Below are 51,228 nucleotides of genomic sequence, written 5' to 3'. Positions count from 1 at the left end.
CTTGGGCCGTTATTGACTGTCGAAATTGTGTAAGTAACTCTTTCACCCGGTGCTGCTGCCGCAGTCCCGGTTTTGGTGGTAACTAGGTCGGCACTAGGTGTCAGAGGTGTGGTGAATGTACCTTCGTTGTTGTCCGGAGTGGGGTCAGCGGTAGTTGAGGTACTTCTGGCGGTGTTGGTGACGCTGCCTGATGCAGGTGCGATGAAGCTGACTGTGTTGGTGACGGTGGCGGTGTTGATGACGCTGCCTGCCGCGAAGGTGACTATACCTGTAGCGGGATCGTAGACACCGCCGTTGGAGGGGATGACTCCTGTTAAATTCGGAAGGATGGTGTCGGTAACGGTGACGTTTTCGGCTGTGCTTGGGCCGTTATTGACTGTCGAAATTGTGTAAGTAACTCTTTCACCCGGTGCTGCTGCCGCAGTCCCGGTTTTGGTAGTAACGAGGTCGGCACTAGCAGCAACAATTGTAGTTGGGGCTTGAGAGATGGGTTGGGAACCGTTGTTGTTACCTGGTTGGGGGTCGTAAGTGCTGGAGGTGCTAAAGGCGGTGTTGGTTATGGTTGTACCGATCGCTGTCGCTGCGGGGACAATTGCGGTTATGGTGCGGGTAGTGCTAGCGCCGCTAGCCAGAGTCGGAATCGTCGGCCAGGTGACAATCTGCCTTTGAGGGTCGTATACGCCATTGCCAGCGGTATCGACAGCGCTGACGAAGGTTAAGTTTGCCGGCAGTTGATCTTGAATCTTAACGTCTGCGGCGCTACTGGTTCCGGTATTAGTGGAAATAATTGTATAGGTAATGGTGCTGCCGGGGATGGCGAACGAGGGGCCTGTTTTAGCAACGGAAATGTCGGCTGAAAGTGCGGGAGGGTTGATAGTTTCGACAGCGAGATTAGCAATCTCATGAATGTTTGTAAACAAGCCTGTCGAACTAGCAAAACCAAATTTCAAAGTAGCCGGTAGTGCTCCGTTTGCAGTGACCAAATCCGGTATGGTGATAAAAGTTTCGTTCGTCTCAAATACGCCGTTGCCGTTATCGTCGAGAGCAACTGAAAGACTGTTTGAACCCGGCAGTAATGTAATTTGGACTGTTTTTTTTACATTAGCAGCGGTGCGAGTGGTTGCCGAAAGATTATCTATGCCGCCGGGAACGGTAGCGGTACTTAAAAATCTATATCCTGTGGCTGCGCTGCCTCTAATTGCTATTGAATCAGCTCGCTGCCCGGGGCCACCTATGCCCGCTTCCAACGAATTGGAAAAACTGCCATACTCGTCTAATCCGATACCTAAATAACCTCCTACAATACCAGGCGTGAAGGGCGACCTATTTATCGTTGCATAGCCGAGACCGCCGCCGTAGCCTCCCGCTGCTGTTGGCGTAGTTGTTCCGTCAATTAGGAAAAAACTAACGCCATCCGCACCAGTATTGCCGCCATAGGCAAATAAATTAAAGGTAACTTTTAGCCCCTCAGCGGAAGAGATGGGGCTGTTGTAGATGACAAAAGCTGCTTGGTTCCCATTTGCTGATGTTAATCTCAAAGCGCCGCTGCCTACTGGATCGACGGGCCCTCCCACTACACCGGGAATAATGCCGGGGCCGGTGCCTGCGGTTAAGCCAGGAGGGTTTGATGAAGCGTCGCTAGTTCCATAAATCCAAGGCCCTAGTGCTGTTGAACCTTCAAAGGTTTCGGCAACTAAGGTAACCAGGACTGATGTGTAGGCTTCTAGGACTTCTTTTTCAAAGGCTAGTTCGGTATTTATTTGTCCTGTGGCAATTTCTAATTTCCAGTCGCCACCTAATGCCGAACTCCCTGTTAGGTTGTTGGAAGCAGCAATATTTGCTCCTGTTATTTCACTGAGTTTTTGTATGAATTTAATGCCGGATTCGCCGGCGGCTATGTTACAGCCGTAAAGTAAAATGCTGCCGGATTCGTTAAGGGCTTTTCCCCACTGCTGCAATTGGTTGCTGTAGGTTTCTAGATTATCAATATTAAGTTCCGCCCGGCCGATTTCTACTGCTGCTTCTCGGCCGTGAGAAACTATGTGCAGGCTGGTGATGCTGTTGCGCTGACCGAGAATTTCGGTGATTTGCTCGATCGCCTCCCTAGTAGGATTGAGTACAAATACTTCCGTTCCTGCTTTAACACCACCGATCAATTGCTGGTAGTTTTCTACTCGGGGGTCAACAATCACTAGAGATTTTTGCGCGTCCGGTTCTGCTGTAGAGCTTGCTTGTTCAAAAAAAAAGTTGTTCTTAGTGGCAATCTTCGTAGATTTAGGTATTTTTACGGCAGACAAATTCGGCAGATTGGAGATCATTGTCATTATTTCCTGATTTAGCTATTAGTTATAACCTAATCAGCTTGACAAAATTCAATAAACACCCAGATATAAATCTTAATAAATTATTTATAGAAAAATAATTTATTACTTATGTATTTTTTTGGTTGAGATTTTAGGAAAGAATGGGATGGGGACTGCAGCGGGCGATCGCGCGTGGCTAGGAGGACAAATCACCGTCACTCCTACGCCAGCGTTTTCGGGCTTTGACTGCGCTAGCCAAGTCTTTTTATTTGAGAAGGCGCTATGCCAGAATTTGGAGATTGCGATCGCCAATTAATTATTGACGCCTTGCTGAAAAAAAGGCAATGGTTCCGGTACGGCGTGGATTCTCAGTACGGTTGTAGGGAGAATTTTTTGTTGAATCTTCACCGTAATACCAATTTAATGTGAAGTTGCACATATCTCGATCCCCCTAAATCCCCCTGATTGTTGGGGGACTTTGAGCGGAATCTTGTCCCCCCCTTATTAAGGGGGGCTAGGGGGGATCGGATTCTATGCAGGCTCATAAAAAATTGGTATAAGTCAACTTAAAGTCAACTTAGAAAATTGGTTTCCCAGAATAGGAAAATTTTTAATTTTTAATTCTATTTACTACTGTTACTCATGGACATCGCCGTCAAGTTTACTTATCGTAATATAATAGCAAAAAAATCTTAGAAAGACCTCTAAAGTATACAAAAATTCACATAGCATCAGGCAAGTTAACACCCCCTGGGAGTTGACAAGTTGCACTAATCTATGATTTAAATTTTTGGGTATCTGCCGCCAAAGGCAGTAGACCTCTTGCAAAAGTCCTTTTCATAAATTTATTGGACGGGCTCTTCGGCCCATCCCCACAAGAAAAAATAACTCTTGTGGGATGGGCCGAAGAGCCCGTCCTAGTTATTTTTGCAAGAGCTCTAAGCTGTTGCACATTTAAACTGTGAACTAAAATTTGATAAAGTTCTTGTGGGGAGTAGGGGTTGGGCCAGAAAGCCCGCACAAAAAACACGATTTAGATGCACAACAGCTTAGTGAAGCGATCGCAGGATTTGAGAATTCAACGCGAGATAGGCGCAAAAAATTCTTTCAAACACTAGGGTGAGATGCTTGGTGCTGCGTGCGTACCCTACGGGAGAGGCGGAAAAATTGAGGGTAGCGCGATCGCACTTTCTCGGACTGCGCCACCCCCAATTCCGCGCTTTTTAAACGTTAGTTAATATCGAGTTCCCGCACTAAAAAAGCCCATTCATCTGCCAATTCTTCAATAACTTTCGCAGTGGGTTTGCCGGCACCGTGTCCCGCTTTGGTTTCAATCCGAATTAACACGGGTTTTTCTCCCCCGTGCATTTCTTGCAAGGCAGAAGCAAACTTGAAACTGTGGGCCGGAACTACTCGATCGTCGTGATCGGCAGTTGTAATCATTGTCGCGGGATAAGCCGTTCCCGGTTTGAGATTGTGCAGGGGAGAATAGCCGTGAATTGTGGAAAATTCTTCGGGATTTTCCGGCGAACCGTATTCAGAAGTCCAAGCCCAACCAATGGTAAATTTGTGGAAGCGCAACATATCCAAAACGCCGACTGCCGGCAGTGCTGCACCGAACAATTCCGGCCGCTGAGTCATGCAAGCCCCCACTAATAAACCGCCATTGCTACCGCCTGCGATCGCCAATTTTGCAGGTTTGGTATACTTGTTTTCGATCAACCATTCAGCGCCAGCTATAAAGTCATCAAACACGTTTTGCTTGTTCAACTTTTTACCTGCTTCGTGCCATGATTCGCCGTACTCGCCGCCTCCCCGCAAACAGGCGATCGCATAAACTCCACCCATCTCTAACCACACTATCCTGCTAACAGAAAAACTCGGAGTTAGCGAGATGCCAAAACCACCGTATCCGTAAAGGTAGGTGGGGTTATTGCCATCCAACTGCAAGCCTTTCTTGTGCGTGATAAACATGGGTACTTGCGTACCGTCTTTGCTTGGGTAAAATACTTGTTTTGTCTCGTAATCGTCGGGATTAAAATCGACCTTTGGCTGCCGATAAATCGTACTTTCATCTGTCACCATATTGTACCGATAAATGGTGTTTGGCGCAGTAAAACTGGTGTAAGCATAAAAGGTTTCGGTGTCGTGCCGCTTGCCGCCGAATCCTCCCACCGAACCGATTCCGGGCAAGCCAACTTCTCGCACGAAAGAGCCGTCTAAGTTGAAAATTTTAATCTGGGTGTAGGCGTCTTTCAAGTAGGAAGCGACAAATTGATTGTTCAGGAGGCCTATGCCTTCGAGGGTTTCTGCTGCTTCGGGGATAATTTCTGTGAATTTTTCTTGACTTTCGTCACCAGCGAGGCATGAGGGAGGTGGGTTGTTGGTGTCGATCGCAATTACGCGGCCCAACGGTGCATTCAAGTTTGTTTGAAACCAGAAAATAGAGCCCTCATTGTCGATGAAACTGTACTCAGCCTCGAATTCGCTAATCAGTTCTACAACCGTTGATTCCGGTGCAGTTAAATCCTTGTAAAAAATCAAGTTTTTGGTTTCAGTTCCCTGCCAAACTGAGATAATCAAGTATTTGCCATCTTCGGTGACGCCGCCGCTAAATCCCCACTCTTTTTGGTCGGGTCGTTCGTAGATTAATACGTCTTCAGATTGCGGCGTGCCGATTTGGTGGTAAAACAGTTTTTGGTAATAGTTAACGTCTTCGTGCTTGCTTTTTTCGTTGGGTTCGTCGTAGCGACTGTAAAAAAAGCCTTTGCCGTCGTGAGTCCAGGATGCTCCTGAGAATTTAATCCACTTTAAATGGTCTGATAAATCTTCGCCGGTTGCCACCTCGCGGACTTTCCATTCCTGCCAGTCAGAACCGGAACTTGACAAACCGTAGGCCATGTATTTGCCGTCTTCGCTGATAGCTATCCCACCCAGAGCAACGGTTCCATCTTCTGAGAGAGTGTTGGGGTCAATTAATACTTTTGGTTCGCTGTCGAGGGATGTTAATGTGTAGAGTACGGATTGATTTTGCAGGCCGTCATTCTTGTAGTAGAAATAGCGAGCTCCTTCTTTGAAAGGTATGCCGTATTTCTCGTAATCCCAAAGTTGAGTCAGGCGCTGTTTGATTTTTTCCCGCGCCGGAATTTCGTTGAGGTAGCCAAAAGTGACTGCGTTTTGGGCTTCCACCCAAGCTTGGGTTTCCTCAGAGTCAGGGTTTTCCAGCCACCTGTAGGGGTCGGATACTTTGACGCCGTGGTAGTCGTCTGTTTGGTCGATTTTGCGGGTTGTGGGGTAGCTTAAAGGTCGATCGAATTGGGTCATGATTTTTTACTACTCTCGGTAACTTTGTCCAGTTTACCCTTTCGCGGCAGTGACAGGGGAGAGTAGCTCAATTTGGGATTTGAGATTTTATCCTAAATCTGGGTTAAATAAGTCAGCAACGGCTCAAAAAACCGAATACTTTGATACCTGAATCCTTTAAAATATTGGGTGTATAACATAGAAGATATCGCCAATAAATACTATTTTAAAATGAGATATAATTAATTTAGTTTTTTTCGGATAACGTGCTTCCCAAGAATGACTAAATTTCCCCATGACCAGTTTGCCAAAGAATACCTAAGAGAGTTATTGTCACCTCTAGGAGAAGTAGAAACAAGTAAAGATGTTTCTGCTCAAGTTCGAGAAATTGATATCTGGTTTAAACCCACTTCTGTATCGCCTCAATACGTAGAGAATTTAGGTTTGTTAGGTCAAATGACTGCGACTGTGGCTGCGATCGAACCATTTCGCAATGCCGTCAATACAGAGGATATTTTCAGTTGTGTTGTCAAACTTTTAAATACTAGGGCAGAATTACTGCGCCGTGCTAATCGAGAAGAGCAACGTTTAGAATCTCAGCAATTACCCCGGTTGTGGATTCTGACTCCCACTGCTTCGGAGGCTTTGTTAAGCAGCTTTAATTTTATGATTCCAGAAGAGTCAGAAGGTTGGGGGAGGGGGGTTTATTTTCTATCGGAAGTTTGGCGAGTAGGATTGATAGCTATTCACCAGCTACCGAATGTTCCAGAAACGATGTGGTTGCGGATTTTAGGTAAGGGTAAAGTACAGCAAGGGGCGATCGCGGAATTAACAAGATTGCCTGTTGATAGTCCCCTACGAGCTAGTACGCTAGAATTATTGTACAACCTGCAAGCGAATCTGCAAGTAAATTTAGCAGCTAGTGCCCCAGGAAATCAGGAAGATAAGGAGTTAGTTATGGCGCTCGTACCTCTGTTACAACAAAAAATAGATCAGGCCACACAACAAGGAAGAGAAGAAGGAAGAGAAGAAGGAAGAGAAGAAGGAAGAGAAGAAGGAAGAGAAGAAGCACAGCGGTTGATTTTGCAGAACTTTCTGCAAGTCAGATTTGGGGAGTTAGACGCTAAGACAATTGCCTTGTTTTCCTCGGTCTCGGCTTTACCTGTTGGTGAATTCACTATGTTGTTAGTGCAATTATCCACATTGCCAATTGCCCAAGCAGATAGACAACAAGTACAAACTTTAATCGCCGAAAATGTCTTGAGAAAGCGCTTTGGTCAATTAGAAGTAAACACCGTCAATCTCATCCCAAATTTGCTCGCATTGTCGGCCGAAAATTTATCGCTATTGCTGTCACAACTGCCGGATTTGTCAATAGAAGAACTAATGGCTCGAATAGAAAACTCTTCCGTTTGAGTAAAAAAAGAGCGATTAAGCTCGATGAAGTTCTTGTGGAAAGTAGGGGTTGGGCGTCCCGCCCGCCAGAAAACACAATTTAGATGCGGGACAACTTATAACTAATCCAACTCCCTCCTTCCTTCCAAAGCACGAGCCAATGTAACTTCATCGGCATATTCCAAATCTCCCCCCATCGGCAAACCAAAAGCTATGCGCGTCACTAGGGTAAAAGGTTTTAATAAGTGACCGATATAAAGAGTAGTAGTTTCGCCTTCCACGCTGGGACTAATAGCAATAATTACTTCCTTAACCTTTTGCTGGCTGACGCGCCGCACTAACGGTTGAATGTTCAATTGTTCGGGGCCAATTCCATCCATCGGCGAGATAACGCCGCCAACAACGTGATATTTACCCATGTATTCCCGCGTTTTTTCTAAAGCGATTACGTCGCGGGATTCTGATACTACACAAATGGTATGAGTGTCGCGGTTGGTATTGCGGCAAATTTCGCAAACAGGGTCAGCAGATAAGTGAAAGCATACTTGACAGAAACCTACTTGCTGTTTGGCATCAATCAAAGATTTAGCTAGGGCTTGCACTTCTTCTTCCGGTCGCTTCAAAATATGTAAAGCTAGCCGCTGGGCTGTTTTTGGGCCGACTCCCGGCAAGCGCTGCAATTGTTCGATTAAACGAGCTAAAGGTCGAGTGTACATTAAAAATTGGCGGTAATTGGTAATATCATTTCTGGTTGATTCGCGACAAGATAATTTGTGCGATGTAGGGGCGGGTTTTACCAACCATCTATGTTTAAAACTAAGTATATCATAAACCAGTCCCGCCCATACACTGAGGAATATTGACTAATTTACCCTCCACTAATTTTAGCTTTGTAGCCTAATTTTGTGATAATTTCTAGCAGCTTTTGCTTGTGTTCGCCTTGAATTTCGATTTCATTATCTTTGACTGTGCCGCCAGTACCGCATTGGGCTTTTAGCTGCTTGGCTAAAGTTGCTAATGTTTCGGGTTTTTCCTGAAAGCCGCTGATGATTGTAACTGTTTTGCCGCCGCGTCCTTTTCGGGATGCTTCGATTTTGAGGTTTTGTTGATTGGGGGGAACTTCGGCAACTCCCCGTTGGAGGGCGGCCGAGTTGTCAACGTTGCCAAACTCGGAGTAAACTATTCGTTTGCCCTCGGTTGTTTTGCTGTCAGAATCTTTGCGTTTGGATGCTGCCATAGGTTAAGATGCTTGAACTTTTTTTACTGGTATTTCTAGTTTTAGCGGATTGGGTGTAAGGCGGCGATCGCTCGTTTAGACTCTGATATTATACCTATTGTATTAGCCCATCAAGGGTTCAGGGAATTATAATGAAATTTGTTCGATCGCCTCAAGTCCCCAAGCAATTTGGTACGATCGACTAAGCGCGCGATCGACACGCCCGCCTCTAGCTTACCCGCCAATCTAAAAAATCTAAAATCTAAAATCTAAAATCAAATGACAGTCACCCCCCTGCATCTCACCACCGAAACCAGCGCCCAACGCCCCGACTCCCTCGGCAGATTCGGCAAATTCGGTGGCAAATACGTCCCCGAAACCCTGATGCCCGCTTTATTTGAACTAGAAGCCGCTTTCCACAAATACCGCAGCGAACCGGAATTTCAACAGCAACTCCAACAACTGCTCAAAGATTATGTCGGCCGCCCCAGCCCTTTGTATTTCGCCGAACGCCTCACCGAACACTACGCTAAAGCAGACGGAACTGGCCCGCAAATTTACCTCAAACGCGAAGATTTAAACCACACGGGAGCTCACAAAATCAACAATGCTTTAGCTCAAGCATTGCTGGCAAAACGTATGGGCAAAAAGCGGGTAATTGCTGAAACTGGTGCCGGTCAACACGGCGTTGCTACCGCCACAGTTTGCGCTCGTTTTGGTATAGAATGCGTTGTCTACATGGGCGTTCACGACATGGAAAGACAGGCTTTAAATGTGTTTAGAATGCGCTTGATGGGAGCCGAAGTGCGGCCGGTGGCTGCAGGTACGGGAACGCTGAAAGATGCGACTTCCGAAGCGATTCGCGACTGGGTGACAAATGTCGAAACAACTCATTACATTCTCGGTTCTGTAGCGGGCCCGCATCCTTACCCCATGATGGTACGCGATTTCCATGCGGTAATCGGTGAAGAAACGCGGGCTCAGTGTCAGGAAAAGTGGGGTGGTTTGCCGGATATTTTATTAGCTTGCGTCGGCGGCGGTTCTAATGCAATGGGTCTTTTCCACGAGTTTGTTGGGGAAGAAACTGTCAGATTGATTGGTATTGAAGCGGCGGGCGAAGGTGTGGAGACGGATAAGCACGCTGCTACTTTGACTAAGGGAAGTGTTGGAGTTCTGCACGGGGCAATGAGTTATTTGCTGCAAGATAATGAAGGTCAAGTGATTGAGCCGCATTCTATTAGTGCGGGTTTGGATTATCCGGGTGTGGGGCCGGAACACAGTTATTTGAAGGATGCGGGCAGGGCTGAATATTATAGCGTAACTGATGCAGAAGCGCTGGAAGCATTTCAGCGACTTTCGCAGTTGGAGGGGATTATTCCGGCTTTGGAAACTTCTCACGCGATCGCCTATTTGGAGACTCTGTGCCCGCAGCTAACAGGCAATCCGCGCATTGTGCTTAACTGTTCGGGACGCGGCGACAAAGACGTGAACACTGTGGCGAAGGTTCTGAATATCTAGGTTAGCGGAATTTGGGGCGATCGCTCTGTAGGAATTAGTAGCAATTAATTGGTGTCAACTTAAGACTAAAATCCTTTGTCTCTCTCGTTTGTATCGAAGTCTAGATCCCCCCTAGCCCCCCTTAATAAGGGGGGAACTGGAAGCGTTCTTTTGTCCCCCTTATTAAGGGAGATTTAGAGGGGGATCGAGAGGCTCATCGTCAGACGGTATACTCATAGTAATTTTGGCATTAAGTTGACACTAAGGGTAACAATTAACTTTATTTTTCGTTTGATTTCATGTCCAAAGGTTTGATTTTGATGGGCTTGGGATTGTTGACAATCCTGCCTAAGTGTGATACCTCCATTCCTACGCGATCGCTGCCACAAACTCCCATGAATACTAATGTTGCTTCGAGTGCTATTACTGACTTAGAAAAAGCGGTTAACCAACAGATAAATCAATACCGAGCATCTAAAAAGTTGCCGCCGCTGAGTGTCGATTCGCGAATCACTCAGATAGCAAGAATTCACAGCGAAAATATGGCTAACGGTAAAGTACGTTTCAGCCACGATGGATTTGAGGGGCGGGCGAAAGCAATTACGATTCCTTATCAAAGTGTAGCTGAAAATCTTGCTTACAATATGGGCTACAGCGACCCGGTACGCAATGCTGTTGAGGGTTGGATTAAAAGTGACGGCCACCGTAAGAATATGGAGGGTCAGTTTAATGTGACCGGTATTGGGGTTGCGAAAAATCCCAAAGGGGAGTATTATTTTACTCAGCTTTTTGTTCGCAGCCGGTAAAGTGAAGGAAGAAGGAAGTTCGGCAACGGATTCTGTAACGGATGTAACGGATGTAACGGATGTAACGGATGTAACGGATGTCAGTCCGATGGAAGCCGGAAGAGGGAAGAGGGAAGAAGGCAGTCAACAGTCAACAGTTAACAGTCAACAATTACTAATAATGGAATTTGCAGATTTTCAAGTGTGCGATCGTGATATTCCCGATTCTCTCTTATCTTATTATTTGACTGCGCCGGCGATCGCCGTTGATACGGAAACAATGGGTTTGATGCCGTGGCGCGATCGCTTGTGTTTGGTGCAGTTGTGCAATCCCGAAGGTAAAGTTGCAGTGGTGCGGATTGCCAAAGATCAGACAGCCGCACCGAATTTAAAGAAGTTAATGGAAGCAGAAAATATTGAGAAAGTATTTCATTTTGCGCGCTTTGATATGGCGACAATGCGTTACAATTTAAGTATTGATATTGCACCCGTTTTTTGCACCAAACTTGCTAGTAAACTTGCTAGAACTTATACCAACAAACACGGATTGAAAGAATTAATTCTAGAACTTGAAAAGGTAGAATTAAATAAAACATCTCAAAGTTCCGACTGGGGAAATGCGACTAATCTTTCTGACGATCAACTAAATTATGCTGCTAATGATGTCCGCTATTTGCTGAGCGCTAAACAAAAGTTGACTGCTATGTTGCAGCGAGAAGAACGCTGGGAAATTGCACAGCAATGTTTTCAGTGTTTGCCCGTTTTTGTGAGTTTGGATTTATTGCAGTACAAGGATGTTTTCGAGCACGGCTAATAGCATTTTAGATTTTAGATTTTAGATTTTAGATTTTAGATTTTAGATTGGGAATGACTGATGACTACCAGGGCTTAGAGTACAGGCATACAGTTGCATTCTTTTTTGGAACTGGTATAATCTTCTGTCATATTATGTCCGATCGATTGACCATAATATCCCGGCCGGGCGGGTTTTTGAGATTGTCAATTATTGGCAGATATTATTGGTTAACCCGCCCCTACCTGATTTCGGGCGAAGCGAAGCGAAGGGAATCGACCGGACTAGATAGCACCTGGCAGAACTGCCATCAAATTGTTTTGTAGTGAAAACTTGAGTTATGATAAAACTCGCTTGGACTTGAGTCCTCACTACAAACGTAATTATTATTAATTGACCGGACTTGATGTGATATCAAATCCGGTAGCATCGGAAATATTCCTCTCTGTATTCTCTCCCTCTGCGTTCTCTGCGCCCTCTGCGGTTAAATCATTCCGATACAACCGGAAACGATATGAGTAAAAAAAAAATTCAAAACAGTGATCTCTTGCTAAGTAGGGCTGCTAGGGATTGTGTTCGTGCATCAATGCTTCAATTTGGTCGTCAACATTTCTAATCACCTGTTCCAAAGCGGGCAACCCCTCTAAAGGCACAGGAGAAAGGCGAGTTCGATCGCGAATTTGATTCACTTTCCGCTGCAATTCTTCGGCCAGCCGCAGCGCGTCGCGACTCAAAGTAGACAACTGCTGCTGCTGGTAAAACCTCAAAGCTGCCCCCCGCAAAACTTGCAGGGTGGCTTCTTCCTTGCCACCCACCGTCATTACCCGCAAGCGCAACAGCAAATGAGTGTTTTGATATATGCGCTCAACTTCGACTTGTTGGGGCTGTTCCACCGGGCAAACAGGCATATCTGTCAGCCGCTTCAACTCGTCGATTACCTCTTGGAAAAGGACGATATCGATACCTTCGAGCATCGATTTCAAAACGCCGTCTTGACTCCAAAGAATCCGGCCTTGGGACTGATGCCGCTCAAAAAACAGGCGGCCGATACCCTCTCGCAGCACTCTACCGAGCAATTCTTCCAGCAGTTGGGGCGCGGGCAAAGTTGCCAAAACTTCGACTGGGCTTGACAAGTGCAAGGCCTCGACATTCAAAACCGATAGCTGTGTCGGTGTCGGGGGAACCTCGGCGCCAGCAGGTTTAAACTGCTCATGATCGGGCATCGAGGGTTCTGGCACAGACAGCAGCGTTTCTGCTTTGGGGCCTGAAATTGCTGGTGGGGGATTTTTGGGTGTTGGGGCTGCTGCGGTTTCTGTCTGGCTGGGTTCTCGAAGCTGGCTCCCGTGCAGCAAGTAAGCTGAGAGCATCGAGCGCTGAGTTTCCGAGGCAATTGGCTCTGTTGTGACTGAGCAATTCATGTAAGCTAAAATCCGCTGCACGTAGTCCAAGGCGGAGTCATCTTGGGCATCGACTACGCCCAATTTAAACCGATTACCTTCTAGAGATAAAGGCAAAACTTGATAGTAAAGGCAAGCTTCAAAGGGGACAACTGTGTCGATTAGTTGAAATATTCGATCGGAGTCCATTGTAGCTGCCGAGCCTGTTGAAGATGTATGTACCATTAGCTGCTTTGTAGTTGGAAGCGCGATCGAGCGCGACGCACCAACCTGATGCGATAAAATTAAACGCTGCAACTTCCCTGACGGAGGAATTGGCCTAACAACCGGAAGCTTTTATTAAAGAAACATCCTTAGTCCCAGAATTTTCTCCCTGCTGTATTGCAGCCTCAAATTCTACCAAAAGATTGAGAACTAGATGATGACTGGCGCAGTCTAGACCAACTATCATCGATCGCCCGAAATTGATTCCCGTGGCTAGCAACGACAGAATTATGTCTTTAATGCACAAGTATTATAGATGCACCACAACCGATGATTTACGGGCCACCGCTGAATTTAGGATTGGTTAAAAAATCCTGAAAAGTCGATCGTGCTGCTAGTATCTTACCTCAGAGAGTTGACTGCGATCGTCTCGGAGCGCGATCGTCTCGGCAGCGCTACAAGAGCCCGATTAATCTAACCTGAATTGATACAAAGGGCATCGCGCGGTTTTCCACGGGGAAACTCGCAGAACTCTGTGGCTGTGAGGGAATTGATTTGTAGCGCGGATTCTGAAAAATGCTACCGCCCATTAACAATTAGCAATAGCCCGCCACCCATTACCAATCTACTCGTTGCGGAGAGATTGAGCTGCTAAATAGAGTTTGCTCCACTCGCCGATGACTTGATTGGTTTTCAGCTTTAATTCAGATGCGATCGTCTCTACACTTTTCCCTGCTTTCAGCGATTCTACCAACTGCCGCTGCACCGGCGTGAGGTCTTGTAAATATTGCTGCCACTGAGCCGGAGTCAAGCCCAAACTGTGTTCTTTGAGCGAAGTTTCCAGCCAGCTAGCGACTAATTCCGGTGCTTGTTTGACCGCAAAAACCCGAATCGCGTGGTAACTGACTTTTTCTCGCAAACGGTAAATTTGCTTGATTGGAACCTTCAAATCCTCGGCAATTGCCTCTTGGGAACGACCTTGGAGGTAAAGCTGCAGCCACCGGGAAGCCAGCGGATCGACTTCAGCGGCCAAGTAATTCTCAAATTCTTTTTGGACAATCTGCCGCTGAGTTTGCTGCTCTTCCCAAGCTTGATTTTCTCGATACTCGGACATCGCCTGTTCGTCTAGCAGGCTGAGCGGTTCGTCTGTATCGTCGGGTAGAACCTGTTCCGACACCAGCCGCACCCAGTCTCCCGCAGGCACTTGGGTCAACCCCCCGCGCTGGGCACGCCGCAGGTAGTTGACAAAACGGTACACCAGCAGCGGCTGGTTGCGGATCGGCCGCAAGCAGTATTCTTCTGTGCTCGCTAGCAGCAAAGCATTTCGCAGGCGTCTGTCTGAGGTGCATTCGGCAATCCAGGCGACTTGCTGCTGCAGGTAGCGATCGGAATTGAGCATTTCCTGAATCACTTCTTGTAGTACCTCCACCGCACTCCGCTGTCTGTCGCGACTCAGGGAAACCCACGCTTGGATTTTTTGCCGGAGCACAACCAAACCGCCGAGCCGCCCGATCAAGTTGCGGTAAGCTTTTTCTGGGGGTACTCCCAGATACCGAGAAATCAAAATTCGATATAAAAAGTCGATCGCGCCGGAGGCGACAGACAATTGAGTTGGGCTAAGAGTGTCAAATCTTTCGGGCTTGTCTCCCAACAGCCAGCGGACAACACTCTCGCGAGTGCTAGAACTCTCCTGCGGGCAATCTTGTTCGAGTCGAGACTTCCAATCTTGTCCTAGTCTTTGGGCCAAGGTCATGGGCTGCCGAGAATATTGTCTTTCACCCCCGATTTTACGTGGTATCCTGGATTTTTGAGTATTTTTCAGATATACGATCCTCTTCGAGGGCTTCGCCAACGCGCGATCGGATAAATTACCTTAAATTACCCTAAACAAAATTCCATTACGGTGCGATATGCCTAACTTTTTATTAGAACTCGGTACAGAAGAATTGCCCGCATCTTTTGTCTCAGGCAGCGCCCAGCAGTGGCAGCGACTTGTACCTGCAACGCTGGCAGAAGAATCCTTGACAAATGACTCTATTAATGTATACGCTACTCCGAGGCGTTTGGCCGTTCTAGTGAAAGGGCTGCCAGTTCAGCAATTAGATAGAGAAGAAGAGGTAAAAGGGCCGCCCGCAAGTTCGGCTTTTAAAGATGGCAAACCGACGAAAGCAGCGGAAGGTTTTGCGAAAAAGCAGGGCGTAGAAATTGATGCTTTGGAAGTTCGCGCTACCGATAAAGGCGATTTTGTGTTTGTGCTCAAAAAGATTCCGGGGCGGATGACAGCGGATATTTTGACAGAACTTGTGCCGCAGTGGATTAACAAGTTAGAAGGCAAAAGATTTATGCGGTGGGCCGACGGAGATTTGAAGTTTCCGCGCCCGATTCGATCGATGGTGGCGCTGTTAGATGATACTGTACTGCCAATTACATTGGTGAGTGGTTCGGATACGGTCAAGAGCGATCGTATTTCCCAAGGACACCGGGTGTTATACACGCCCCCTACAGCCCTGGGAGGGGTCTCGATTCCGCAAGCTGAGGATTATGTCGAGTGTCTGCGGGCTGCTTGCGTTGAGGTCGATCGAACCCAGCGCAAAAATCAAATTAAAGCACAAGTAGAAGCCGCAGCGACAAAACAAGGCGGTTATGCCGACATTACCGAAGATTTGTTAGAAGAAGTCACCGACTTAGTAGAATGGCCGAACGCAGTTGTCGGCAAATTTGACGAGGATTTTTTGATATTGCCGCCGGAAGTAATCACCACAATTATTGTTACAAACCAGCGGTATTTCCCCATCCTCAAAAGCCCCGATTATCCCGAACTTCTGCCCTATTTCATTACAATTTCCAACGGCGACCCCGCTAAAGCCGCGATTATTGCCGCCGGTAACGAGCGAGTAGTGCGGGCGAGATTGGCAGACGGCCAGTTTTTCTACAAAGCAGACTTGGTAAAGCCTCTAGAGGATTATTTGCCCAAGTTGGAAACAGTTACTTTCCAGGAAGATTTGGGGACAGTACGCGCAAAGGTCGATCGGCTGTGCAAGATTGCCAGTTTAATTGTCAATCAACTGCAAATCACAGAGGAAGAGCAAGCTGATGTAGCCAGAGCAGCCTTACTTTGCAAAGCCGACCTCGTAACCCAAATGGTTTACGAACTTCCCGAAATGCAAGGAATCATGGGGCAGAAATACGCCTTAGCAAGTGGCGAATCGGAAGAAGTAGCCACAGCGATTTTTGAACATTATTTGCCCAAAGGTGCGGGCGACAATTTGCCCCAAACTCTCACAGGTCAAGTTGTCGCAATAGCCGACAAATTAGATACATTAGTCAGCATCTTCGGTTTGGGAATGTTGCCGACTGGTTCATCCGATCCCTTCGCTTTGCGCCGGGCCGCTAATGCAATAACTAACATTATTTGGGCTGCTCAGTTGCCAGTCAACTTGCACCAGTTGCTCGCACAAGTTGTTGCAGAATTTACCGCAGCGCGCCCCGAAACACCGGCGGAGTTGCTGGCTCAGTTATACGAGTTTTTCTTGCAAAGAATTCGGACTTTGTTGCAAGAAGAAAAGAATGTAGATTATGATTTGGTAAATGCAGTTTTGGGAGAAAACGACCCCGAATATACTGAACGAGCATTGAGAGATTTGTTAGACGCACGGGAAAGAGCACTTTTCCTACAACAAATCCGCAATAACCAGACTTTGGATCTAATTTACGAAACAGTAAATCGTTCAACTCGTTTGGCGGCTCAAGGTGATTTGGATAAAGTAGAATTGGAACCGAAAAATGCGGTGAAACCAGAGTTATTTCAAAAATCGTCTGAACAAGCTTTCTATGATGCAGTCGTGCAGTTAGTGCCGCAAACGCTGCTATGCAAACAAACTCGGGATTACCAGCAGTTGGTAGATAGTTTGACTGAGATTGCTCCGACTGTCAGCAACTTTTTCGACGGGCCAGAAAGCGTTTTGGTGATGGATTCTGACCCGGAAATTAAGCAAAATCGGTTAAATTTACTGGGTTTGCTGCGGAATCACGCGCGGGTGTTGGCTGACTTTGGGGCGATCGTGAAAAGTTAGAATTGACAAGATTTGAGTTCGCCGGGGGTTGAAAACCTCCGCTTCAGTCCGCCGGGGGTTGAAAACCTCCGCTTCAGTCCGCCGGGGGTTGAAACCCCCGTCTCAAAGCGAAAGTCCTCTTAAGAGGACTGAAACCCACACATACTAGACTTTTCCGTCAGTTTTAACTCCTATGTTGCACCATTCTCAAATAGCCTTTTGTGAACAGGCAAGATGCCTGTTCCACAAGAAAATTTATCTTTAGTGGAACAGGCATCTTGCCTGTTGCTGACAATGGTGCAATATCTCAGTTTTAACTGACTTTAGCTGTTAGACAGGGGTTTTCAACCCCTGGCGGGCCTTGGGAGGCAACGGGCGAGCCTGTAGGCAAACCAACTTGAGAAACCTACTTGTTAAAAATCTCGCTCCCAATAACATTAAAGCTTACCAATAAAACGAGTAAATCTATTAGGATTATTGCCGAACCGCGCGCGTCTGGGCAGAGTTCGATCGCTCTCTTAAAAAATAAGCTAAATGGCCAATAGTCAACAACCAATTCAAGGTTAAGATATAAACTTATAAAACCAGGGAAATTCGCTCCATCACACACACAGCTTATGCCGATAGCTCATATCATTGGACTAGGAAAATCAGGAATTGCCGCCGCCAGACTGCTAAAACGCGAAGGATGGGAAGTAACGCTGAGCGATCGCTCATCTTCCCCAAACTTGCTCGAACAACAACAGGAATTCGCTAACGAAGGAATTCATGTGGAGTTAGGTAAATCTTTTGAACCAGTCGAATCTATAGAATTAATAGTAGTGAGTCCGGGCGTTCCCTGGGACAGTCCAGCATTAGTGCGCGCCAGAGAGTTAGGCATTGAAACAATCGGAGAAATGGCTCTCGCGTGGCGTTACCTCAAATCTCCTTGGGTGGGAATTACCGGCACTAACGGCAAAACTACTACTACTGCTTTAATTGCTGCTATTTTTGCAGAGGCCGGGCTTTATGCTCCCGCTTGTGGCAATATTGGCTATGCTGCGTGTGAATTAGCTTTAGCCGAAAAACAGCCGGATTGGGTAATCGCAGAAATTAGCAGCTATCAGATAGAATCCTCGCCGTTTGTAGCGCCACGCATCGGAGTTTTGACGACTTTGACGCCGGATCACCTCAGCCGCCACAAAACTTTAGAAAATTACTACAACATTAAAGCGCATTTGCTGAAAAAGTCGGAAGTGCAAGTAATTAACGGCGACGATCCTTGTTTGCGGCAGCAAGGAGTTGACGTTTGGCCGGATGCGTGTTGGACGAGTGTCAAAGGTGAAAAAGATTTGTTGGGAAATACAGATTTTGGAGCCTATATTCAAGATGGTTGGGTAATCGCTCAAAGCGAGAAAATTCTGCCTGCTGATTCTTTGCGGATGGTGGGAGAACACAATTTGCAGAATTTGTTAATGGCGGTGGCGGCAGCTAATTTGGCGGGGATAGATAAAAGTGCGATCGCGCGGGCGATCGCTAAATTCCCCGGAGTTTCGCACCGCCTCGAACATATCTGCACTTGGGAAGGCATAGATTTCATCAACGACAGCAAAGCTACTAATTATGACGCCGCGCAAGTCGGGTTGGCTTCTGTGAGCGCACCGGCGATTTTAATTGCGGGCGGCGACGCCAAAGAAGGGGACGATCGCGCATGGATTGATACAATCAAGGCAAAAGCTGCTGCGGTGTTGCTAATTGGGGATGCGGCAGGTATTTTTGCCGATCGGCTCACACAAGCAAATTACAACGCTTGGGAAATTGTCGAAACAATGGAACGAGCGATCCCGCGATCGGCAGAATTAGCCCAACAAAATCATGCTAAAGTAGTGCTGCTTTCCCCAGCCTGTGCTAGCTTCGATCAATACCAAAACTTCGAGCAACGGGGCGATCATTTCCGCCAAATATGCCTCGAATCCCTAGTTTAGATATGTCATTGTTCGCTGTGTACAAATTAAGATTGTTCTACACAGCGAACACTAACAAAATTAAATCTGCGTTCATCTGCGTCTATCGGCTTACATCTGCGGTTAAAAATTAAAACCTCTGATTTCGACCAATCTACTTTAACTAACAGTCTTCCAAATATCCTTAATTCTAGCCTGCTGTTTCCATTCTAGCTCATAAAAAACTAGCATCATTTCCTCATGAGTATAATCAATAATGATTGCCGCCAAATGAGCAGCGGTTTCCGCTTCCAGCATGGCTGTTTTTAACTTTGCCATAGCCTCTTGATCCATTAGCACTAAACTTTGAATATTGACCTCACTTTCATTTTAATTGTGTCTGCAAATGTCTTTTAATTGGGTCTGGAAATCAGCACTTTGAGCAGCACTTATTGTATCAGAATGCGACGACGATATTTTAAATTGGCTACAAAGCTGAGAGCGCAATTTTTCATCAATCTCCAGAATATTGCCTGGGAAAGTGCCATTTTTTTGCAACAAAATTACGATTTCTATTTCCAGTTGGCGATAGCCTTGCTGAAAGAAATCTTGAGAGTTAGAACGAAACAAACCGCTATTGACTTGCTGAATTTGGTTAGATGTCAGCGATTGAGCCGAGACAGCAGCCGGAAATCCCAAAGATGCTGCTAGCCACCAGCTAGAAATTATCTGTTTGAGAATGCTGTTCATCACTGTGGGGAGGAGTTATTACCTGAGTTAGTTTCTCGTTTTCTGACTCGCTTGCTAATTCATCTTCTCGTTCAAGTTTTTCTTGCCACTCGACAAGCTGCTGAAAAAGTTTCGGGTTAATTTCAAATACGGGTTTGTTGGTTTCTGACATATTTACTCCTGAAGGTGATTGAAAGACTTGGATTTAACTGGTTCCCAGGCTCTGCCAGGGAACCGCTGTCGAGAGGATCTGCCTCGCTTTTTCAGCAGGAAAATTGGAGGCTGAGCCTCCGGATCTGCGTTACCAGGCAGAGCCTGGTAACGAGTAAAACGAGTAGAAAAACAATTATGTCTATCGGAAGCTACGCTCAAACCTTCAGCAGCGACATAATTATGCCTGTTAAGGAACCACCAAGCAAAGCTAAAGTAGCTAAGGTACTAATCCCAAATCCTGCCGCTCTTTTTTCGGCAGCTTGATAGTAACCCCAAGCAAACAAAATGCGTCCAACTATCCAAACTGCGCCGATACCTGCGCCCCAAATTGGGCTGATAAATTGCGAGAACAGCCACAGCGAGGGCAAAAATAGAATCATTTGCTCTAAGGTATTTTGCTGAACTCGCAACACTCGCTCAAAGTCTGGGTTTCCTGTCACCTGCGGGGGAGAAACTTTGTATTTGAATCTAGCTCTGCCGACGTTGATGGTAACAACGAAGTAGAGAATTAATGCTGAAACAGTAATTAGACTAGGCCAAAGTGTCGCGTTTGCTTCTGCGAGCATGATTGGGTATTATTGGGGTGGAGTATATATCTTGATTATAAATCAATTATTGCCGATCGCGTCATTCAAGGCAGGAGATTTGATTCAACTGCTGGGTATTAGTGGCGCGGCAATTGCTTTAGAGTTCCGGGACATCCTCGAAAACTTGCTGGCTGGGATTTTGATTGTTTTTGATTGCACCTGCCGACGGATACAAACCCGCGACTCTTGTCGTGAGCCGCCCAAAATTTTAGACTTTTGTTCAAGGTTCCAGATTCATCAGTGGAGTAAATCTAAAATCAGTGGAGTAAATCTAAAATCAGTGGAGTGAATTTAAAATCTTAAATCTAAAATCTATAATCTAAAATCGTTTGACGGATACAAGCCCCCGACTTAAGGAGATTATTTTGCTCAACAATATTCGAGACCGTCTTAAATATTTCACCAGGAGCAGGATTGCTCCAGAGCATTTAAAGCAAATACGAGTTGACTTGTTGGAAGAATCAACCCTAGATATTAACTATCTTGTCTTAATTCTCGGCTCCTGTATAATCGCCACCTTTGGACTGCTTGCCAACAGTGCAGCCGTCATTATCGGTGCTATGATCGTCGCGCCTCTGATGTTGCCAATCCGAGGGTTAGCATTTGGAGCGGTAGAAGGTAACGTTCTCCTGTTCCGCAAAGGTTTAATTGCATTAGCAGTCGGGACGGTGCTAGCAATTTTTCTAGCTTGTTTGTTGGGCGCTTTGGTACAAATTCCTGACTTTGGGAGCGAAGTTCTAGCTCGTTCTAAACCTACATTACTAGACTTAGGAATTGCGATCGCCGCTGGGGGAATCAGCGGCTATGCGAAAGTTCAGCCCAAAGTTTCTGCTACTCTGGCGGGAACTGCGATCGCCGTGGCTCTGATGCCGCCAATTTGTGTTATAGGTTTAGGCTTATCTCAAGCTAATTGGTCGCTCAGCCTGGGAGCAAGCTTGCTGTATCTTACTAATTTGCTGGGGATTACTCTCTCCTGTATGCTAACCTCTTTAATGGCCGGCTACACGCCCCTGCATCGCGCCGGTAAAGCCCTCTTGTGGGCGCTAGGATTGACGACTATACTTGTGATTCCTCTGGGGGTGAGTTTTGCGGAATTGATCGAGCAAGCGCAACTAGAAGCCAGCCTGAAGCGGGCGTTGCTTAACCGAACTATCACTTTTCAACGAGTGGAAATGATTAAAACTGATACTAACTGGTTGGCGAAACCGCCGGAAGTTCGTCTGAGTGTTCGCAGCAGCGAAGCTTTGACACCCAAACAGGTGCAGCTTTTAGAAGCATTTGTCGAAAAAGAAATGGGTCAACAATTTACCCTAATTTTTCAAGTCAGTCAAGTTGAAGAAGTGCGGCGCTCAAGGCCGGATAAGTCCCCCTCGAAACCGAAACCTTAGCTATTTTAGCCCTAATTGTATGACCCCAGAAACTCTAATTAACCAAGTGACGATCGAGGGGAATCTGAAGCAATTTCTCTTAGTGCTATTAGTTTCCTTAAGTGTGGCGGTGCTGCCGCAAATATGGGGCTGGTTGCGCCAAATTCCCTACACGCTGCTTTTAGTAATTGTTGGGTTGGGTTTGGCTTTTATAGATGTGCGGTTGGTGTCGCTCTCGCCAAAACTGATTCTGTTGATTTTTTTGCCACCTCTGTTGTTTGAAGCTGCTTGGAATCTGGAATGGCCTAAACTCAAGCGGGATTTAGTGCCGATCGCTCTTTATGCGGTTTTGGGTGTTGTTATTTCTGTTGCTGGCGTGGCTTTTGCTCTCAACCAAATAGCGGGAGTTTCTTTAGCGATCGCCCTGTTGGTAGGAGCTAGTATATCTGCTACCGATCCTGTTTCAGTAATTGCATTGTTCCGGGAACTGGGAGTTGAAAAACGCCTAGCTTTGCTGGTGGAGGGAGAGAGTTTATTTAATGATGGCATTGCTATTGTTGCCTTTAGTTTTTTGGTGGGTTCCTCTCTAGGGACTGATGACGTTGGCATCCCAATTCTGATTGCGCGTTTCTTAGCTTTTGTGGGAATTGGGGTGGTTGTCGGCAGTTTAATCGGTTTTGGAGTTTCTTATCTGACTCAACCATTTGATTTACCTTTGGTGGAGCAATCGTTAACCTTAGTTTCAGCCTACGGCACTTATATAATTGTTGAGGAATTGGGTGGTTCTGGGGTGATTGGTGTGGTGGTGATGGGCTTGATATTTGGAAATTTCGGCTCTCGTATCGGTATGCAACCCAGTACCCGACTTGCGGTAACACAATTTTGGAATTTTTTGGCGTTTTTTGTAAATTCGATCATGTTCCTGCTGATTGGCGATCAGATAAGGTTTGCTGATTTGGGAACGAATTTAGGAGTGATTGGCATAACTGTAGTGGCGATGTTTGTGACGCGAGCGATCGCTATTTTTGGTTTAGGATGGTTGAGCAATTGGTTAGGACACTCTGAAATTTCATTGCCCGATCAAACTGTAATTTGGTGGGGAGGATTACGAGGTTCTGTCTCGATTGCTTTAGCTTTGAGCGTACCCAATGTTCTGCCCGATCGACCAAAAATTATTGCGATCGTGTTTGGGGTAGTTTTATTTACGCTGCTAGTACAAGGTTTAACCACCAAGGCGCTGCTGGAAAAACTGGGGTTGTTGAGCAACCAGGAGTTCCGCCAGGAGTATCTGGAGGCGATTGCCCAACGTGTTGCTCTCAATCGGGTTCTCAAGCATCTATCTGAAGTATCGGGCGAGCGTAGAATCGAGCCTGAGTTTTCCAATCATCTCGTGAGTCAGCTTCAAGAAAAATTAAACTTGCTGCAAGCAGAAATCAATCAAATGTACGATCGATCTCCTGAACTGCGGCAGATGACTATCGACAAACTCGAAGGGGATTTGGAGGCAATAGAGGCTGATACTTATGCTGAATTTGTGCGAGCTGGTCAATTGAAGGATCTGCCTGTTTCTGTGTTGCAGCAATGTTTTAAAGAGCGGAATGAGAAAATTGTTTCTTAAAGCGAATTCGTGGACAGGATTAACAGAAATAAGTTCTACTACAACGAGTACGGGTTTTGTGCTTTCGACTGAAAGCTTTGTTGGCCATCAAAAACAGTCCGAATTGTTGAGGGGCGGACATGGTATAATTCTTGATATTGTAGGGTGCCTCAGCCTACGATAATTTGAATATGAGCTAGATCATAGAAAGATTTGAGAAAATTTGGCAAACTGAGAGTAAGGTTAAATAGGAGGTCAATTCAATGACCAATACTGCTCTGAATTTTAAGACTGCACCGGGACATGAAGTGCTCGCGGCGGCTGGCAAGAAAATGCTGAGGCCGGGGGGGAAACTTGCTACGGAACAGTTATTTGAATGGGCGGATTTTCAGCCTGGGGAGACTGTTTTGGAGTTGGCTGCTAGTTTTGGATATAGTTCGATCGCCCTTGTTGAACGTTTTGGCGTCAAAGTAGTGGGAGTGGAGAAAAATCCCGAAAGTGTGACCCGCGCTCGTGCTAACGTTGCAGCAGCGGGTTTGAGCGATCGAGTGGAAATTGTGGAAGGAGATATTTTTCACTTGGATCGGATTTCCCAACAGTTTGATTGGGTGTTGGCTGAAGCTATCCTGACAATGCAGTCGCCGTCGGGGAAAGCTAAAATTGTATCGGGAATTTGCGATCGTTTAAAACCAGGTGGCAAGTTTCTTTCTCACGAACTTTTAGCGAGAAACCGAGAATCAGAAATTCACAAAGCTTTATCAGAAGTGACGCGGGCTAATTCAACGCCTTTGTCTGAGTCTGGCTGGATTGCTGTTTACCAAAACGCGGGTTTGCAAGTAGAAAAGTGTCAAAGTGGGGCGATGGGGCTCCTCAACTTGTCGCGAATGCTGCAAGATGAAGGGTTTGTGGGTACTGTGCGGATTTTGTGGAATATTTTAAGTCGATCGCAAATTCGCGATCGTATCTTAGCAATGCGTCGAGTTTTCCAGCATTACCAACAGGATCTAGGCTACATCGTTATCTCTGCCAAAAAACAATCTTAACCGACTCAATCGATTTTCGATTTTCGATTTTCGATTTTCGATGGAAGAAAGTGAAGCCACTGATAAATTCGAGACTTGTGACCAAATTAATTAATTGTCAAAAACTATGACTACTACTCTTTTACCGCTACAATCTTCAGCAATCCAACTCCGAGACGCAATTGAATATCCCGCCGCCGGAGTGCTGAACAAAATTTTAGTCAAAGACAAAAATTGTCAGTACAGTTTATTTTGTCTGGCTGCAGGAACGGAAATTTCGGAACACTCTTCGGCACGGAATGCCACAGTTAATGTCATAGAAGGGAAGGGTATTTTGACTTTGGAAGGCAAGGATATTGTTTTGGAACCGGGGGTGTTTATCTTCATGCCCGGTCACGCTCTTCACGCTTTGAAAGCGGAAGAAAATTTGGCGTTTATTTTGACACTTTCCGAGCCTCATTAATCCCATAAATATTGCTGTAGGGGCGGGTTTTACCAACCATACTTGCCTAAAATCCATAATCTCATAAACCCGCCCCCCACAACCCGTGAATCGGGGCGGGTTTATATAGATAGTGAGTGGCAGTCAAATATTGTTTGTGAAATCATGTCCCGTAGCATCATCAGTTGGGGCGGGGCGGGTTTACGAGATTGTTAGTTTGAGACGTAAATTGTTGGTAAAACCCGCCCCTACAAGAATTGGGATTGTAACATTTAGTCTATTTTATCTCCAGAGGCGATATCCTCCAATTTTTCCCAATCCAATACAATAATTTTACCGCCTCGACTGTAGGAGACAAACGGCTTGAGTTTTTTAAACAACCGCACGCATTCTTCGTAGGTAATGCCAATACTGCGAGCAATTTGATAGTAGGGAAAACGTTTTTCTAAACATACACTATTATCCGCCATCTTCCTACCTTGCTCGACGCCAAAGTAATGAATAAATCGGGCCAGCCGCACGATCGCCCTTTCCGACACCAAACCGTGCACAGTCTCGTGCAGTTGCTGCAACCGCTGATTAAACACCGCCAATATTCGCAAGGCAATCTCAGGATTTTCCCGAATTGCTGCTAGCAAAAATTCCCGTTCTGTGGTAAGAACTTCCACATCTGTTTCTGCAGTCACCGTTGCGGGGGCAATGCCGTTGCCTAGCAAAGCAGGTGCGGCAAAAATATCTCCCTGAAACAAAGTGCGGAGAATTGTTTCTTTGCCCGCCGCCGCTGTTTTTGCAACCCGCAGAGAACCGCTCAATCATGGTGTATAATTTTTCCGGGATGCGATCGCCCTCATACATCACAACTTCTCCCTGTCGGTAAGTCCGAATTGCTGTATGTTCTTGCAATCGCTCTAATTCAGTTTGGTTTAAGCTGGTAAATATTCCAATTTTAGCCAGTTGCTCAACAGTTGATTTCATACCTTTAACTCTACCCGATCCGAGTCCATTGAGAGTATAGTAACGGTGAATTCAGAATATATCGAAACAAGCAGAGCCATCTACGAAAATGCAGAACCAGAATATCGGCGATATTATTTTGATGAGATAGCTGGCGGATTTGTGCTAATTCACCAACAACATAATCTTAATAATTCTGAAATCTTTCTTGCTGAAGTTTTGGCTAAAATAGGGAAGAGAGTTAGAATGTTGAGCGAGCAAGCAGCAGAGGGTGTGAGAACGCCCGATGCTGAGATAGACGGTGAGATTTGCGAATTTAAGGAGTTAACAGAATCTACGAGGAACATCAGGTATCGAGTTCAAGAAGGAATCAGCAGGGCCAAAAATCAAGGTGCATCAGTAGTTGTTTTTCACATCAACCGAGAAAATTACGATGTCTGGAAAATCAACGCTGGCATCAAACAAGGTCTGTTTTGGGATACCCAAAATCAGATTCAACAAATATTTTTTGTTGCCAACAGCAAACAAATTCAACTCATTACAAGGGAAGACTGGCAAAATGGAAGACCATTTCAGCGAATTTAAAGAAATCGTAGAGTGCGGGTTGAAAAATAATATGCCGCGAGATGCTAAATTAATTACTGTAGGGCAAATTTTATATGCTGTTACCCGCGACGATCTAACTATCAAAGAAGGTTGGCAGCTTGAAGCAATGCTGGGAGGCAGAAAAAACTGGGAAGAGGCACTTGAGTACAGCATTTTTGGCTATCCAGTAGATACAGAAATGCCATCTTTAGACAAACCTCTGGTTATTGCTGGCAAAACTTTTCATTCTCGCTTGATGACAGGGACGGGAAAATATCGCAGCATCGCAGAAATGCAGCAAAGTGTCAACGCTAGCAGGTGCGAAATTGTTACCGTGGCTGTGCGGCGAGTGCAAACAAATGCTCCCGGCCATGAAGGATTGGCAGAGGCTCTCGATTGGACTAAAATCTGGATGCTGCCAAATACTGCTGGTTGTCAAACTGCGGATGAGGCGATTAGAGTAGCTCGTTTAGGCCGGGAAATGGCGAAACTTTTAGGCCAAGAAGACAATAATTTTGTCAAATTAGAAGTGATTCCTGATGCTAAATATTTGCTGCCAGATCCGATCGGCACTTTGGAAGCTGCAGAACAATTAGTTAAAGAAGGTTTTGCCGTTTTGCCCTACATCAATGCCGATCCCCTGCTGGCAAAACGCCTCGAAGAAGTCGGTTGTGCGACAGTCATGCCTTTAGGTTCGCCCATCGGTTCAGGGCAAGGGATCAACAATGCGGCCAACATTCAAATAATTATTGACACTGTAAATATTCCTGTGGTTGTCGATGCGGGGATCGGAACGCCCAGCGAAGCAGCCAGAGCAATGGAAATGGGAGCCGATGCACTGTTGATTAATTCCGCGATCGCCAATGCCCAAAATTCCCCAGCGATGGCCAAAGCAATGGGAATGGCCGCAGAAGCGGGGCGGATGGCGTACTTAGCAGGCAGAATGCCGATCAAAGATTACGCGATCGCCTCTTCCCCCCAAACAGGCACTGTCACCTCAAAATAAATTCCTGAATTTTCCTGGGCGCTTTTTTGGTAGAGTTGTAAACATCAAAAATATTAAGGATTGTGACTGATGCCTTACATCAAAGATGACGATGGACGCCTGAACAACTTTGCTAAAGAGCCGAAGGTGTATGAAGCCGTACCTCCTAACAAGAACCAGCAACGCAACTACATCATCCTGGGTATTGCAGCAGCCATGTTAGTCGCCGGTTTGGTGTACGTGGCTGCCTCCGTCTGAAAACTGGCCTGAGACTCAAAGCTGCTTCAAATCGCAATTTTAAATAATCCTTCGAGAAACCATGTTTTCCTTTCCCAAGGAAACATGGTTTTTGTGTTTCAATACAAAGCAGGGAGTTGCGACAATCCTGAAGCGTGCCGAGCGAGCTGGAAAGCTAAATAAGACCAGCATAAATTTGGTGTTTTCCTCTCGGCTGTCGGGTTCAGGGACTTGGGTTGCACTTAATCACACTGGTTTGCCACCCACATAAAATTGCCAATTGAAAATCTACACTCCTTTAGTCATCAACGGTGCGATTGACAATCAAGCATCCAGGATACAAGCCCCCGGATTCATTCCGAAAGCAGACTCAGGGCCCAGAAATAAAAAACCTGTATCCGATAAAGGAGCCCCCGAATTTATCCGTGCGGTCAAGGCTTCAATCTAAAATCTCAAATCTCAAATCTCAAATCGATTGACTGCCTTCGGGGCTTAGTTGTGAGTTATGAGCGATCGAGATTTCAACTCTCAACTCTACAATCTAAAATCTACAATCCAAAATCTAAAACCTAAAATCTAAAATCTAAAATCTAAAATCGGCTGCTCCTGATGTCTATTCCTTCCCAAAAAGTTTCTAGCTCGAACAAGCTGATATACCAACGCTTGAAACAGGCGATCGACCTCAATTTACGCCGTCAAATTTTTATCGCCGCCTGCGACGACTTGTGCTTGCGGGACTGTCTGGCAGCCCGCTTGCACACAGAATTAATCGCAGAGAGCGCAGGCTCCGATCCTCGGATCGACTACCCCCGATTTGTCAGTTTGGAACTCGACTTGAGCGAGCCAAATCCTTGGGGTTCGATCGCCGCGTGGCTGACCCAACACCCACCGCCGCAAAACAGAGGCAGCTACAGCCGTTTGCCGGGATTTCAAATTATCGGGGCCGAACACCTGACCAGGCAGTCAGCATCCGTGCAGTGGTCGTTCCTGAGCTATTTGAGGGACATTGAAGCAAACCTGCAATTGTGCGAGTCTGCTCTGTTGCTGTGGGTGTCGCGGCCCTGGCTAAGTTCGATCGAGCAATCGGCCCCAGAATTTTGGCACTGGCGAACCGGAGTATTTGAGTTTGAAGGCGAACCAACTCCAGCTAAGGAAGACTTGGGGCACTTTGAGGACTTGGGGAACTCAGGAGACTTGCGAAACCTGCGGGACAGCGGAGACTTTGGCAACCAAGTTTTAATATCTTCTTTGTCTGAACAATCCCCAATTCCAGATGAACAATTCCCAATTTCCTATCCCCCGTCCCCAGCGCCAGATTCTAAATCCGTCCCATTGGGAGATGATGAACCATCCCCACCAATTTCCTATACCCCGTCCCCAGCGCCAGATTCTAAATCCGTCCAACTGGCAGATTTGGTGCTAGCAGCGGCTTCTGAGGATTTGGAAGCAGAAAATGATGCTGCATCAGAGGAGAATTTTCTGCCGCTGCAAACCCTGCAATACATCGAACTGCTGCAAGAACATCAGTGTTGTTCCGAAGCATTGGCTTTGGCTTATCACGGTTTGGGAAATTACTACCGCGATCGCATTTTGGGCGGAGACGTTTCAGAGCAAAACCTGACAATCGCCATTCGCGCGATCGAACAAGTGATTGCGTATCTCGAAGTTGACAGCAACTCGCAGCAAAATCAACCACTAACTGAGGAATGCGCGCGGCTGATTGCCCAATTGACAGAAAATTTAACTCAGTACGCCCAGGAGTCCAACAGCCTACCGCCAATTTCCGATTTGCTCAACGATCTCGGTACTCTCTACTGGATGCTGTCGCGCGATCGCACCAATGCCCTCAACGCCTCAGATCCGGTATCCAGCCTTGAACGCAGCATCGCCCTCTACCTTGAAGGTTTGAACCGAACAGATGCCGAAACCGTACCCCAAACCCGCGTTAGATTAAACAAAAATTTGGGAATCGCCTCGGCCGATTTAGCCCGCTATCGAGACAAGACAGAGAACTTGCAGCACGCAGTTGCAGCTTACCAACAAGCGCTGCTGGATCTAGACCCCGCCGTGGAGCCTCAGCAGTATGCTGCGGCTCAGAATAATTTGGCGACAGCATACTGGAATTTAGCCCAAGATGGTGAGCCGATCGTATATCTCAAAAGCGCGATCGCAGCTTACACCCAAGCCCTCTCCTGTTACAGTCCCGAACGAGAACCCCTCAACTATGCCGGAGTGCAAAACAACCTAGGTACCGCCTGCTGGAACCTCGCCCAGCACCAACCCTCAGAACCCCTGCTAGTCAGGGCGATTTCCGCCTACCGCGAAGCCTTGAAATACCGCACCAGAGAATTAGTACCCGCAGCAGCAGCAGCCACCTACAACAATCTCGGTACCGCTTATTGGCATTTGGCGAACCAGTTTCAGCAGAAACAGGCGCGGACGGAATCATTGCAGCAGGCGATTACCGCCTACGAAGCCGCCCTGGATATCGCCGGAGAGATCGATCGAACCAAACTCACTTTTGACGCCTTGGCCGCCCGTAACAATCTCGGACTAGCCCACTATCAACTAGCCACAGACCCAGATTTCGCCGCTAACAAAGTCGCACAGACAAGCCATCTAGAAGCAGCACTGCACCACCAGTTGCAAGTGTGCGCCGAATGGGGACAATATCTCAATGACAAAGGGTTAATATATGGGGATAAACTCAACCTGCAAGCCCCGGCAAACTCCCAAGCTGCTGATTCCCGGCAAACAGCATTGAGCTATATTGTCAAAACGATTAGAGCTTTCTATAGTGAATGTGGGCTGCCAGGCCAAAATTTAGCCTTATCCAAAGTTCCCGGAGATTTATTGCCCGAAATCTTGCGTAGGTTATAAATATGGCTATAACTATTAAAAGCTCAATTTTTTCGAGATTTGTATCCAGTTTTCTATTATTATGGCTGAATCTTCTTGCCTAATTCTTCAAGCAAACTTGTGGTCATGGCCCCTGTAAAAATCCTTGTGGTTGATGACGACCCGGCAATCCGAAATTTAATTCACCGTTTTTTGAGCCAGCAAGGTTATCAAGTTGAGTCTGGCGAGGACGGTCAGACGGGTCTGGAATTATTTGAGCAACTCAATCCTGACTTAGTAGTTCTAGATGTAAATTTACCTGATACAACTGGTTACAAACTGTGTCAAGAAATGCAAAGACGCACGGGCGTGTTTGTGTTGATGCTGACTGCCCGAACCGATGAAGCTGACAAAATGAAAGGGTTTGCCGAAGGTGCTGACGACTACATTACTAAACCTTTTAGTCTTGTAGAGATTGGAGCTCGCGTTGCAGCAATTTTGAAGCGCAAACGCATAGTTACTCCCGCCGAACAACAAAGTCTTACTTTTGGAGAGCTACTAATAGATCCGGTTCGCCGCGAGGTAATTCTCGGCAGTCAGATAGTTGCTTTGACTGCTTTAGAATTCGATCTGCTGTACTGTTTGGCCAGCAAACCCGGTCGCGTGTGGAGGCGATCGGAATTGCTGCATGAAGTGTGGGACTACGAGTATGTAGGAGCCGATCGCGTGGTGGATGTCCATATAGGTCAAATTCGCCGCAAAATTGAACTAGATCCCAATCAAATGCCGATGATTCAAACCGTCCGGGGGGTGGGTTACAAGTTTGAGCCAACAACCTAGTAGCATTCGCCGGCATGTCCGCCGGAACACCAGGCAGAAGGCTGTATAGGGGCGGGTTCACCAATATCTCTGATTCACATCCTCGATATTTGTAAACCCGCCCTCCCCACACAATAATTCAGATCGATCGAGTATCTGATTGTTTGTTCTGCAAATACTCGCCGACTTCTCGTGCACGATCGAAACCCCTTCGCACGCAATCTCCCAAAGCCACGCCGCCAACGTAGTTACTGCACAAATACAGCCCCGGCAAAGATTTTAAGCCCTCATCGATTTGTTGCAGGCGATCGAAATGCCCCAAATTGTACTGAGGAATCGCCCGCTTCCACACATTCACCGCTAAAACTTTTGGCTGTGGCACATCTGGTTTCAGCAAAATCCGAGACAAATCTCGGTGCACCTCCCGAACGATTTCTTCTGAGTCGAGATTGCCAATTTCCGAATCCGTAGCCCCGCCGATGTAACTGCTGAGAGTTTGCCACCCTGCAGGCGCGCGATCGGCAAATAAACTTGATGTCCAAATCGTCCCCAGAGTGCGAATTCCCTGCCCCCTCGGAATTAAATTTCCAAAACCTACTAATTTACCCTTGACATCCGAATGCGGATATGCTACTACCACGCAGGCAACCGTAGGATAAGTAAAAGCTTGTAAAGCGCTGCTAACTTCTGGTTGCAGAGGCTGCAACAAATCGGCTGTAACGTAAGCGGGGGTTGTCAAAACCACGGTACGCGCCTCAACTTCCTGCTGTCCGTCGGGCGTCGAGAATACAGCAATGTAAGTTTCGCGTTGTGTACGCTGGAGGCGAGTCAGGTGCCAGTTGAGTTTCACTCGATCGCCCAATTCAGCAGCGATCGCCTCTGGCAAAGCCTTCAACCCCTGCTTGAACGAACCCAACTCCCCCGGCCTAGTCTTAGGAACATTCGGGTCTGCAGGCATTTGCTTCGGTCTTTTCCTAGCAGAAAGCAGCGCCCCCGCCATCAGCCCGCCACCCAGATCAGCCATCTTTGCTACCCGGCCGAAAGCCGCCGCCGCGCTAAGTTGTTGGGGATCGCCCGCATAAACCCCAGAAACAAAAGGTTCCACCAACCGCTGCATCACTTCCTGCCCCAGATGACGGCGGAAAAATTGAGAAACAGTTTCCTCGTCACGCTGCTGCGAAAGTCCAGCGCCCATTGCCGGCGCGACAAACCCCAAAGCCCCGAACAACGCCCGCAGTTTCCCCGGAAAACTCAGCAACTGAGACTGAATCATCGCCGGTGGAGTCATCGGCACCGGTTGCAGTTTTTTTTGCCAATACACAAAACGAGGCAATTTGCGATCGGCAAAAATCAACTCCTGCTTCAATCCCACATCTACAGCCAACTTCATCAATTCCGGCGTCGGCGAAAAACTGTTCGGGCCCTCCTCCCAGAGAAACCCCCCCGCTGTCACAGTGGTGATGTTCCCGCCCACACGTCCCTGACTCTCAGCGACTAAAATCTTTAGCGAGGATGGATTCGTTGCTTCCTTGTGAAGTGCGTGCGCCAAACTCAAACCGCTAATACCCGCACCCACAATCAAGGTATCTAATAGTTCCATATTACATAGAAAAATATCGCAATCTTTATGTTACATGGCTTTGCACGGGTTGCGTTCTTTGCTTCGGGTACTGCCAAACCGCTTTCAGATTACCGAATCGGGAATTGGGAATCGGGAATTTGGAATTGGGAATCGGTAAGCTATCCGGCATTTCTTAAGCATTTTTCTCGCAGGTTGTGGATTAACCTCTGCCCACATCCCCGTCTCCCCGTCTCCCCGTCTCTCGATCTCGCTTTTGTATCCGCTGGGTCTGGTGTAAAAAAAGACCATCTGCTGTTATTAAGCTATATTCCCAAAAATACTATTTATTTAAAATTTTTGTATTATAGGGAACAGCGCCGAAAATTGCACTGGGAAACGCAGTAGTAAAGTGTCCAAAAAGATTTGAGTGGGTTAAACTTATATGTTGCACCATTCTCAATTAGCCTTTTATGAACAGGCTTTTCGGCCTGTTCCACAAAATATAAATTTTCTTGTGGAACAGGCCGAAAAGCCTGTTGCTGACAATGGTGCAAGATATCAGTTAAACTAACTTTAGGAAAATTTTAGAGCTTAAGCAAGTCAGCACCCCGCTCTCAACAGATGGGGCTTTATGCCCTAATCAAAAGAGAGAGTTGACTAGCTATCGTTTTAACTGATTACGTTATCAAAAATATGGGTGTAAGCCCAAGCTGCTAGGCGATCGCGCGTGAAATATTTGAAACGGTAATTGTTCCGTTGAAAGTAGATCATAAAAGTACCAAGTGTCGAAGTAGCCCCCTCTAGCAATAATCAATATTCAAGGCGGTTAAAACTGCCTGATGAGTGTTTTCCTCGATCGGTCTACTCACATCTTGCACCATTCTCAAGAACAGGCAAGATGCCTGTTCCACAAAGAGTTAATTTCTTGTGGGTTGGGCATCCGGCCCGCCCATAAAAGCTTATTGAAAATGGGGCAACATATGAGTCTAAAGACACGAGGTTTCCACAATACTAAGCTTTTCTCATGAAAAAATACCCATGCAGGAAGTTATCAACTCGTTTCAGTCTTTTTTCTCTAACTCTGTTGATGCTTTCCTAGAGTGCGATCGACAGCAAAAGTACCTATCGATCAATCCAGTCGCTGCTGCTTGGATGGGATTGGAGCCGGCTGAAATAGTCAACAAAACTAATCAGGAATTATTAAAATTATATCCCAATAATGCTGCTGTCAAAAATATAATCTCGCAGATTGATTCTTGCCTGCAACAAGTATTTATTACCGGGGAAAAACGGCTGGCAATTCATGAGGTGACGACGGCAGACGGCGGGATTAAAATTTACGAAACTGCTTACACGCCAGCGGTGGATGCCTCTAGCAAGCAGATGCGGGTTTTGGGCGTCGGTAGAGATATCACCAGGCATTACCGCTGGCAGCAGCAGAAAACTCAACAGTTGCGCCGATCGAACCATTTACTGTGGTTGAATGCAGCTAACAGTCCCCTGGCAATGGTGGGCTGGGATGAAGATTTTCGGATAGTTCAGTGGTCGAAACGCGCCGAAGAAATCTTTGGCTGGACATCCGATGATATGATGGGCAAGCAGTTCGGCGATTTGGCTTTGATTTGCGAGGAAGATCGAGAGGCTGTAAGCGCGATCGAGCTTGAACTGGCAACCGGCAACGGCAATACTTCAATTAACCGCAACTATACTAAAAGCGGACAGGTAATTTGGTGTCGCTGGTTCAACTCGATTATTCGCAGCGGCGACACTTTTACCGTGCTTTCTTTGGTGGAAGATATCACCGATCGCAAACGGTTGGAAGCAGAAAAAGCCCAAGCTTCTCGCCTCACAGCAATGGTAGCCGATGTGGGTATTGCCCTTACCAAACACCCTGAAGATATCCTGCTTCCCTGCTGCGAGGCAATGGTGCGAAATCTCGATGTCGCTTCGGCTGAAATTTGGACTTTCAACTCTCAACATAATGTTTGCCAATTGCAAGCAGCATCGGGAATCTACAGCCGCACAGACGATCGGGCTAGGTTTATTGAAAGTAAGGTTAACTTTATAGCCAAACAGCAAAAACCGGAATTTGACTGCGGATTTGAACTGAACAATTTTGGCCTCCCAGAGGAAGAATCCGCAAAAGCAACAGATGAGCAAAGTTCCGAAGTAGCAATTATCAACACCAGCCAAAAGCCGACAAATTGCCCAATCCCCAAGCAAATTTTCACCTTCGCCGGCTACCCTTTGATAGTCGAAGAACGGCTGGTGGGAGTCATGGTAATTATCAGCCGCCAGCCGCTGACAGCACCGTTTCAGGAAACTTTAGCATCGGTTGCGGATGTCATTGCTTTAGGCATCGAACGCAAGCGTGCAGAATCGGAATTAAAATCAGCTAGAGCTTTCCTCAATTCCGTAGTAGAAAATCTGCCGGTGGGAGTTTTTGCTAAAGATGCTTCTTCGCTGAAATTTGTGCTGTGGAATAAAGCGGGAGAAACGATCGCCGGTGTTACCTCTCAAGAGGCGATCGGCAAAAATGACTACGATATTTACCCCAAAGAACAAGCTGATGTTTTTACTGCTCAAGACAGGGAAATATTGACCGGTGAGCACAACCAATCTACTGTTAAAGACATAGGCGAAGAGCCGATCCAAACTCGCCACAAAGGTATGAGAATACTGCACACCCGCAAAGTGCCAATTCTCGACGCTGCAGGCCGTCCTCAGTACGTTTTGGGGATTACTGAAGATATTACCGAACGCAGGCAGGTAGACGAAAGCGTGCGCCTCTACGACCAAATTGTCGAGAATATGCAAATTGGTTTGTACGTCTACCATTTAGAAAATATAGACGATGACAGCACTCTCAGGGCGATCGCATCCAATCCTGCAGCTACCCTATTTACCGGATTAGAAATGGCGGATGTTTTGGGTATGACAATCGACGAGATTTTTCCCCACCTGCGAGCGAAAAATATTCCCCAAGCATTTGCTTCGGTAATTCGCACCCAGAAAGCCGTAGAACTTGAAGATATTGAGTGCGATGAAGGGGGTCGAATAACTCGCGCTTTTTCTATTAAAGCTTTTCCATTACCCAACAACTGCGTCGGTGTTGCTTTTGAAAACATTACTGGTCGCAAGTGCCTAGAACTAGAACTGCAGGCGTCTTTGGAAAAAACCGAACGTTCAGAACAACTCCTGCGTACAGTAATAGACAAAACTAGCGACTGGATTTTGGCCAAAGACAAAAATTTTCGCTGTATTTTGGCCAACAGGAGTTTCGCTCAAGCGATCGGCAAAACAGTCGAAGAGATAATTGGCAAATCAGATTTAGAATTAGGATTTTCAGAAGAACTCGTGTTTGGGAATTGGGCCAGAAATATCCGAGGCTTCCGCACAGACGACTCTGCTGTACTGGCCGGCGAAATCATCCACAATCCCTGCGATCCGGCAACTCTTGCTGACGGTTCAGTACATATTTTTGATACCCAAAAACTTCCCCTGCGCGACGCTGAAGGTAATGTATTTGCAGTGCTAGCTTTCGCTCACGATATTACCGAACGACATGAATCGGAAGCAGCTTTGCGTAGAAGTGAATCCAGATTTAGGTCTTTGGTAGCTAATATTCCCGGAGTGGTTTATCGCTGGAGGTGCGATTTTTCGACTAATTTTATTAGCGATGCCGTTTACTTATTAACGGGCTACCATGCGGCAGATTTTATTTGGCTTTTGGACAGGAGATGCCGGACTTTTGCTAGCATTATTTACCCGGAAGATTTGGCCAAAGTAGAAGCAACTATTCGGCAAGCCATAGGAAACAAAGAGTCTTATAACTTGGAATACCGCTTGCTAGCAGCAGACGGCACGGTTAAATGGGTGTGGGATAAGGGTTCTCCTGTGTTTGACGCAGATGGAAACGTTTGCTATTTGGACGGGGTGATTTTTGATATTAGCGATCGGTACTACGCCGAGGAAGCATTGCGCCAAAAAACTTTAGAGTTAGAAGCAGTTTTTCGCGCTTTGCCTGATTTGTATTTTCGACTAGATGCTGACGGTATAATCGTGGATTATTTATCAGGAACTTCTTCGAGTTTATACGTACCTCCCGAACATTTTATTGGTCAACGAATCACAGACATATTACCACCCAATGTCGCCGGCAAATTTGCCCAAGCAATCTTTGAAATTTCCGAAACAAGAAATTCAATTGATATAGAATATTCGCTTTCTATGTCGGAAGGAGAAAAAACTTATGAAGCCCGACTGTTGCCGTTTAATTCCGATCAGATTATTATTCTAGCCCGCAATATTACCCAGCGCAAACAAGCCGAAGCTCAATTAAAACATAAAAATCGCCAGCTAGAGCAAACATTGAAACAATTAGGCAGGACTCAAGCTCAACTAATTCAAGCGGAAAAAATGTCGGGTTTGGGACAGCTAGTGGCGGGAATTGCTCACGAAATTAATAATCCTGTCAGTTTTATTTACGGTAATATCACTTACGCTAGTGAGTATGCCAAAAACTTGCTGGAACTGTGCAGTTTGTACCACGCACACTACCCGGAACCTGTTGCTGTTATCCAAGATTTGGCAGAAGAAATAGAACTAGAATTCATGAAAGAGGATTTCCCGCACCTGCTGACTTCAATTCAAACGGGAGCAGATCGAATTCGCCAAATAGTTCTGTCTTTGCGTAACTTTTCCCGCCTGGAAGAATCCGATCTTAAGCGTGTTAATATTCACGAAGGAATAGAGAGTGCTCTGTTAATTTTGCAACACAAGATTAAAGAAAATGGTAGAAATCGTCCTATTCAAATAGTTAAAGAATATGGGAACTTGCCGCAGATACAGTGCTACGTGGGACAGTTAAATCAAGTGTTTATGAATATTTTAAATAATGCTATTGATGCTTTAGCGAATGTCAGGCAGAGGAAGTTGGAATTGGCGAGTTATGTGGAAGAGGAAGGGCAAGATTTTGCTAGTTTACCTTTAAGTTGTGACACATTGCCTTGGATTCGGATTCGCACGGAGGTGTTGGAGAATAATCGGGTTGCGATCGTAATTTCCGATAACGGGTCGGGAATGGCAGAGTCTGTTAAATGTCGGGTATTTGACCCGTTTTTTACTACTAAACCAGTAGGCAAAGGTACAGGTTTGGGACTGTCTATCTCCTATCAGATTGTGGTGGAAAGACACGGAGGGACGCTGCAGTGTCTTTCCGCGCCGGGAGAGGGAACTGAATTTGCGATCGAGATTCCAATTCGGCAGAGGTAATGAGTCATTGGTAATTGGTAGTTGCACGAGAAAAATGATAATCTAATTAAAGGTTGTAAAAGTCAGGAATATTAGCATGGTATACAAAAGCATACATACTTCTAATGCAGTTGCAAAACCAATTAAAGATGAGGATGATGATGATTCCTACGTTGACTATTTTTATGACGATCCGGGGGCTCCGCCGGGAACTCTCGACTTAGAACCCGATGCGCCACCTCCGGAGATTGTATTAATTGACTATTGCGAAACAGCAGCTACTCGCGCCCACTTGGCAAATCCTCAAGAAGGTGCTGCGTATTTAGATACAGCATCTGTTTCTTGGGTGGATATGTTGGGATTAGGAAACAAAGAAACTTGGCGGCAAATGGCCGAAGTATTTAATTTGCACGTAATGGCTCAGGAAGATGTAGTTAATGTTCCCCAGCGACCGAAAGTTGTAGATTATGAAGAACACATTTTAATCATTGCTTGGATGGTGATGCTGCATCCAGAATCAGATACTTTTCATAAAGAACAAGTAAGTTTTATTTTGGGCAAGCATTACCTGCTAACTGTTCAGGAAGAACCGGACTATGATTGTTTTGGGCCGGTGCGCGATCGCATTCGTAAAGGACAAGGAATGATTCGCAAACACGGAGCCGATTATCTGGCTTATACTCTGTTAGATTCGATTATAGATGGATTCTTCCCTGTATTAGAAGTTTATGGAGAGCGCATTGAACAATTAGAGGATGAAGTGGTGCTAAACCCCACCCGCAAAACGCTGGAAAAAATCTATAAGATCCGGCGCGAATTGCTGACGCTGCGCCGCGCCATTTGGCCGCAGCGGGATGCAATTAATGTTTTGATTCGAGATAGCAGTGATTTGATTAGTCCAGAGGTGCGAATTTACCTGCGCGACTGTTACGATCACACAGTGCAGGTGATGGATATGGTGGAAACATATCGAGAGTTGTCTTCTGGTTTGATGGATGTTTACTTGTCTTCGGTTGGTAATAAAATGAATGAAATCATGAAATTGCTGACGGTTATTTCGAGTATCTTTATTCCTCTAACTTTTGTTGCGGGAGTATACGGGATGAATTTCAATACAGAGAAATCACCTTGGAATATGCCGGAACTGAATTGGTATTTTGGCTATCCGCTTTGTTGGGCGCTGATGGTAGCGATCGCCTCGGGTTTAGTTTACTTCTTCTGGCGGCGCGGCTGGTTTGATAATTTTTCTACTGTGGTGAAAGATGACTCAGTAAAGTAACCGGATTTAAGACTTGAGATTGGGGATTAAAGATTGAAAAATCCAAAATCCTGTTATGTAAAAAGGTTTCCTGCCCCTAGTTGAATCCGTGCGATAAATCCTGGCATGATAATTCCCAACTTTTGGGCCTCCAGATTCATCCGTGAGTGATTTTAAGGGGAGTTGCAGGGAAATTTAATTGTTGGGCGGGCTTTCGGGCCCACCGTACAAGAGTTTGAATAAACTGAGATGTTGCACCATTGTCAAGAACAGGCAAGATGCCTGTTCCACAATAAAATTCATCTCTTGTGGAACAGGCATCTTGCCTGTTCATAAAAAGCTTATTGACAATAGTGCCAGATGTGAGAATAAACACAAATGTCCAAATTAAGTGGGCGACAAGTTAAAATATTCAATCTCAAATCCCAAATTGATTGACGAACGATCGCGTACAATAAATCTGGGGAAAAAGTAGGCGCAGGCGGTTGCGGATTAGCGAAAGCTTGTCTGAGGAAAGTCCGGGCTCCCGAAAAACCAAACTTGCTGGGTAACGCCCAGTGCGAGCGATCGTGAGGATAGTGCCACAGAAAGATACCGCCAATTAGTCATTAGTCAGCAGTCATTGGTCATTAGTAAGTAACTGAGGATTTTTGACTGGGAAGCAACAACTAATTTGGTAAGGGTGCAAAGGTGCGGTAAGAGCGCACCAGCAGCATCGAGAGGTGCTGGCTCGGTAAACCCCAGTTGGGAGCAAGGTCGGAGGAACTATGGTTGGTTTTTTACCAGTTCCGTTTTTTGGTACCGCTTGAGGCGTCTGGTAACAGGCGTCCCAGATAGATAACTGCCCTCGAAAACTGCTTGCAGTTGAGAGAACAGAACCCGGCTTATGTCCGACTTTTTCCCCCCCCATTTAATTAAAATTACCGCTTGGGAATCAGGTCAACAAATCCTTTCGACCTGTTTTATGTTGGGAAAGGTGTGCATTGCACACCCGGAGGAAGATTTTGGGTAAGGTGCACCATAAGCACCCGGAGGAATATTGAGTCTTTCAACTATTTTTTTTTTATTAATATGAATCTGATACCAGTTAAAAAAAATAATGCAACTTTTGAAAAGCTCCAAACCCGGATAGTAGTCCGTGATTCCCACTTCTAAAATCTAAAATCTAAAATCTAAAATCTAAAATGGTATGATTTATCCGGGTCGCCAAAAGCAACTTGAAACATTAATTCAAAAATTGGGACTGACGAAGAATGCTTCGATAAAATGGCATCTCCTCGATTTAGCTTTGACTCATGCGAGCGCGTCAGCTAAGGCAAATTACGAGCAACTAGAGTTTGTCGGGGATGCAGTCGTGCGGCTGGCTGCGTCGGAATTGTTGTTTGAGATTTATCCTGACTGTACAGTGGGGGAATTTGCTGCTATTCGATCGATCTTGGTGAGCGATCGCATTCTTGCTAAAATCGCTGAAAGTTACGGGTTCGATCGCTATTTAATTGTTTCCAGCAGCGCCGCCGCAGACAAAACAGGCGCTGAGCCCCGGCTGGCAGATGCTTTGGAAGCGGTACTGGCTGCGCTTTATTTGAGTACCCAGACGTTAGAATTAATTCGCCCTTGGCTAGATTCTCACTTTCAACGCCTAGCGGCGGAAATCCGCAGCGATCCTGCCCGCCAAAACTACAAAGCTGCTCTCCAAGAGTTGACTCAAGGCAAATACAAAACTTTGCCCAAATATAGCGTGCAAGAAACCGGGACAGTGCAGGGCGGGGAGGATCGTTTTACCGCAGAAGTTCTCATTCAGGGAAAGTTGGTAGCAGAGGGAAAAGGTCGATCGATCAAAGCGGCCGAACAAGCAGCGGCTCAGGCAGCTTTCAATAAATTAGTTGACTGTTGACAGTTGACTGTTGACTGTTGACTGTTGACAGTTGACAGTTGACAGTTGACTGGTGTTATCAGTTATTGGTTATTTGTTAGCTGCTACCAATAACCCATAAGCAATAACCAATAACTACTGCCAACATTCAACAGTCAACAGTGATTTTTTTGAGTTAAAACATAGATAATAATAACAAAATATGCTATAATTACTGTGCGATTTTTGAAATTATAATTAATGAAAATCGGAATAGCTGTATTGGGTGCCGGTCGCTGGGGAGTTAACCTAATTCGCAACTTTCTCGAACATCCCAACAGCGAAGTTTTAGCGGTGGTAGACCCGAATCGAGATTCATTGGAGGCCGTTCAAAAACAGTTTAATCTTGATGCCTCGGTGATTCTAGCTACCGATTGGTCTCAAGTGCAAGCCTTGCCGGGACTGCAAGCTGTGGCGATCGCTACTCCAGCTTCCACACACTACACCCTCGCAGCAGCAGCGCTGAAACAAGGCTACCACGTCTTAGCCGAAAAACCCCTCGCCCTCAACCTGACTGAAGCAATAGAACTCTGTCAATTAGCCGAAAAACAGCAGCGGCAACTGTTCGTTGACCACACTTATCTGTTTCATCCAGCAGTCGATCGAGGCCAAAGAATTATTCAACAGCATCAACTCGGAAAATTACGCTACGGTTACGCCCAGCGCACCCATTTTGAACCGGTGCGCCATGACGTTGATGCCCTTTGGGACTTGGCTATTCACGATATCGCTATTTTCAATACTTGGCTGGAACAAATGCCAATTGAAGTAAGGGCGATCGGCAGTGTTTTTCCGAAGGAAGAAGGAAGAAGGAAGCAGGAAGAAGGAAGAGGGAAGAAGGAAGAAGGAAGTTCGGCAACGGATTCTGTAACGGATGTAACGGATGTAACGGATGTCAGTCCGAGGGAAGTCGGAAGAAGGAATAGGGAAGAAGGAATAAATCAAGACGCAGCCGAAATTGAAAATCAATTTGCTCCTTCACTCCTGACTACTAATTCTGCAGAAAAACTAGCAGATTTAGTTTGGGTAACGCTCACCTATCCCGACGGATTTCAAGCATTTATTCATCTGTGCTGGCTAAATCCCGACAAACAACGGCGCTTAACAGTTGTTGGCAGTTTGGGAACCTTGATTTTTGATGAAATGTCGCCAGAAACTTCCCTGATTTTGCAGCGCGGCAATTCAGATTGGCGAGGGGAAGAGAATAACTCTTTTGAAAGTGCGCTCGCGCCGCAGCCAACGGGCCTGAGACACCGCGAAGTGTTGACTTTAGAACAAGTAGAACCGCTGAGGAGAGTGTGCGATCGCTTCCTCAACTGCGTGCAAACAAATACCCCCTGTCTTACCTCTTCGGGCGCGGCCTCGGTCGAATTAATCCGCATTCTCAGCACTTTGAGCAAATCCCTCGAACTCGGCGGACAGCCCCTAATACCATTTTAGATTTTAGATTTTAGATTTTAGATTGGGAAAATCACTCCTTAACTTTTGGAATTTCCCTTTTCCGTTACTAAATCCGGGCTGTGAAAATAAAAACTTGACTGCTGATTGACAGGCAAAGAAATCATCACCGTAGTACCTTGATTCACGCCCGCGCTGTGCAGGGTAATGCTTCCGATCATAGATTCCATGATCCTTCGGGAGATAGCCAAGCCCAAACCGTTACCGCCAAACCTGCGAGTTGTAGAACCATCAGCCATCACAAAAGGTTGAAACAATTTCTGCTGGTGCTCGGGATCGATACCAATTCCCGTATCTTTAATTGTCACCACCACCCAATCGCTTTGACCGCTGGGGCCCGTCGTACTTTCCCCACTGCCGTTAAAACTAGCAGAAGTAGTCCTCGATTCTAGCCGCACAGATATACTAATACTCCCCGACTCTGTAAACTTAACGGCATTGCTCAAAATATTTAAAAACACCTGTTTTAGCTTCTCCGGATCGGCATGAACAATAATCGGATCGTGAGGCTCTGGCAAACTTAACTTCAAGCCTTTTTCCTCAATTTGAGTCGCTTGCAAATCAATCGCGTCTTCAAGTACCTGAGTAATATCAACTACTTCTAAAATCATGGAGAAGGTGCCGGATTCTATTTTAGCAATGTCCAAAATATCATTAATAATATTGAGCAATTGCATGGACGAGTCGTGGGCCCGCTGTAAAAACTCCATTTCTTCATCTCGGTCATCGCAGTAGCCGTCCCGCACAATTTGAATAAAACCAATAATCCCGTTGAGAGGCGTTCTTAATTCGTGAGAAATATTCCCCAAAAATTCATTTTTTAATTGATTGGCAACTTGCGCTTCTTTGGTTGCTACTTCCAATTCTTTGGCCCAGGCTCTGAGGCGCTGTACCATGCTGTTGAGTGCTTCTGATAGTTGATTAAATTCCCTAATTTGGAAATCTTGGGGCACTGTCTGCGACGCTTCCGTATCTACTTTCATCGCGTAGTCTCTCAGTTTTTCCACAGGACGCGCCAAGTCGCGAGACAGATATAAAGTCGCGATGATACTAGCAGCAACCAAACCTACAATTAAATTAAATAAAACTTGCTGAATTTCTTCCAAACCTGACAGAGCGTAATCTAAACGAGAGACAGCTAAAATAATCCACTTGCTGTTCTCCTGTGTAGTTGAAGGACTCGGGATAGCGGCGTATCCTGCTAGCAACTCTACACCATTTCTTTCAAAGGAAAATAGATGGAGAAAAGCTGTTCCGCCTGCGATCGCCCTTCTGACAATACTTTTTAGTCGAGCGGCATCTGCCTCTTGGTCGATATTGCGGCCCACGCGGTTGACATTAGGGTGGGCCAAAATTGTCCCATCTTGGTCGATCGCCACCGTATAGCCGGCTAGAGAACCCTTGGGAGCGCTGGTTTGCACAGGCAAGGCTGAGCGCAAACTCAAAGCATAACTCAACTGCAGGGTATTGCTCCGACGAATGTAAACAGGAGCGCTCAACACCAAACTCGCTTGGCTATCGGGGCCTTCTTTACCCGCCTCGGGAAAATCCTCAGCCCCCAAAGCCACCTTCTGATCGTTTGCTGTCCCCTGTCGCTGCGGAGGTAAGGACAGACTGATGTAAACGCTCTTGTCGTCCAGCAGCGTTTGCTGCTGCTGTACGGGCGGCCAAAATTTTGCCGGCAACGACTGAATCGGCTGCTGCCCGCAAGTGCTTGCTATCACTTGATTTGTCTTTAAGTTAGTCAATTGCAAGCAATCAACCTGCGCTGGCAACCGCTGCCCTAATTGCGCGATAAACTTTTGATAATCCTTCGGATCTACCGACTGCAACATCGAGCTTTCCGAAGCGCCGATCAGATTCGATTTCAGCGATTTCGCCCACTGTTCAATAGTTTCTGCTTTTCTGACTGCACTTTCTGTCAAGTTTTGACGAGCAGTTTCCAGAAGCGTCGAGCGTGCCTTGCGATAGGTAACATACTCCCCCACCAGTAGAACCGGTACGCTGAGCAACAAAATCCGCGACAGTAAAATACGGCGAAAGGAGGATTGACCTAACTTAACCATAGGAAATATCTAAATTAAGGTGCAACACCCAACAGCGACCATTAAAGTGAAATAAACCAGACCGAAAGCGTGAATCTGTCTAGGGGGGCTCTGCTGACTGGACAACACAGCTTCCGAACAACATTTAAACACAATTATAGAAGCCACTGTAGTAATCTCGATTCTAAGTGTGTGGACTTAAAGAGGCTTAGCAATTTGTTTGGCAAATGCCTGTGATTTCGGTCACACTTCCCTTCTCAATTTTCGGCTCGATTGGCACCCGATCGCCCAGCGGCCCATTTTTCAGGCTGCCAAAAGCGTCGGGTGGACATACCGCAGTTGCTTGAAGCTAGAATCGCATAGATGCACTCTCACACCCAAATTAACGGGCAAAAAGTTCTGTCTCCGGGTAGTACACAGAGAGAATTTTGCTCGATCGGACTTTTTCTTTCCGAATGCCTTATGCCTTCGAGAGATGGGCCAGAGATGGGCGATGCGAGATTTTGCACCCTGTCAAAGATTTCTTTTGCCATCCGATTGATTCGGTGACAATAATTCACCTGTCAAACAAAAAGAATGAGATGATCGAGCTGCCGATCGACTCTGACCACTCTAATATGGGGAACCTTGGCCCAAACAATGCACCCACGCTCCGTATGGCGATCTCGGCAATAATCTCCCTAGCTTAATCGATGAAAAAAAACTTTAGCAATTATACGTATTATTACACAAATAACCGTCCCAGATATCATCACGCTTATTTGATATCTCCCCTTTTAGAAATGCTGGGGGCACTTCAGCAGGCCAGCAAGACAAAACTCCGAGTTTTGGATCTCGGCTGTGGCAATGGCAGCCTCAGTCACGTCATAGCAGAGCACGGCTGCGAAGTTGTCGGCGTTGACACTTCTGCACCCGGAATTGCCATCTCCCGTCAAAGTTTCCCCGAGTGTCAGTTTATCGAAGCAGATATTTACGACCTCCCCGATACCGATATTCTGAACTCATTTGATGTTGTCTTAGCTATTGAAGTAATCGAACACTTGCTTTATCCTAAAGAAATAGCAAAAACTGCAAAAAGATGCCTCAATCCGGGAGGAAGACTAATTATTTCCACACCCTATCACGGCTATTTAAAAAATCTTGTTTTAGCGGTTTCTGGCAAACTAGATAAACATTTTACCGTTCTTTGGGATAACGGTCACATTAAATTCTTTTCAGTAGAGACGCTGACCAAGTTATTAACATCTGAAGGATACACAGACATAAAATTTAAATTTGCTGGTCGGTGTCCCTATCTTTGGAAATCAATGTTATGCTCTAGTACGTTCTCGCCAGAAGCGGAGAAATCAGGAGTTTTGAGTTGTGATTTTTCAGCCCATTAAGTTTTCTGAATAGACAACCAGCCCTCATGAAAAGTAAAAGATAACTTTTATGGTGAAACAAATAAAATGACTGTTGGCGTTTGGATATTAGGCGATCGACTTTGGCAGAACCAAGCTGCTATCAACCGCACAGATGATAAATCTTCCCTACTGGGATTTCCTAGCGCGCCACCGGGACAAACTTCAGTCGATCGGTCGCATGAGCTTTCTCTTAGCCAATCTAGACAAAATGCCGCCTGCTGAATTGGCAACCATCCGCCAAAAAGCGGCAGAGTGGCACTTAGGAAGTCATTAGTCAGTAGTCAGTAGTCAGCAGTCAGTAGTCATTTTTTATTTGCTACCCATGCCCCATGCCCCATGCCCATGCCCCATGCCCTTTGCAATTCTTATTTTTTCCCTGACTTTTCCCTAAACATTCCACAGCGTTTCCACAGGCCAGTCTGAGGTTTTCCACAGATTCGACAAAGTTTTCCACAGAAATTAACGGCACGGTAGCATCTTGCTGCGGAATTGGGGATTTCCTTAACTTGCTGCCTAATTCCTCATAAACCCCCCAACACATAAAGATATGTAACAAAAAAATCCCTGAAAAGCTGATTATTTGGTAAACCTTTTTTTTATCTAAAGGACTTTGTAATATTTCGCAACATTGACAAACCCACCCCCTCATAGCGCACAATGATGCGACCGACCTAAAAAAAAGCGCTCTGATTTCGGCTGTGCCTGCACCTGTATCCGGCCGAAGGGGGGGTTCTGTTTTCAATTTATTAGCGAGACTAAAAAAAATGATGAACCCAACAGTCAGTATTTTTGCTGAAATTCCCGAAACGCTGCACGATTCTCTCAAAACTTACCTAGAAACCCATCCCGAATGGGATCTAGACCGAGTATTTTGCGCGGCCCTGTCGCTGTTTTTGTTGCAGAATGCCGATAGCGGTACGCCTGAAGCTTCGCGCAGTTATCGCCAAGCTGCGAGAGTTTATCTCGAAACTTTGTTTCAATCTCCTCAAGACTTGCACAGCAACAATGTAACTCCGTCGTCTTAAAGGATCAGGGGAGAGGGGGAGACGCGGTTTCTGGGAAGGATTTTAGTTTACCGAGAGGGCGCGCACTACAGAGGTGGCAACTTCAGCTTAAAATCCCTGAGAACTATCGCTTATAGCTTAATGCTGAGCCCCATTGCATCTCCCTTAAGAAGCAGGCCGGTTTCATTCTCATGAAAATCGCGATTTTGTAGGGTAGTGCTACCCCTACTCCCCGTGCCTACCCCCTCCACGGACGAGGGAATCGGTGTTTCAAATATCGGGGCAGCCACGGGGGGATTGGGGCAACCACGGGGGGATTGGGGCAACCACGGGGGGATTGGGGCAACCACGGGGGGATTGGGGCAACCACGGGGGGATTGCCCCTACAAGAGAATGAAAAATCCCCCCGGACTATCAGGGGATGCCGGGAGGGTAAACTGCCTTAATCGTCAAACAGTAGACGGGTAGTACATAAGACGCGCTTGTCACCCATCGTGCTTATGGCGCACTCTACAGACTACAAACTAATGGCTGAAGACTACATCATGCCCATGCCGCCCATGCCGCCCATGCCGCCCATGCCGCCCATGCCGCCCATGCCGCCCATGCCGCCCATGCCGCCCATGTCACCCATGTCGCCGCCGGCTTTTTTCTTCTCGGGTTTTTCGACAATCACAGCTTCAGTAGTCAAGACCATACCAGCAATGGAACCGGCATTTTGTAAAGCCGATCGCACCACCTTAGCGGGGTCAATAATCCCAGCGGCAATCATATCTTCGTACACGTCGGTGAGAGCGTTGTAGCCAATGTTGAACTCGCTCGCCCGCACTCGCTCGATGACGATCGAACCTTCAACGCCGGCATTATCAGCAATTTGACGCAAAGGTGCTTCCAAAGCTTTCTTCACCAAGTCAGCGCCTACTTGTTCTTCGCTGTCTAAAGTATTTCTGATCGCATCTATTTTTGTAATCAGGTGAATTAGCGTCGTCCCACCTCCGGCAACGATACCTTCTTCCACAGCAGCTTTCGTAGCGTTCAAAGCGTCTTCAATACGCAGTTTACGGTCTTTGAGCTCGGTTTCGGTAGCTGCGCCGACTTTAATTACAGCGATGCCGCCGGCGAGTTTGGCGATGCGTTCGGTTAGCTTTTCCTTGTCGTAGTCGGAATCCGTCGCTTCTAGCTGCTTGCGGATTTGCTCGATCCGTTTTAGCACGTCAGCTTTGTGTTCTTCGCCTGCAACAATGATCGTGTTTTCTTTGTCGATCGTAATTTTGCGGGCGGTACCGAGCATTTCTAGGGTTGCGGTATCGATGCTGAGTCCGACTTCTTCAGAAATCAGTTGACCGCCGGTGAGCACGGCGATATCTTGAAGCATAGCTTTGCGTCGATCGCCAAAACCAGGAGATTTGGTTGCTGCGATGTTCAATACGCCGCGGGCTTTGTTGACTACCAGAGTTGCCAAAGCTTCGCCTTCAATATCTTCGGCGATAATTAGCAGCGGTTGACCGGTGCGGGCGATTTTTTCGAGAACTGGAATTAGTTCTTGAATCGAGCTAATTTTTTTGTCGGTAATCAGGATGCGAGCGTTTTCGTACTCAACTTCCATGCGATCGGTGTTAGTGACGAAATACGGAGAAAGATATCCGCGATCGTACTGCATCCCTTCGACAACTTCCAATTCTGTTGTCAGAGATTTGGACTCTTCTACAGTAATTACGCCGTCTTTCGTGACTTTTTCCATTGCTTGGGCAATCATGGCGCCGACTTCTTCGTCGTTACCGGCGGAGACAGTGGCGACCTGAGCAATGGCGCTTCCTTCGACGGGTTTGGCCAATTTCTCGATTTCCAGCACCAAGTGGGCGATCGTTTTTTCAATACCCCGGCGCAGCGCGACTGGGTTTGCGCCCGCGGCTACATTCTTCAAACCTTCGCGAATGAGGGATTGAGCTAGAACCGTTGCGGTTGTTGTGCCGTCGCCTGCGATATCTTTAGTTTTGGAGGCGACTTCTTGAATTAAGCGAGCGCCGGCATTTTCCAGGGGGTCTTCGAGTTCGATCTCCCTAGCAACGGTGATACCGTCGTTAACGATTTGGGGAGCGCCGTATTTCTTTTCCAGTAGGACATTCCGGCCTTTCGGGCCCAAGGTGATGCGGACAGCATCGGCGAGTTGATTGACGCCACGTTCTAGTGCCCGCCGAGATTTGTCGCTAAATGCAACTATTTTGGTCATGTTTGTCTCCAATCGCTTACATTAGCAAATTTAGCACTCTCTGAGTCTGAGTGCTAAGTTGATCGATTTTTGATTGTAGCGCGCCTCAACGGTGTGGGGGATTGGGGGGACGGATGGGAGATTTGGGCGAGCTCGTTCCGGGTGGCTAAGGACAGGGCATTGCCATGTCCCCACAGATCTCGTGTCAGCACAGATATAATGTGGTTTGTTACCAAAAAATTGGGTCTAAAGCCCCGTCCTTATAGGACGGCTTTAATTCATCAAACTATGAATAATTGTTGAGTGTACAGATTTGCAAGTAAAAGTCTTTGTATAAGTGGTAAACTATTCCCATGATAGTATTAGAGTTTAAGTTAAAGGGCAAAGCAGAGCAATATCTGATCATCGACGAGATGATCAGAACAGCTCAATTTGTCCGAAATAAAACTCTAAAGTATTGGACAGAAAATCAAGGAGTTAAGTTAGTAGACCTGTACAAACAATGCGCCATCATGGCAAAAGAGTTTGAATGGGCCCGTAAGCTTAATTCGATGGCACGTCAGGCGATGGCCCAACGTGCCATTTTTGCTATCCAACGTTTTTTTGCTAATTGCAAAGCCAAGAAACCAGGGAAAAAGGGCTATCCACAGTTCAAGAAACATACTCGATCTGTTGAGTATAAAACTTCGGGTTGGGAACTTTCTACCGACAAAAGATACTTGACACTCAAGGATGGTTTTGCTGCTGGAAAGTTCAAGTTAATCGGTAGTCGGGATTTGCATTTCTCTGCGTCCGGTGAGATAAAACGAATCAGAATTGTACGTCGTGCCGATGGATATTACGCCCAATTCTGTATCAACGTGGAGCGGAAAGAGGAGCCTGTTCTTACTGGGAAAGCTATTGGGATAGACGTTGGACTAAACCATTTCTACACCGATAGCGATGGCGAAACGGTTGCCAACCCTCGTTACCTCCGAAAGAGTGAAAAAGCTTTGAAAAGATTGCAGAAGCGAGTTTCAAGGGAAGAAAAAAGGTTCTAGCAATCGGAAAAAAGCAATTAATACGTTGGGAAGAAAACACCTGAAGGTCACGAGGCAGCGTAAAGACTTCGCCATAAAGACAGCGTTGTGCGCGGTAAAATCTAACGATTTTGTAGCCTACGAAGACCTTCAAGTACGGAACATGGTGAAAAACCATAAGCTTGCTAAGTCCATTAGTGATGTAGCTTGGTCACAAACTTGATCATTATTTGGAGTATTTTGGGAAAGTGTACGGGAAAACAATAAGTGCTGTAGCTCCTCAATACACATCGCAAGAGTGTTCAAATTGCGGCAATCTAGTCAAGAAACCCCTGTCAACTCGAACCCATATTTGTGATTGCGGTACGGTATTAGATCGTGATCACAACGCTGCGAGAAACATTTTGGCAAAAGGCTTGAAACAGGTAGGAATCAATTTAAATACGGTGGGACACACCGAAATTAACGCTTGCGGACAGACCGATCTCTACTCTTTGATGGCAGCATCAATCAGCAAATCGACTGGCTGATTCAAGAATCCCTGTGCCTTCAGGCCAGGGAGTGTCAAATATCGATATAATCAGGTTTTGGTTGAGGCCAAAACCTAATTTTGATGGCGCGTTATCCCAAAGCAGAATTTTTATTAAAAATTTCTTAACTTGTGTTTTCGGTCATCTACCTTTCGATAGAGCTTCTATTCTTTTTTTTCAAACTTCTACCTTCTATAGCAACCACGCCCGACGATGATGACGTTCTTAATTGCTGAAACATGAGCTGAAGATTGCGCCTTCCTTCTTCCTTCTTCCTTCTTCCTTCTTCCTTCTTCCTTCTTCCTTCTTCCTTCTTCCTTCTTCCTTCTTCCTT

39 protein-coding genes, 1 other RNA gene and 1 pseudogene are annotated in these 51,228 nt (G+C 46.3%); 25 read left to right on the top strand and 16 right to left on the bottom strand.

Annotated features, from left to right (window positions below; genetic code table 11):
* On the bottom strand, positions 1-2,318 hold a 2,318-nt coding region (locus QUB04_RS18090), incomplete at its 3' end, for a DUF4347 domain-containing protein (RefSeq protein WP_333286407.1).
* Between the two features lie 151 nt (positions 2,319-2,469).
* On the opposite strand from QUB04_RS18090, the gene QUB04_RS18085 reads away from it, so the two are divergent.
* Positions 2,470-2,619, top strand: coding sequence for a hypothetical protein (locus QUB04_RS18085; protein ID WP_333286405.1), 150 nt, complete (start codon positions 2,470-2,472; stop codon positions 2,617-2,619).
* 914 nt (positions 2,620-3,533) lie between these two features.
* Here QUB04_RS18085 and QUB04_RS18080 read toward each other — a convergent pair.
* Positions 3,534-5,627 (bottom strand): prolyl oligopeptidase family serine peptidase, encoded by a 2,094-nt coding sequence (locus QUB04_RS18080; RefSeq protein WP_333286403.1) that lies wholly within the window; start codon positions 5,625-5,627, stop codon positions 3,534-3,536.
* Positions 5,628-5,885: 258 nt separating this feature from the next.
* On the opposite strand from QUB04_RS18080, the gene QUB04_RS18075 reads away from it, so the two are divergent.
* On the top strand, positions 5,886-7,022 hold the full coding sequence (locus QUB04_RS18075; RefSeq protein ID WP_333286401.1) for a flagellar assembly protein H: 1,137 nt from the start codon (positions 5,886-5,888) through the stop codon (positions 7,020-7,022).
* 101 nt (positions 7,023-7,123) lie between these two features.
* On the opposite strand, the gene recR is transcribed toward QUB04_RS18075, so the two are convergent.
* Together recR and QUB04_RS18065 are read right to left on the bottom strand one after the other, a co-directional pair.
* Positions 7,124-7,717, bottom strand: coding sequence for a recombination mediator RecR (recR, locus tag QUB04_RS18070; protein ID WP_333036394.1), 594 nt, complete (start codon positions 7,715-7,717; stop codon positions 7,124-7,126).
* A gap of 152 nt (positions 7,718-7,869) precedes the next feature.
* Positions 7,870-8,238 carry a translation initiation factor gene (locus tag QUB04_RS18065; protein WP_333051370.1) on the bottom strand — a complete coding sequence of 123 codons (369 nt, stop codon included), beginning with the start codon at positions 8,236-8,238 and terminating at the stop codon, positions 7,870-7,872.
* A 258-nt stretch (positions 8,239-8,496) separates the two neighbouring features.
* On the opposite strand from QUB04_RS18065, the gene trpB reads away from it, so the two are divergent.
* From trpB to QUB04_RS18050, 3 genes are all read left to right on the top strand, one after another.
* Positions 8,497-9,735, top strand: coding sequence for a tryptophan synthase subunit beta (trpB, locus tag QUB04_RS18060; RefSeq protein ID WP_333085184.1), 1,239 nt, complete (start codon positions 8,497-8,499; stop codon positions 9,733-9,735).
* A gap of 278 nt (positions 9,736-10,013) precedes the next feature.
* On the top strand, positions 10,014-10,520 hold the full coding sequence (locus QUB04_RS18055; protein ID WP_333286399.1) for a CAP domain-containing protein: 507 nt from the start codon (positions 10,014-10,016) through the stop codon (positions 10,518-10,520).
* A gap of 160 nt (positions 10,521-10,680) precedes the next feature.
* Positions 10,681-11,313, top strand: coding sequence for a ribonuclease H-like domain-containing protein (locus QUB04_RS18050; RefSeq protein ID WP_333286457.1), 633 nt, complete (start codon positions 10,681-10,683; stop codon positions 11,311-11,313).
* A 542-nt stretch (positions 11,314-11,855) separates the two neighbouring features.
* Here the strand turns inward: QUB04_RS18050 and QUB04_RS18045 are convergent.
* Both QUB04_RS18045 and QUB04_RS18040 read right to left on the bottom strand, forming a co-directional pair.
* A complete protein-coding gene (locus tag QUB04_RS18045) occupies positions 11,856-12,914 on the bottom strand; it encodes an ATPase, T2SS/T4P/T4SS family (RefSeq protein WP_333286397.1) in 1,059 nt (352 codons plus the stop codon).
* A gap of 604 nt (positions 12,915-13,518) precedes the next feature.
* A complete protein-coding gene (locus QUB04_RS18040; RefSeq protein WP_333286395.1) occupies positions 13,519-14,646 on the bottom strand; it encodes a HetZ-related protein 2 in 1,128 nt (375 codons plus the stop codon).
* Between the two features lie 157 nt (positions 14,647-14,803).
* On the opposite strand from QUB04_RS18040, the gene glyS reads away from it, so the two are divergent.
* Together glyS and murD are read left to right on the top strand one after the other, a co-directional pair.
* A complete protein-coding gene (gene glyS, locus QUB04_RS18035; protein WP_333286393.1) occupies positions 14,804-16,966 on the top strand; it encodes a glycine--tRNA ligase subunit beta in 2,163 nt (720 codons plus the stop codon).
* Between the two features lie 596 nt (positions 16,967-17,562).
* A complete protein-coding gene (gene murD, locus QUB04_RS18030) occupies positions 17,563-18,909 on the top strand; it encodes a UDP-N-acetylmuramoyl-L-alanine--D-glutamate ligase (protein WP_333286391.1) in 1,347 nt (448 codons plus the stop codon).
* A 138-nt stretch (positions 18,910-19,047) separates the two neighbouring features.
* Here the strand turns inward: murD and QUB04_RS18025 are convergent, their stop codons facing one another.
* The 4 genes from QUB04_RS18025 to QUB04_RS18010 all read right to left on the bottom strand — a co-directional run bounded on the left by QUB04_RS18025 (position 19,048) and on the right by QUB04_RS18010 (position 20,375).
* Entirely contained in the window at positions 19,048-19,221 is a 174-nt protein-coding gene (locus QUB04_RS18025) for a hypothetical protein (protein WP_333286390.1), read from the bottom strand.
* Positions 19,222-19,257: 36 nt separating this feature from the next.
* Positions 19,258-19,617 carry a hypothetical protein gene (locus QUB04_RS18020; RefSeq protein WP_333286455.1) on the bottom strand — a complete coding sequence of 120 codons (360 nt, stop codon included), beginning with the start codon at positions 19,615-19,617 and terminating at the stop codon, positions 19,258-19,260.
* Entirely contained in the window at positions 19,586-19,768 is a 183-nt protein-coding gene (locus tag QUB04_RS18015; protein ID WP_333286388.1) for a hypothetical protein, read from the bottom strand. Before QUB04_RS18015 ends, QUB04_RS18020 begins: the two co-directional genes overlap by 32 nt.
* 196 nt (positions 19,769-19,964) lie before the next feature.
* Positions 19,965-20,375, bottom strand: a complete 411-nt coding sequence (locus tag QUB04_RS18010) for an MAPEG family protein (protein ID WP_333286386.1) — start codon at positions 20,373-20,375, stop codon at positions 19,965-19,967.
* Positions 20,376-20,761: 386 nt separating this feature from the next.
* On the opposite strand from QUB04_RS18010, the gene QUB04_RS18005 reads away from it, so the two are divergent.
* The 4 genes from QUB04_RS18005 (at position 20,762) to QUB04_RS17990 (ending at position 24,845) form a co-directional block, all read left to right on the top strand.
* Positions 20,762-21,784, top strand: a complete 1,023-nt coding sequence (locus tag QUB04_RS18005) for a DUF389 domain-containing protein (protein ID WP_333286384.1) — start codon at positions 20,762-20,764, stop codon at positions 21,782-21,784.
* Between the two features lie 19 nt (positions 21,785-21,803).
* Entirely contained in the window at positions 21,804-23,381 is a 1,578-nt protein-coding gene (locus QUB04_RS18000) for a sodium:proton antiporter (protein ID WP_333286382.1), read from the top strand.
* A gap of 242 nt (positions 23,382-23,623) precedes the next feature.
* Entirely contained in the window at positions 23,624-24,403 is a 780-nt protein-coding gene (locus QUB04_RS17995) for a methyltransferase domain-containing protein (protein ID WP_333286380.1), read from the top strand.
* 106 nt (positions 24,404-24,509) lie between these two features.
* A complete protein-coding gene (locus QUB04_RS17990; RefSeq protein ID WP_333286378.1) occupies positions 24,510-24,845 on the top strand; it encodes a cupin domain-containing protein in 336 nt (111 codons plus the stop codon).
* 251 nt (positions 24,846-25,096) lie between these two features.
* On the opposite strand, the gene QUB04_RS17985 is transcribed toward QUB04_RS17990, so the two are convergent.
* The gene (locus tag QUB04_RS17985) at positions 25,097-25,636 is read right to left on the bottom strand and encodes a Crp/Fnr family transcriptional regulator (RefSeq protein ID WP_333286376.1); all 540 of its coding nucleotides are present in this window, start codon (positions 25,634-25,636) and stop codon (positions 25,097-25,099) included.
* Between the two features lie 208 nt (positions 25,637-25,844).
* Here QUB04_RS17985 and QUB04_RS17980 point away from each other — a divergent pair, with 208 nt between their 5' ends.
* The 5 genes from QUB04_RS17980 to QUB04_RS17960 all read left to right on the top strand — a co-directional run bounded on the left by QUB04_RS17980 (position 25,845) and on the right by QUB04_RS17960 (position 31,263).
* Positions 25,845-26,363, top strand: coding sequence for a CdiA C-terminal domain-containing protein (locus tag QUB04_RS17980; protein WP_333146453.1), 519 nt, complete (start codon positions 25,845-25,847; stop codon positions 26,361-26,363).
* A 199-nt stretch (positions 26,364-26,562) separates the two neighbouring features.
* A complete protein-coding gene (locus QUB04_RS17975; RefSeq protein ID WP_333286453.1) occupies positions 26,563-27,369 on the top strand; it encodes a thiazole synthase in 807 nt (268 codons plus the stop codon).
* 69 nt (positions 27,370-27,438) lie between these two features.
* The gene (gene psb34, locus QUB04_RS17970; RefSeq protein WP_333103838.1) at positions 27,439-27,606 is read left to right on the top strand and encodes a photosystem II assembly protein Psb34; all 168 of its coding nucleotides are present in this window, start codon (positions 27,439-27,441) and stop codon (positions 27,604-27,606) included.
* Between the two features lie 588 nt (positions 27,607-28,194).
* Positions 28,195-30,465: a hypothetical protein gene (locus tag QUB04_RS17965; RefSeq protein ID WP_333286374.1), complete on the top strand. Its 2,271-nt coding sequence runs from the start codon at positions 28,195-28,197 to the stop codon at positions 30,463-30,465.
* Between the two features lie 105 nt (positions 30,466-30,570).
* Positions 30,571-31,263, top strand: coding sequence for a response regulator transcription factor (locus tag QUB04_RS17960; RefSeq protein WP_333051401.1), 693 nt, complete (start codon positions 30,571-30,573; stop codon positions 31,261-31,263).
* A gap of 118 nt (positions 31,264-31,381) precedes the next feature.
* On the opposite strand, the gene hemG is transcribed toward QUB04_RS17960, so the two are convergent.
* Positions 31,382-32,842: a protoporphyrinogen oxidase gene (hemG, locus tag QUB04_RS17955; protein WP_333286372.1), complete on the bottom strand. Its 1,461-nt coding sequence runs from the start codon at positions 32,840-32,842 to the stop codon at positions 31,382-31,384.
* A gap of 999 nt (positions 32,843-33,841) precedes the next feature.
* Here hemG and QUB04_RS17950 point away from each other — a divergent pair.
* Together QUB04_RS17950 and corA are read left to right on the top strand one after the other, a co-directional pair.
* Positions 33,842-38,077: a PAS domain-containing protein gene (locus QUB04_RS17950; RefSeq protein WP_333286370.1), complete on the top strand. Its 4,236-nt coding sequence runs from the start codon at positions 33,842-33,844 to the stop codon at positions 38,075-38,077.
* Positions 38,078-38,153: 76 nt separating this feature from the next.
* On the top strand, positions 38,154-39,335 hold the full coding sequence (gene corA, locus QUB04_RS17945) for a magnesium/cobalt transporter CorA (RefSeq protein ID WP_333286368.1): 1,182 nt from the start codon (positions 38,154-38,156) through the stop codon (positions 39,333-39,335).
* Positions 39,336-39,509: 174 nt separating this feature from the next.
* Here the strand turns inward: corA and QUB04_RS17940 are convergent, their stop codons facing one another.
* Complete coding sequence (locus QUB04_RS17940) at positions 39,510-39,635, bottom strand: hypothetical protein (RefSeq protein ID WP_333286366.1); 126 nt, start codon at positions 39,633-39,635, stop codon at positions 39,510-39,512.
* Positions 39,636-39,782: 147 nt separating this feature from the next.
* On the opposite strand from QUB04_RS17940, the gene rnpB reads away from it, so the two are divergent.
* From rnpB to QUB04_RS17925, 3 genes are all read left to right on the top strand, one after another.
* Positions 39,783-40,216: RNase P RNA component class A (gene rnpB, locus QUB04_RS17935), an RNA gene on the top strand.
* A gap of 287 nt (positions 40,217-40,503) precedes the next feature.
* Complete coding sequence (rnc, locus tag QUB04_RS17930; RefSeq protein WP_333286364.1) at positions 40,504-41,208, top strand: ribonuclease III; 705 nt, start codon at positions 40,504-40,506, stop codon at positions 41,206-41,208.
* Between the two features lie 219 nt (positions 41,209-41,427).
* Positions 41,428-42,666: a Gfo/Idh/MocA family oxidoreductase gene (locus QUB04_RS17925; protein WP_333286362.1), complete on the top strand. Its 1,239-nt coding sequence runs from the start codon at positions 41,428-41,430 to the stop codon at positions 42,664-42,666.
* Positions 42,667-42,704: 38 nt separating this feature from the next.
* On the opposite strand, the gene QUB04_RS17920 is transcribed toward QUB04_RS17925, so the two are convergent.
* Positions 42,705-44,750, bottom strand: coding sequence for an ATP-binding protein (locus QUB04_RS17920; protein ID WP_333286360.1), 2,046 nt, complete (start codon positions 44,748-44,750; stop codon positions 42,705-42,707).
* A gap of 671 nt (positions 44,751-45,421) precedes the next feature.
* Between QUB04_RS17920 and QUB04_RS17915 the strand changes: the two genes are divergently transcribed.
* Positions 45,422-46,111, top strand: a complete 690-nt coding sequence (locus QUB04_RS17915; protein WP_333286358.1) for a class I SAM-dependent methyltransferase — start codon at positions 45,422-45,424, stop codon at positions 46,109-46,111.
* A 133-nt stretch (positions 46,112-46,244) separates the two neighbouring features.
* Entirely contained in the window at positions 46,245-46,406 is a 162-nt protein-coding gene (locus QUB04_RS17910; protein WP_333286356.1) for a hypothetical protein, read from the top strand.
* Between the two features lie 42 nt (positions 46,407-46,448).
* Here the strand turns inward: QUB04_RS17910 and QUB04_RS17905 are convergent, their stop codons facing one another.
* The gene (locus QUB04_RS17905) at positions 46,449-46,673 is read right to left on the bottom strand and encodes a hypothetical protein (RefSeq protein ID WP_333286354.1); all 225 of its coding nucleotides are present in this window, start codon (positions 46,671-46,673) and stop codon (positions 46,449-46,451) included.
* Between the two features lie 226 nt (positions 46,674-46,899).
* Between QUB04_RS17905 and QUB04_RS17900 the strand changes: the two genes are divergently transcribed.
* Positions 46,900-47,157 (top strand): DUF2811 domain-containing protein, encoded by a 258-nt coding sequence (locus QUB04_RS17900; RefSeq protein WP_050813024.1) that lies wholly within the window; start codon positions 46,900-46,902, stop codon positions 47,155-47,157.
* A 517-nt stretch (positions 47,158-47,674) separates the two neighbouring features.
* Here QUB04_RS17900 and groL read toward each other — a convergent pair.
* A complete protein-coding gene (groL, locus tag QUB04_RS17895; RefSeq protein ID WP_333286352.1) occupies positions 47,675-49,366 on the bottom strand; it encodes a chaperonin GroEL in 1,692 nt (563 codons plus the stop codon).
* A gap of 332 nt (positions 49,367-49,698) precedes the next feature.
* On the opposite strand from groL, the pseudogene QUB04_RS17890 reads away from it, so the two are divergent.
* Positions 49,699-50,894 (top strand): annotated as a pseudogene (locus QUB04_RS17890) (RNA-guided endonuclease InsQ/TnpB family protein).
* Positions 50,895-51,228 lie beyond the last annotated feature (334 nt).

The organism is Microcoleus sp. D2_18a_B4, assembly GCF_036702475.1.
Taxonomy (GTDB): Bacteria; Cyanobacteriota; Cyanobacteriia; order Cyanobacteriales; family Microcoleaceae; genus Microcoleus.
This window is presented reverse-complemented; position numbering and strand designations above follow the sequence as displayed.

What these genes read in the sequence shown, in the direction of transcription:
- QUB04_RS18085 (WP_333286405.1), top strand. Translation starts at nt 2,470, where the DNA reads ATGGGGACTGCAGCGGGCGATCGCGCGTGGCTAGGAGGACAAATCACC.
- QUB04_RS18080 (WP_333286403.1), bottom strand. Translation starts at nt 5,627, where the DNA reads ATGACCCAATTCGATCGACCTTTAAGCTACCCCACAACCCGCAAAATC.
- QUB04_RS18075 (WP_333286401.1), top strand. Translation starts at nt 5,886, where the DNA reads ATGACTAAATTTCCCCATGACCAGTTTGCCAAAGAATACCTAAGAGAG.
- recR (WP_333036394.1), bottom strand. Translation starts at nt 7,717, where the DNA reads ATGTACACTCGACCTTTAGCTCGTTTAATCGAACAATTGCAGCGCTTG.
- QUB04_RS18065 (WP_333051370.1), bottom strand. Translation starts at nt 8,238, where the DNA reads ATGGCAGCATCCAAACGCAAAGATTCTGACAGCAAAACAACCGAGGGC.
- trpB (WP_333085184.1), top strand. Translation starts at nt 8,497, where the DNA reads ATGACAGTCACCCCCCTGCATCTCACCACCGAAACCAGCGCCCAACGC.
- QUB04_RS18055 (WP_333286399.1), top strand. Translation starts at nt 10,014, where the DNA reads ATGTCCAAAGGTTTGATTTTGATGGGCTTGGGATTGTTGACAATCCTG.
- QUB04_RS18050 (WP_333286457.1), top strand. Translation starts at nt 10,681, where the DNA reads ATGGAATTTGCAGATTTTCAAGTGTGCGATCGTGATATTCCCGATTCT.
- QUB04_RS18045 (WP_333286397.1), bottom strand. Translation starts at nt 12,914, where the DNA reads ATGGTACATACATCTTCAACAGGCTCGGCAGCTACAATGGACTCCGAT.
- QUB04_RS18040 (WP_333286395.1), bottom strand. Translation starts at nt 14,646, where the DNA reads ATGACCTTGGCCCAAAGACTAGGACAAGATTGGAAGTCTCGACTCGAA.
- glyS (WP_333286393.1), top strand. Translation starts at nt 14,804, where the DNA reads ATGCCTAACTTTTTATTAGAACTCGGTACAGAAGAATTGCCCGCATCT.
- murD (WP_333286391.1), top strand. Translation starts at nt 17,563, where the DNA reads ATGCCGATAGCTCATATCATTGGACTAGGAAAATCAGGAATTGCCGCC.
- QUB04_RS18025 (WP_333286390.1), bottom strand. Translation starts at nt 19,221, where the DNA reads ATGGATCAAGAGGCTATGGCAAAGTTAAAAACAGCCATGCTGGAAGCG.
- QUB04_RS18020 (WP_333286455.1), bottom strand. Translation starts at nt 19,617, where the DNA reads ATGAACAGCATTCTCAAACAGATAATTTCTAGCTGGTGGCTAGCAGCA.
- QUB04_RS18015 (WP_333286388.1), bottom strand. Translation starts at nt 19,768, where the DNA reads ATGTCAGAAACCAACAAACCCGTATTTGAAATTAACCCGAAACTTTTT.
- QUB04_RS18010 (WP_333286386.1), bottom strand. Translation starts at nt 20,375, where the DNA reads ATGCTCGCAGAAGCAAACGCGACACTTTGGCCTAGTCTAATTACTGTT.
- QUB04_RS18000 (WP_333286382.1), top strand. Translation starts at nt 21,804, where the DNA reads ATGACCCCAGAAACTCTAATTAACCAAGTGACGATCGAGGGGAATCTG.
- QUB04_RS17995 (WP_333286380.1), top strand. Translation starts at nt 23,624, where the DNA reads ATGACCAATACTGCTCTGAATTTTAAGACTGCACCGGGACATGAAGTG.
- QUB04_RS17990 (WP_333286378.1), top strand. Translation starts at nt 24,510, where the DNA reads ATGACTACTACTCTTTTACCGCTACAATCTTCAGCAATCCAACTCCGA.
- QUB04_RS17975 (WP_333286453.1), top strand. Translation starts at nt 26,563, where the DNA reads ATGCCATCTTTAGACAAACCTCTGGTTATTGCTGGCAAAACTTTTCAT.
- psb34 (WP_333103838.1), top strand. Translation starts at nt 27,439, where the DNA reads ATGCCTTACATCAAAGATGACGATGGACGCCTGAACAACTTTGCTAAA.
- QUB04_RS17965 (WP_333286374.1), top strand. Translation starts at nt 28,195, where the DNA reads ATGTCTATTCCTTCCCAAAAAGTTTCTAGCTCGAACAAGCTGATATAC.
- QUB04_RS17960 (WP_333051401.1), top strand. Translation starts at nt 30,571, where the DNA reads ATGGCCCCTGTAAAAATCCTTGTGGTTGATGACGACCCGGCAATCCGA.
- hemG (WP_333286372.1), bottom strand. Translation starts at nt 32,842, where the DNA reads ATGGAACTATTAGATACCTTGATTGTGGGTGCGGGTATTAGCGGTTTG.
- QUB04_RS17950 (WP_333286370.1), top strand. Translation starts at nt 33,842, where the DNA reads ATGCAGGAAGTTATCAACTCGTTTCAGTCTTTTTTCTCTAACTCTGTT.
- corA (WP_333286368.1), top strand. Translation starts at nt 38,154, where the DNA reads ATGGTATACAAAAGCATACATACTTCTAATGCAGTTGCAAAACCAATT.
- QUB04_RS17940 (WP_333286366.1), bottom strand. Translation starts at nt 39,635, where the DNA reads ATGCCTGTTCCACAAGAGATGAATTTTATTGTGGAACAGGCATCTTGC.
- rnc (WP_333286364.1), top strand. Translation starts at nt 40,504, where the DNA reads ATGATTTATCCGGGTCGCCAAAAGCAACTTGAAACATTAATTCAAAAA.
- QUB04_RS17925 (WP_333286362.1), top strand. Translation starts at nt 41,428, where the DNA reads ATGAAAATCGGAATAGCTGTATTGGGTGCCGGTCGCTGGGGAGTTAAC.
- QUB04_RS17920 (WP_333286360.1), bottom strand. Translation starts at nt 44,750, where the DNA reads ATGGTTAAGTTAGGTCAATCCTCCTTTCGCCGTATTTTACTGTCGCGG.
- QUB04_RS17915 (WP_333286358.1), top strand. Translation starts at nt 45,422, where the DNA reads ATGAAAAAAAACTTTAGCAATTATACGTATTATTACACAAATAACCGT.
- QUB04_RS17910 (WP_333286356.1), top strand. Translation starts at nt 46,245, where the DNA reads ATGATAAATCTTCCCTACTGGGATTTCCTAGCGCGCCACCGGGACAAA.
- QUB04_RS17905 (WP_333286354.1), bottom strand. Translation starts at nt 46,673, where the DNA reads ATGTGTTGGGGGGTTTATGAGGAATTAGGCAGCAAGTTAAGGAAATCC.
- QUB04_RS17900 (WP_050813024.1), top strand. Translation starts at nt 46,900, where the DNA reads ATGAACCCAACAGTCAGTATTTTTGCTGAAATTCCCGAAACGCTGCAC.
- groL (WP_333286352.1), bottom strand. Translation starts at nt 49,366, where the DNA reads ATGACCAAAATAGTTGCATTTAGCGACAAATCTCGGCGGGCACTAGAA.